Annotated in this window: 59 protein-coding genes, 9 tRNA genes and 1 other RNA gene (2 of these 69 only partly in view); 16 read left to right on the top strand and 53 right to left on the bottom strand. The window is 67.8% G+C overall.

The genetic code is table 11. From position 1 onward, the window contains the following. Positions 1–419, top strand: partial view of an aldehyde dehydrogenase family protein gene (locus AC04MD_RS02295; RefSeq protein WP_475496156.1) — the final stretch only. Its footprint begins 997 nt before the window's first position; 419 of the gene's 1,416 nt are visible here — the last part of the coding sequence; its start codon lies off the left edge, out of view; the stop codon is at positions 417–419. A gap of 66 nt (positions 420–485) precedes the next feature. Here AC04MD_RS02295 and AC04MD_RS02290 read toward each other — a convergent pair whose 3' ends face one another. From AC04MD_RS02290 to AC04MD_RS02210, 17 genes are all read right to left on the bottom strand, one after another. Then, positions 486–989, bottom strand: coding sequence for a hypothetical protein (locus tag AC04MD_RS02290; protein ID WP_475495703.1), 504 nt, complete (start codon positions 987–989; stop codon positions 486–488). Continuing rightward, the gene (locus AC04MD_RS02285; protein ID WP_475495702.1) at positions 979–1,203 is read right to left on the bottom strand and encodes a hypothetical protein; all 225 of its coding nucleotides are present in this window, start codon (positions 1,201–1,203) and stop codon (positions 979–981) included. The genes AC04MD_RS02290 and AC04MD_RS02285 overlap by 11 nt, the downstream gene beginning before the upstream one ends. Before the next feature lie 89 nt (positions 1,204–1,292). After that, complete coding sequence (locus AC04MD_RS02280; RefSeq protein ID WP_475495701.1) at positions 1,293–1,676, bottom strand: GFA family protein; 384 nt, start codon at positions 1,674–1,676, stop codon at positions 1,293–1,295. A gap of 204 nt (positions 1,677–1,880) precedes the next feature. Continuing rightward, positions 1,881–2,252 carry a YciI family protein gene (locus AC04MD_RS02275; protein WP_475495700.1) on the bottom strand — a complete coding sequence of 124 codons (372 nt, stop codon included), beginning with the start codon at positions 2,250–2,252 and terminating at the stop codon, positions 1,881–1,883. Between the two features lie 62 nt (positions 2,253–2,314). Then, a complete protein-coding gene (locus AC04MD_RS02270) occupies positions 2,315–2,578 on the bottom strand; it encodes a hypothetical protein (protein ID WP_475495699.1) in 264 nt (87 codons plus the stop codon). 52 nt (positions 2,579–2,630) lie between these two features. Next, positions 2,631–2,984, bottom strand: coding sequence for a PilZ domain-containing protein (locus AC04MD_RS02265; protein WP_192271587.1), 354 nt, complete (start codon positions 2,982–2,984; stop codon positions 2,631–2,633). Between the two features lie 19 nt (positions 2,985–3,003). Further along, entirely contained in the window at positions 3,004–3,978 is a 975-nt protein-coding gene (locus AC04MD_RS02260; protein WP_475495698.1) for a DNA polymerase III subunit delta', read from the bottom strand. After that, positions 3,975–4,637, bottom strand: a complete 663-nt coding sequence (gene tmk / locus AC04MD_RS02255) for a dTMP kinase (RefSeq protein ID WP_475495697.1) — start codon at positions 4,635–4,637, stop codon at positions 3,975–3,977. The genes AC04MD_RS02260 and tmk overlap by 4 nt, the downstream gene beginning before the upstream one ends. Beyond that, a complete protein-coding gene (gene mltG / locus AC04MD_RS02250) occupies positions 4,634–5,701 on the bottom strand; it encodes an endolytic transglycosylase MltG (protein WP_475495696.1) in 1,068 nt (355 codons plus the stop codon). Before mltG ends, tmk begins: the two co-directional genes overlap by 4 nt. Positions 5,702–5,779: 78 nt before the next feature. After that, entirely contained in the window at positions 5,780–7,141 is a 1,362-nt protein-coding gene (locus tag AC04MD_RS02245) for an aminodeoxychorismate synthase component I (RefSeq protein WP_475495695.1), read from the bottom strand. A gap of 142 nt (positions 7,142–7,283) precedes the next feature. Beyond that, positions 7,284–8,525, bottom strand: a complete 1,242-nt coding sequence (gene fabF, locus AC04MD_RS02240; protein ID WP_475495694.1) for a beta-ketoacyl-ACP synthase II — start codon at positions 8,523–8,525, stop codon at positions 7,284–7,286. 113 nt (positions 8,526–8,638) lie between these two features. Then, the gene (gene acpP, locus AC04MD_RS02235) at positions 8,639–8,878 is read right to left on the bottom strand and encodes an acyl carrier protein (RefSeq protein ID WP_014161144.1); all 240 of its coding nucleotides are present in this window, start codon (positions 8,876–8,878) and stop codon (positions 8,639–8,641) included. A 142-nt stretch (positions 8,879–9,020) separates the two neighbouring features. Beyond that, on the bottom strand, positions 9,021–9,764 hold the full coding sequence (gene fabG / locus AC04MD_RS02230; RefSeq protein WP_475495693.1) for a 3-oxoacyl-ACP reductase FabG: 744 nt from the start codon (positions 9,762–9,764) through the stop codon (positions 9,021–9,023). Between the two features lie 61 nt (positions 9,765–9,825). Further along, positions 9,826–10,785 (bottom strand): ACP S-malonyltransferase, encoded by a 960-nt coding sequence (gene fabD, locus AC04MD_RS02225; RefSeq protein ID WP_475495692.1) that lies wholly within the window; start codon positions 10,783–10,785, stop codon positions 9,826–9,828. 165 nt (positions 10,786–10,950) lie between these two features. Further along, positions 10,951–11,946: a beta-ketoacyl-ACP synthase III gene (locus AC04MD_RS02220; RefSeq protein WP_475495691.1), complete on the bottom strand. Its 996-nt coding sequence runs from the start codon at positions 11,944–11,946 to the stop codon at positions 10,951–10,953. A gap of 88 nt (positions 11,947–12,034) precedes the next feature. Continuing rightward, on the bottom strand, positions 12,035–12,229 hold the full coding sequence (gene rpmF / locus AC04MD_RS02215) for a 50S ribosomal protein L32 (protein ID WP_162336389.1): 195 nt from the start codon (positions 12,227–12,229) through the stop codon (positions 12,035–12,037). 67 nt (positions 12,230–12,296) lie between these two features. Further along, positions 12,297–12,803, bottom strand: a complete 507-nt coding sequence (locus AC04MD_RS02210) for a YceD family protein (RefSeq protein WP_475495690.1) — start codon at positions 12,801–12,803, stop codon at positions 12,297–12,299. Positions 12,804–12,926: 123 nt separating this feature from the next. On the opposite strand from AC04MD_RS02210, the gene AC04MD_RS02205 reads away from it, so the two are divergent. Continuing rightward, positions 12,927–13,496, top strand: a complete 570-nt coding sequence (locus AC04MD_RS02205; protein ID WP_475495689.1) for a Maf family protein — start codon at positions 12,927–12,929, stop codon at positions 13,494–13,496. Between the two features lie 9 nt (positions 13,497–13,505). Here AC04MD_RS02205 and AC04MD_RS02200 read toward each other — a convergent pair whose 3' ends face one another. After that, positions 13,506–15,347 (bottom strand): glycosyltransferase family 39 protein, encoded by a 1,842-nt coding sequence (locus AC04MD_RS02200; protein WP_475495688.1) that lies wholly within the window; start codon positions 15,345–15,347, stop codon positions 13,506–13,508. Positions 15,348–15,391: 44 nt separating this feature from the next. Here AC04MD_RS02200 and AC04MD_RS02195 point away from each other — a divergent pair, with 44 nt between their 5' ends. The 4 genes from AC04MD_RS02195 to AC04MD_RS02180 are packed head-to-tail and all read left to right on the top strand — an operon-like array spanning position 15,392 to position 19,761. After that, entirely contained in the window at positions 15,392–16,345 is a 954-nt protein-coding gene (locus tag AC04MD_RS02195) for an AAA family ATPase (RefSeq protein WP_475495687.1), read from the top strand. A 5-nt stretch (positions 16,346–16,350) separates the two neighbouring features. After that, positions 16,351–17,301: a DUF58 domain-containing protein gene (locus AC04MD_RS02190; RefSeq protein ID WP_475496155.1), complete on the top strand. Its 951-nt coding sequence runs from the start codon at positions 16,351–16,353 to the stop codon at positions 17,299–17,301. Further along, positions 17,288–19,231: a transglutaminase TgpA family protein gene (locus tag AC04MD_RS02185; RefSeq protein ID WP_475495686.1), complete on the top strand. Its 1,944-nt coding sequence runs from the start codon at positions 17,288–17,290 to the stop codon at positions 19,229–19,231. The genes AC04MD_RS02190 and AC04MD_RS02185 overlap by 14 nt, the downstream gene beginning before the upstream one ends. 17 nt (positions 19,232–19,248) lie before the next feature. Further along, positions 19,249–19,761 (top strand): Slp family lipoprotein, encoded by a 513-nt coding sequence (locus AC04MD_RS02180; RefSeq protein ID WP_475495685.1) that lies wholly within the window; start codon positions 19,249–19,251, stop codon positions 19,759–19,761. A gap of 72 nt (positions 19,762–19,833) precedes the next feature. Here the strand turns inward: AC04MD_RS02180 and AC04MD_RS02175 are convergent, their stop codons facing one another. The 4 genes from AC04MD_RS02175 to dnaX are packed head-to-tail and all read right to left on the bottom strand — an operon-like array spanning position 19,834 to position 22,935. Next, positions 19,834–20,187: a histidine triad nucleotide-binding protein gene (locus AC04MD_RS02175; protein WP_475495684.1), complete on the bottom strand. Its 354-nt coding sequence runs from the start codon at positions 20,185–20,187 to the stop codon at positions 19,834–19,836. 28 nt (positions 20,188–20,215) lie between these two features. Further along, positions 20,216–20,812 (bottom strand): recombination mediator RecR, encoded by a 597-nt coding sequence (gene recR, locus AC04MD_RS02170; protein WP_475495683.1) that lies wholly within the window; start codon positions 20,810–20,812, stop codon positions 20,216–20,218. 55 nt (positions 20,813–20,867) lie between these two features. After that, the gene (locus AC04MD_RS02165; protein WP_062358613.1) at positions 20,868–21,188 is read right to left on the bottom strand and encodes a YbaB/EbfC family nucleoid-associated protein; all 321 of its coding nucleotides are present in this window, start codon (positions 21,186–21,188) and stop codon (positions 20,868–20,870) included. A gap of 7 nt (positions 21,189–21,195) precedes the next feature. Continuing rightward, positions 21,196–22,935, bottom strand: coding sequence for a DNA polymerase III subunit gamma/tau (gene dnaX, locus AC04MD_RS02160; RefSeq protein WP_475495682.1), 1,740 nt, complete (start codon positions 22,933–22,935; stop codon positions 21,196–21,198). 130 nt (positions 22,936–23,065) lie between these two features. On the opposite strand from dnaX, the gene AC04MD_RS02155 reads away from it, so the two are divergent. Beyond that, a tRNA-Ser gene (locus tag AC04MD_RS02155) sits at positions 23,066–23,158 on the top strand. A 72-nt stretch (positions 23,159–23,230) separates the two neighbouring features. Beyond that, positions 23,231–23,327: signal recognition particle sRNA small type (gene ffs, locus AC04MD_RS02150), an RNA gene on the top strand. Between the two features lie 219 nt (positions 23,328–23,546). On the opposite strand, the gene AC04MD_RS02145 is transcribed toward ffs, so the two are convergent. From AC04MD_RS02145 to AC04MD_RS02115, 7 genes are read right to left on the bottom strand one after another with little or no spacing between them, the layout of a single operon-like run. After that, the gene (locus AC04MD_RS02145) at positions 23,547–24,569 is read right to left on the bottom strand and encodes a beta-propeller fold lactonase family protein (RefSeq protein ID WP_475495681.1); all 1,023 of its coding nucleotides are present in this window, start codon (positions 24,567–24,569) and stop codon (positions 23,547–23,549) included. Continuing rightward, positions 24,566–24,994 (bottom strand): molybdenum cofactor biosynthesis protein MoaE, encoded by a 429-nt coding sequence (locus tag AC04MD_RS02140; protein ID WP_475495680.1) that lies wholly within the window; start codon positions 24,992–24,994, stop codon positions 24,566–24,568. The genes AC04MD_RS02145 and AC04MD_RS02140 overlap by 4 nt, the downstream gene beginning before the upstream one ends. Positions 24,995–24,996: 2 nt before the next feature. Continuing rightward, the gene (locus AC04MD_RS02135) at positions 24,997–25,242 is read right to left on the bottom strand and encodes a MoaD/ThiS family protein (RefSeq protein WP_475496154.1); all 246 of its coding nucleotides are present in this window, start codon (positions 25,240–25,242) and stop codon (positions 24,997–24,999) included. Beyond that, positions 25,239–25,721, bottom strand: a complete 483-nt coding sequence (moaC, locus tag AC04MD_RS02130) for a cyclic pyranopterin monophosphate synthase MoaC (RefSeq protein ID WP_475495679.1) — start codon at positions 25,719–25,721, stop codon at positions 25,239–25,241. The genes AC04MD_RS02135 and moaC overlap by 4 nt, the downstream gene beginning before the upstream one ends. A 16-nt stretch (positions 25,722–25,737) precedes the next feature. Further along, positions 25,738–26,736, bottom strand: coding sequence for a GTP 3',8-cyclase MoaA (gene moaA / locus AC04MD_RS02125; protein ID WP_475496153.1), 999 nt, complete (start codon positions 26,734–26,736; stop codon positions 25,738–25,740). An 11-nt stretch (positions 26,737–26,747) separates the two neighbouring features. After that, entirely contained in the window at positions 26,748–27,500 is a 753-nt protein-coding gene (locus tag AC04MD_RS02120; protein WP_475495678.1) for an MBL fold metallo-hydrolase, read from the bottom strand. Position 27,501: 1 nt separating this feature from the next. Continuing rightward, positions 27,502–28,251 carry a 3-deoxy-D-manno-octulosonic acid kinase gene (locus AC04MD_RS02115; protein ID WP_475495677.1) on the bottom strand — a complete coding sequence of 250 codons (750 nt, stop codon included), beginning with the start codon at positions 28,249–28,251 and terminating at the stop codon, positions 27,502–27,504. Between the two features lie 19 nt (positions 28,252–28,270). On the opposite strand from AC04MD_RS02115, the gene AC04MD_RS02110 reads away from it, so the two are divergent. Then, positions 28,271–29,317, top strand: a complete 1,047-nt coding sequence (locus AC04MD_RS02110; RefSeq protein ID WP_475495676.1) for a glycosyltransferase family 9 protein — start codon at positions 28,271–28,273, stop codon at positions 29,315–29,317. Between the two features lie 10 nt (positions 29,318–29,327). Here the strand turns inward: AC04MD_RS02110 and AC04MD_RS02105 are convergent, their stop codons facing one another. Both AC04MD_RS02105 and AC04MD_RS02100 read right to left on the bottom strand, forming a co-directional pair. After that, positions 29,328–29,735, bottom strand: coding sequence for a DUF6165 family protein (locus AC04MD_RS02105; protein WP_475495675.1), 408 nt, complete (start codon positions 29,733–29,735; stop codon positions 29,328–29,330). Between the two features lie 107 nt (positions 29,736–29,842). Next, positions 29,843–29,933: transfer RNA gene (locus AC04MD_RS02100), tRNA-Ser, on the bottom strand. Positions 29,934–30,149: 216 nt separating this feature from the next. Here AC04MD_RS02100 and AC04MD_RS02095 point away from each other — a divergent pair. Continuing rightward, a complete protein-coding gene (locus AC04MD_RS02095) occupies positions 30,150–30,854 on the top strand; it encodes a PP2C family protein-serine/threonine phosphatase (RefSeq protein WP_475495674.1) in 705 nt (234 codons plus the stop codon). A gap of 15 nt (positions 30,855–30,869) precedes the next feature. Here the strand turns inward: AC04MD_RS02095 and dnaQ are convergent, their stop codons facing one another. From dnaQ to AC04MD_RS02075, 4 genes are read right to left on the bottom strand one after another with little or no spacing between them, the layout of a single operon-like run. Beyond that, positions 30,870–31,595 (bottom strand): DNA polymerase III subunit epsilon, encoded by a 726-nt coding sequence (gene dnaQ / locus AC04MD_RS02090; RefSeq protein WP_475495673.1) that lies wholly within the window; start codon positions 31,593–31,595, stop codon positions 30,870–30,872. Continuing rightward, positions 31,595–32,155, bottom strand: coding sequence for a GNAT family N-acetyltransferase (locus tag AC04MD_RS02085; protein WP_475495672.1), 561 nt, complete (start codon positions 32,153–32,155; stop codon positions 31,595–31,597). The genes dnaQ and AC04MD_RS02085 overlap by 1 nt, the downstream gene beginning before the upstream one ends. Then, positions 32,152–32,601, bottom strand: coding sequence for a ribonuclease HI (gene rnhA / locus AC04MD_RS02080; protein WP_475495671.1), 450 nt, complete (start codon positions 32,599–32,601; stop codon positions 32,152–32,154). The genes AC04MD_RS02085 and rnhA overlap by 4 nt, the downstream gene beginning before the upstream one ends. Before the next feature lie 21 nt (positions 32,602–32,622). After that, the gene (locus AC04MD_RS02075) at positions 32,623–33,276 is read right to left on the bottom strand and encodes a methyltransferase domain-containing protein (RefSeq protein WP_475495670.1); all 654 of its coding nucleotides are present in this window, start codon (positions 33,274–33,276) and stop codon (positions 32,623–32,625) included. Positions 33,277–33,337: 61 nt separating this feature from the next. Here AC04MD_RS02075 and gloB point away from each other — a divergent pair, with 61 nt between their 5' ends. After that, positions 33,338–34,117: a hydroxyacylglutathione hydrolase gene (gene gloB / locus AC04MD_RS02070; RefSeq protein WP_475495669.1), complete on the top strand. Its 780-nt coding sequence runs from the start codon at positions 33,338–33,340 to the stop codon at positions 34,115–34,117. Then, positions 34,114–35,292 (top strand): lytic transglycosylase domain-containing protein, encoded by a 1,179-nt coding sequence (locus AC04MD_RS02065; protein ID WP_475495668.1) that lies wholly within the window; start codon positions 34,114–34,116, stop codon positions 35,290–35,292. Before gloB ends, AC04MD_RS02065 begins: the two co-directional genes overlap by 4 nt. A gap of 65 nt (positions 35,293–35,357) precedes the next feature. Here AC04MD_RS02065 and AC04MD_RS02060 read toward each other — a convergent pair whose 3' ends face one another. From AC04MD_RS02060 to AC04MD_RS02000, 13 genes are all read right to left on the bottom strand, one after another. Next, complete coding sequence (locus tag AC04MD_RS02060) at positions 35,358–37,334, bottom strand: SurA N-terminal domain-containing protein (RefSeq protein WP_475495667.1); 1,977 nt, start codon at positions 37,332–37,334, stop codon at positions 35,358–35,360. 159 nt (positions 37,335–37,493) lie between these two features. Then, positions 37,494–37,570, bottom strand: a tRNA-Asp gene (locus tag AC04MD_RS02055). A gap of 84 nt (positions 37,571–37,654) precedes the next feature. Further along, positions 37,655–37,729, bottom strand: a tRNA-Val gene (locus AC04MD_RS02050). Positions 37,730–37,763: 34 nt separating this feature from the next. After that, positions 37,764–38,069 carry an HU family DNA-binding protein gene (locus tag AC04MD_RS02045; protein ID WP_268793387.1) on the bottom strand — a complete coding sequence of 102 codons (306 nt, stop codon included), beginning with the start codon at positions 38,067–38,069 and terminating at the stop codon, positions 37,764–37,766. Positions 38,070–38,252: 183 nt separating this feature from the next. After that, complete coding sequence (gene lon, locus AC04MD_RS02040; RefSeq protein WP_475495666.1) at positions 38,253–40,703, bottom strand: endopeptidase La; 2,451 nt, start codon at positions 40,701–40,703, stop codon at positions 38,253–38,255. 182 nt (positions 40,704–40,885) lie between these two features. Beyond that, the gene (gene clpX, locus AC04MD_RS02035) at positions 40,886–42,169 is read right to left on the bottom strand and encodes an ATP-dependent Clp protease ATP-binding subunit ClpX (protein ID WP_475495665.1); all 1,284 of its coding nucleotides are present in this window, start codon (positions 42,167–42,169) and stop codon (positions 40,886–40,888) included. 126 nt (positions 42,170–42,295) lie between these two features. Next, positions 42,296–42,922, bottom strand: coding sequence for an ATP-dependent Clp endopeptidase proteolytic subunit ClpP (clpP, locus tag AC04MD_RS02030; RefSeq protein ID WP_062358581.1), 627 nt, complete (start codon positions 42,920–42,922; stop codon positions 42,296–42,298). 75 nt (positions 42,923–42,997) lie between these two features. Further along, positions 42,998–44,290, bottom strand: coding sequence for a trigger factor (gene tig / locus AC04MD_RS02025; RefSeq protein ID WP_475495664.1), 1,293 nt, complete (start codon positions 44,288–44,290; stop codon positions 42,998–43,000). Between the two features lie 224 nt (positions 44,291–44,514). Beyond that, a tRNA-Leu gene (locus tag AC04MD_RS02020) sits at positions 44,515–44,600 on the bottom strand. 79 nt (positions 44,601–44,679) lie between these two features. Further along, positions 44,680–44,755, bottom strand: a tRNA-Lys gene (locus tag AC04MD_RS02015). Between the two features lie 73 nt (positions 44,756–44,828). Next, positions 44,829–44,905, bottom strand: a tRNA-His gene (locus tag AC04MD_RS02010). Between the two features lie 38 nt (positions 44,906–44,943). Beyond that, positions 44,944–45,020: transfer RNA gene (locus AC04MD_RS02005), tRNA-Arg, on the bottom strand. 58 nt (positions 45,021–45,078) lie between these two features. Next, positions 45,079–45,155, bottom strand: a tRNA-Pro gene (locus AC04MD_RS02000). 152 nt (positions 45,156–45,307) lie between these two features. Here AC04MD_RS02000 and AC04MD_RS01995 point away from each other — a divergent pair. Then, positions 45,308–46,069: a Bax inhibitor-1/YccA family protein gene (locus AC04MD_RS01995; RefSeq protein ID WP_475495663.1), complete on the top strand. Its 762-nt coding sequence runs from the start codon at positions 45,308–45,310 to the stop codon at positions 46,067–46,069. Positions 46,070–46,120: 51 nt separating this feature from the next. On the opposite strand, the gene AC04MD_RS01990 is transcribed toward AC04MD_RS01995, so the two are convergent. The 5 genes from AC04MD_RS01990 to grxC form a co-directional block, all read right to left on the bottom strand. Beyond that, complete coding sequence (locus AC04MD_RS01990; RefSeq protein WP_475495662.1) at positions 46,121–47,434, bottom strand: Na+/H+ antiporter NhaC family protein; 1,314 nt, start codon at positions 47,432–47,434, stop codon at positions 46,121–46,123. A 108-nt stretch (positions 47,435–47,542) separates the two neighbouring features. Beyond that, positions 47,543–49,381, bottom strand: coding sequence for a sodium:solute symporter family protein (locus AC04MD_RS01985; protein WP_475495661.1), 1,839 nt, complete (start codon positions 49,379–49,381; stop codon positions 47,543–47,545). A gap of 98 nt (positions 49,382–49,479) precedes the next feature. Next, positions 49,480–50,487 carry an isocitrate dehydrogenase gene (locus tag AC04MD_RS01980; RefSeq protein WP_475495660.1) on the bottom strand — a complete coding sequence of 336 codons (1,008 nt, stop codon included), beginning with the start codon at positions 50,485–50,487 and terminating at the stop codon, positions 49,480–49,482. 151 nt (positions 50,488–50,638) lie between these two features. Further along, positions 50,639–51,034, bottom strand: a complete 396-nt coding sequence (locus AC04MD_RS01975; RefSeq protein WP_475495659.1) for a carboxymuconolactone decarboxylase family protein — start codon at positions 51,032–51,034, stop codon at positions 50,639–50,641. Continuing rightward, the gene (grxC, locus tag AC04MD_RS01970; protein WP_475495658.1) at positions 51,031–51,321 is read right to left on the bottom strand and encodes a glutaredoxin 3; all 291 of its coding nucleotides are present in this window, start codon (positions 51,319–51,321) and stop codon (positions 51,031–51,033) included. The genes AC04MD_RS01975 and grxC overlap by 4 nt, the downstream gene beginning before the upstream one ends. A gap of 187 nt (positions 51,322–51,508) precedes the next feature. On the opposite strand from grxC, the gene AC04MD_RS01965 reads away from it, so the two are divergent. From AC04MD_RS01965 to phoR, 3 genes are all read left to right on the top strand, one after another. Then, entirely contained in the window at positions 51,509–53,149 is a 1,641-nt protein-coding gene (locus AC04MD_RS01965) for a M48 family metalloprotease (protein WP_475495657.1), read from the top strand. A gap of 101 nt (positions 53,150–53,250) precedes the next feature. After that, positions 53,251–53,940, top strand: a complete 690-nt coding sequence (phoB, locus tag AC04MD_RS01960; protein WP_062356626.1) for a phosphate regulon transcriptional regulator PhoB — start codon at positions 53,251–53,253, stop codon at positions 53,938–53,940. Between the two features lie 64 nt (positions 53,941–54,004). Next, positions 54,005–54,276 carry the 5' portion of a phosphate regulon sensor histidine kinase PhoR gene (gene phoR / locus AC04MD_RS01955; RefSeq protein WP_475495656.1) on the top strand. Its footprint extends 1,069 nt past the window's final position, so the window shows 272 of its 1,341 coding nt (coding positions 1–272); the start codon lies at positions 54,005–54,007; its stop codon lies off the right edge, out of view.

The raw sequence follows: 54,276 nt of genomic DNA, 5'->3' as shown, positions 1-54,276 counted from the left end.
TCGGGGAAGCGGTCGATGGCGGCGCCACGCTGGCGACCGGCGGACAGCGCCTCTCCGAAACGACGCTGCGACCGGCGGTGCTGCTGGATCCGGCCATCGACGCGAGGATCTCGACGCAGGAAGTGTTCGGCCCGGTGGTCGCGGTCTATCGCTACGACGACCTGGACGAGGCCATCGCGCGTGCGAATGCGTTGCCCACGGCCTTCCAGGCCAGCGTGTTCGCGCAGGACATCGACGTGGCCATGCGCGCGGCCGATCGCCTCGACGCCTCCGCCGTGATGATCAACGACCCCACCGCCTTCCGGACCGACTGGATGCCCTTCGCGGGCCGCCGTGAATCCGGCTACGGCACCGGCGGCATTCCCTACACCATGCGCGACATGACCCAGGAAAAGATGATCGTGGTGCGCAGGCGCTGATGGCGTGTCGACGCGGCGCGTAGCCGCTGGTCGAACTGATGCGCACGCGTCGGCCCGCAAGAATTTTCAGGCATCTTTCTGCCGGCGTACCGGCCTGCATCCTGCAAACGCGGGACTCTCCGGCGACAGGCGCCGGTACGTGTACGTCAGCGGATAGCCGGCGTAGACGTCGCTCATGCGCTGATCCTCCAGCCTGACGTCGTCGGGCACCGATACCTCGAGCGTATGCGGGTCGATCCACCGGAGGCCGATGCCGCGCTGGAGCGAGTGGAACGCGACGATGTTGCCACCGCCGCGCTGCGAGCCGATGGTGCACTCCGTCAGGGCCTGCGTCGTTGCGCCGCCGCTACCGTAATCGGTCGTGTAGTAATAGGCCGCGCACTTCCCTTCCGGGTGGGTGACGGGCTCGCTCGAGCACGTCGAATAGCCTTCGCCCGGGCAGCCGGAGAGCAGCGCAGGCAGGACGATCGTGAGCGCAATGGCCGATCGCTTCCTCGTACGAGTTGCCGGGCGCCCGAACCAGGCCGCGCCAGGACGCCACGCCAGCCTGAAGGAAGACTCAAGCGCCATCGGCTGCACCGACGTAGTGGTAACACCCGACCGCCACCAGCAGGACGACCAGCGCGATGGCGCCGACATCCTCGATGTCGACGTCCGACCTGAGCAGCCTGCGGCGCCAGGACGGGACAAGCAGGCACGGCGACACGACCACCAGACCGGCCGCGAGACTCACCAGGCCGCGCCAGACGTTGAACTGCCAGAATCCAATGATCTCTTGGAGCATCTGATGGGGCGCCTATCGCCTGGTTTGAGCCGAGTCGCGAAACGGGTTCGGAATGAATGGATTTTCTAACGCCGTGGCTCGACACAGGATCAATCGAGGAAGGCCCAGGTATCCGCACCGTCGAAGCGCCTGACGACCAGGGTGTCTACAAGTGCCGGTTCGAAGTTGCGCAGGTTGACGCCATGCCGGGCGCCCGGCTTGGGATCGAGCGGCTCCCAGTGGGTGACGACACCGCAGGTCATGCAACGCACGTTGCGCAGTGTGCGATCACCGCAGATGTAGTCTTCCGTATGCTCGGGATGACCGTGGACGGTGACGGTCCCGAATGCGTAGAACGCCCAGATACCCCCCGAACGACGGCAGAGCGAGCAGTTGCAGCTCAGCGCCTCGTCCGGCGCGGCGGGAAGCACCAGGCGCACCGCACCGCAATGGCAGGAACCCTCGAGCGACGGTGCTAGCGGTTCGTGGCTCATGGTCAACATCCTGATGTGCGGTGCGGCTGGCGTTCGCGTTGAACCGCGTTGCGAGGCGGCGTCGACGCCAGCATAGACGTGCGTGGAGTGTCAGGCCGCCATCCCACCGCACGCAAGCTATCGGCTGGAAGCCATTAGCAATGCCGTCCCATCCAGGTCGCGGAACGGACGACGCACACGTGCCTTGGGAATTCGCCCCCGCCCTCACGACGCCAGATAGAAGTCCATCGGAATAAGCTCGACGGCCCAGCCGCCCTCCTCGCCCAGCGTCGCGGCCGGATGCATGGAGGCGATGCGCAGCGCTTCGTCGTGGCTGTCCGCCTCGATGATGAAGAGGCCACCCACCACTTCCTTCGATTCGGTGTAGGGCCCGTCGCTGACCTGGGTCTTGCCGCCGCGCGGCCGCAGCGCACGCCAGTGCTCCAGATCGCCCAGCGACGCGGACACCAGCACCTTGCCGGTCGCGCGCATCCTGTCGTCCAGCGCAGGGCATTGGCTCACCAGCGCCTGGACGTCCTCCGGACGCATCGCGGCGAACTTCTCGGGGGTGAAATAGGCCAGGCCGAGGTATTTCATGGGAGCTCCTTCCGGTACGGATGTACGGACGACGAAGCCGAAGATCTGGAATCGACAAGACCTCAGTCGCGCGGGGTATACAGCGAGACCACGGCGATGCCGATCCCGAACGCCACGAGGGCGATGCCGTACCACTGCACCGTCCGCTTGCTGGCCTTTTCCACCTGCATGCTGCGCGGAAACAGGCCCGCGCGGCTGGGCGAGTTGGGGTGGGCCATGTACCGTGGTTCGGCCGTCACAAACACCAGGGTGCCGGCGCTGGCGAACACCACGGCCAGCAACAGGCCCAGCCCACTGGGTTTGAGCCGCTTCAGGAACGCGATCACCGGCGGAACCGCCGGGCATCATGACGGACGCGCATCGCGGCCGTCATCCGCATCACATCGTGTGCGTCGGCTTCTCGCCGTTGAGACTGCCGGCCAGCATCGTCTCGATGCGGTTCTTGATGGCTTCGCCCTCGCCGTTCTCGGCGAACTGCACGCCGATGCCGGCTGCGCGGTTGCCCTGCGCGCCGACCGGCGTCACCCACACCACCTTGCCGGCCACCGGCAGGCGGTCGCTGGATTCGGGCAGGGTCAGCAGCAGGAAGACCTCGTCGCCGAGGAAGTAGCGCTTCGGCGTGGGCACGAAGATGCCGCCGCCCTTCACGAACGGCATGTAGGCGTTGTACAGCGCGGCCTTGTCCTTGACTGCCAGTGACAGGATGCCCTGCCGTCCACCTGCTGCATTCATCAGCGTCTCCGTGTCTCGGTCAGCGTCGCGCCCCGACGGCGCGTCCGCGATCGCTGCCGGCCCAGGCCAGCAGCAGTTCCACCATGGCCAGGTCGCCGCGTACCGTGGTCCGCAACAGGTCGCGGGTGCGGTTGGCGGCGTCGAACCAGGCGGCCAGCTTGTTCAATCGGGCCGGATCGGTCAAGCCGACGCTGCCCGCCTGCGCCAGCGCCAGGTCGGCCGCATGCCGCAGCCGCGCATCGGCCAGTTCGTCGTTGGCCCAGCGCTGCGCGGTCTCGACTACGCCGATCTCGCCCTTCTCCAGCCACTGCATATCGCGTGCCACGGCCTCGCGCAGCGCCAGCCCATCGTTGCGCAGCCAGTCGTCGGCCAGGCCCGGATGGCCGCGCGCCGCGTCCAGCGCGCGCGCCGCATCGGCGGCCGCATGGCCCTGCGATTGCAGCCACGCCAACGCTTCGTCGCGCGGCGGAAGGCGGAACTCGATGCGCTGGCAGCGGCTGCGGATGGTCGCCGGCAGGCGCGCCGGCTGCGCGCTGACCAGCCACAGGTAGCGGTTGGGTGCGGGCTCTTCCAGCGTCTTCAGCAGCGCGTTGCAGGCGGACCGGTTGATCGCGTCGGCCGGATCGATCAGCGCCACCTGCGCGCCACCGTACTGCGGTGTGAGCGCCAGCTTCTGCGAGATCTCGCGGATCTGGTCAATGACGATCTCGGTGCGCAGCTTGCTGCCGTCCTTGGTGGCGACGAACGAGATGACCTGCAGGTCCGGATGCGTGCCCGCATCGATCAGCCGCGCGCTGCGGTCGCCCGCCGCCGGCTCGCCATTCGCATCGCGCTCCTGCGCCAGCACGCGGCGCGCAAGGCGATCCAGCACCGCGCGCTTGCCGAGACCGGCGGGGCCGCAGACCAGCAGGCCATGGCCGAGGCGACCCGATTCCAGCGCCGCGACGGCGTGGTCGTAGGCGCGCTGCTGCCAGGGAGAAAACACGGTGCTCATGCCAGGTCGCTGTCGGTCAGCGTGCGCAGGTAGGCGCCTATGGCGGCATCGACGGCCGCCGCCACGCCGGCGGGCGGCAACGCCGCATCGATCACGCGGAAGCGCTGCGGTTCGGCGGCGGCGCGCGCACGGAAGCCGGCACGCACGCGTTCGAAGAAATCGTCCTGCTCGCTCTCGATGCGGTCCGGCCACAGGTCGCGGCCGGCGGTGCGGGCGCGACCTTCGCGCACATCGAGGTCGAGCAGCAGGGTCAGGCCCGGCGTCAGCCCCACCGCACGGCGTTCGAGCGCAGCGATCCATTCCGGATCCAGTCCGCGGCCGGCGCCCTGGTAGGCGTAGCTGGAGTCGGTGAAGCGGTCGCTGATGACGAACGCCCCACGCCGCAGCGCAGGACGCACGACCTGGCGCACATGCTGGGCGCGCGACGCGAACATCAGCAGCAGTTCGGTCTCGGCGGCGAGCGGTTCGTCCTGCGCGCCGAGCAGCAGCTCGCGGACGCGTTCGGCCAGCGGCGTGCCGCCGGGCTCGCGCGTCAGCACCACGTCGTGGCCGGCGGCCTGCAGGCGGTCGCGGATGGCGGCGATGGCGCTGGTCTTGCCGGCGCCCTCGCCGCCTTCCAGCGTGATCAGCCGCGGCTGCGACAGCAGGGCCTCGCTCATGGCGCCTCCCCCTTGCGCAAGGTTTCTCGACGCGTCACCAGATAGCGCGCGACGGCCGCGTTGTGCTCCGCGAGCGTGGCCGAGAAGATGTGGCGTCCGCTGCCATCGCCGACGGCCACGAAGAACAGCGTGTTGCCGTCGGCGGGATTCACCGCCGCCTTCAGCGCATCGGCGCCGGGCATGGCGATCGGCGTCGGCGTCAGACCCTTGCGGGTGTAGGTGTTGTACGGCGTGTCGGTCAGCAGGTCGCGCTTGCGGATGTTGCCGTCGTAGCTGCTGCCGATGCCGTAGATGACGGTGGGATCGGTCTGCAGCGGCATGCCGAGCTTCAACCGGCGCGCAAACACGCCGGCGATGGCCGGCCGCTCTTCGGCGATGCCGGTTTCCTTCTCGATGATCGACGCCAGGATCAGCGCCTCTTCGGCCGACTGCAGCGGCACGTCCTGCGCACGCGCCTGCCAGACGCCTTCCAGCGTCTTCTCCATCGCCGCGTAGGCGCGCTTGAGCACGTCGAGGTCGGATTCGCTGCGCGTGTAGACATAGGTCTCCGGCAGGAAGCGGCCTTCCGGATGCTGCCCTTCATGGCCCAGCGCCGCCATCAGCTCGGCATCGCTCATGTCCGCGGTCTTCTGCTGCAGCGGCGTGGCGTTGCGTAGCGCGGCGCGCAGCTGGCGGATGTTCCAGCCCTCGACGAGGGTGACGCGGTATTGCAGCGTGCGGCCCTCGCGCATGCGCCGCAGCAGCTCGCGCGGCGTAAGGGCGGGATCCAGCGCGTACTCGCCGACCTTGAGCTGGCTGGCGGTGTCGGTCTCGCGGGCGAGCAACCGCCATTGCAGGTCCGTGCCGTGCGCGACGCCCTTGTCGCGCAGCTTGCGCAGCACGGTCGGAAAGGCATCGCCGCGGGCCACCTCGACGGTGGCGTCGGCCGCCACACCGCCGATGGCCGTGTCCGCGAAGCCGCGGTGGCCCTGCCACAGCCAGAACGCCGCGCCCGCCGCCAGGACCAGCAGCAGGACGAAGGTGATGACGATGAAGCGGCAACCGCGCTTGAGTGCTGACGCCACGCAATCCTCGGGGTGTGAAGCAGGCTGTGCAGGATACCCGGTCGCTGTCTCAGGCGGTGGGGCCGGCCGGCCGCGCGGTCAGCCTTCCAGCGCCTTCAGCACGCCGCGCGCCTTCGCCCGCGTCTCATCCAGTTCCTTGTCCGGGACCGAATCGGCGACGATGCCTGCGCCGGTGCGGAACCGGGCCACGCTGCCCGGACCGTCGGCCATGACCTCGGCACTGCGGATCAGGATGTTCAGGTCGAGGTCGCCGTCGCGGTTGAGCCAGCCGAACGCGCCCGTGTAGGCGCCACGCGGCACCTGCTCCAGTTCGGCGATGATCTGCATGCAGCGCACCTTGGGGCAGCCGGTGATGGTGCCGCCGGGGAAGGTGGCGCGGATTACCTCTCCGGGCGTCGCGTCCGCTCGCAGATGCCCTCGCACGTTGCTGACGATGTGGTGGACGTGCGCGTAGCTCTCAACCGTCATCAGTTCGTCGACCTGCACGCTGCCGGGCGTGCAGACGCGCCCCAGGTCGTTGCGCTCCAGGTCGATCAGCATGACGTGCTCGGCGCGTTCCTTGGGATGGCCGACCAGTTCGCGGATGCGCGCCGCATCGTCGTCGCCCTCGAAGCGCGGGCGGGTGCCGGCGATCGGCCGGGTTTCCACCACCTCGCCGCGCACCGAGACCAGACGCTCGGGCGACGAACTGACCACCGTCCAGCCGGGCGCTGAAAACAGGCCCGCGAATGGCGCCGGATTGGCGGTGCGCAGGCGTGCGTACAGTGCGGCCGGATCGAGCGGCGTATCGAAGCGCGCCTGCCAGGCACGCGACAGGTTGACCTGGAAGATGTCGCCCGCGCGCAGGTAGTCGAGGATGCGCTCGACGCCGTCGGTGAAGCGCCGGGGCTCGTCCTCGTCGATGCGCGCCGGCGGTTGCCATGCGGGCAGCGGCGGCAGCTCGGTCGCACGTGCGACGTCGGCGACGGTGCGCACGATCAGTTCGCCCTGCCCCGCTTCCGCGACGATCACGCAGTCGCCGGTGCTGCGGTCGCGCAGCACGGCGGCGGGACAGCGCAGTGCGAGCGCGACGGGTTGCGTTGCTGGTGCCTGCGGCAGCCGAAGCACGGGCTCCACCTGCTGCGCCAGTTCGTACGCCAGCAGCAGCGCCCAGCCGCCACGGAACGGCCAGCGCGGCTCTTCGCTCGGCGTGCGCTGTGCTTGCCAATGCCGGTCGAGCACGGCGAGGAAATCGCCTGCCTCCGCCTTGCCCTGCAGATCACGCGTGATGCCATCCGCATCCAGGCGCAGGCCGGTGCCGTCGGCGACCAGCAGGAAATCCCAGCGTCCTTGGGCGGTGCCGGACGCCACCGATTCCAGCAGCACCGGATAGCGCTGCGGATCGAGACGATGCAGGGACAGCAGGTCGGTATCGGACGGAAGCGCGCGCGTTTCGATCATGGTGTTCCTGGCCCCTCTCCCGCCGGGAGAGGGGTTGGGGTGAGGGTCCGGAGAAGATGCGATGGTTCAGGGGTCAATGATTTCGCCGCACCCTCATCCGGCGCTACGCGCCACCTTCTCCCGCAGGGAGAAGGATGCCTCGTCAGATCCGCTTGAACACCAGCGTGCCATTGGTGCCGCCGAAGCCGAAGCCGTTGGATACCGCGACGTCGATCTTCTTCTCGCGCGCCGTGTTCGGCACGTAGTCGAGGTCGCAGCCTTCGCCCGGTTCGTCCAGGTTGATGGTCGGCGGGATGATGCCGTGGTGGATGGCCAGCACGGAGAAGATCGCTTCCGCACCGCCCGCCGCGCCCAAGAGGTGGCCGGTCATCGACTTGGTGGAACTGACCATGATCTTGTACGCGTGATCGCCCAGCGCGCGCTTCATCGCCAGCGTCTCGGCCAGATCGCCCAGCGGCGTGGACGTGCCATGCGCGTTGAGGTACTCGACCTGCTCGGGATTCAGGCCCGCGTCCTTCAGCGCCGATCGCATGCAGCGCGCAGGGCCTTCGCCATTCTCGCTGGGTGCGGTCATGTGGAACGCGTCCTGCGAGGCGCCGAAGCCGGCCAGTTCGCAGTAGATGCGCGCACCGCGCGCCTTGGCGTGCTCGTACTCTTCCAGCACCAGGATGCCGGCGCCGTCGCCCAGCACGAAGCCGTCGCGGTCCTTGTCCCACGGACGCGAGGCCCGGGTCGGATCGTCGTTGCGGGTGGACATGGCCTTCATCGCGCAGAAGCCGCCCACCGAGGTCGGCGACGAACCGCGCTCGGCGCCGCCGGCGACCATCACGTCGGCGTCGCCGTACTGGATGGTGCGCATGGCGATGCCGATGGAATGGTTGGAGGTGGCGCAGGCGGAGACCGCCGAATAGCCGGGGCCCTTCAGCCCCTTCATGATGCTCAGGTGGCCCGGCAGCATGTTGATGATGGTGCTGGGGATGTAGAACGGGGAAATCTTGCGCGGGCCGCCTTCGTGCAGCTTCACCGCGGTTTCCTCGATGCCGAGGATGCCGCCGATGCCGGCGCCGATGATCGCGCCGATACGCTCGGCATTGGCCTCGGTCACTTCCAAGCCGGCATCGTCCATCGCCATCAGCGACGCGGCGAGGCCGTAGTGGATGAACGAGTCCATCTTCTTCACGTCCTTCGGCGACACGAAGGCGGTGGGATCGAAACCGCGGATCTCGCCCGCGATCTTCGTGCTGTAGCCCTCGGTATCGAAGGTGGTGATCGGACCCAGGCCCGAACGCCCGTTGACGATGCCGTCCCAACTGCTGGCCATGTCATTGCCCAGGGGGGACACCAGGCCCATGCCGGTGACGACGACGCGACGACGCTGGCTCATATCGGACTCCTTGTGGATCTTGACGGCCGTGTCCCGCATACGCGGGCGGATGGGGGCCGGATACGCGCGGGGCCGCATGCGCGGCCCCGACACGGTTGCTGCGACTGCCTGACTTACGCCTTGACGTGCGCCTTGACGTAGTCGATGGCCTGCTGCACCGAAGTGATCTTCTCGGCTTCCTCGTCCGGAATCTCGCACTCGAACTCTTCTTCCAGCGCCATCACCAGTTCAACGGTGTCCAGCGAGTCGGCGCCCAGGTCATCGACGAACGATGCGCTGGTGGTGACTTCTTCTTCCTTAACGCCGAGTTGTTCGACGACGATTTTCTTGACGCGTTCTTCGATGCTGCTCATGGATTCGCTCCAGACGGAGATGGGTGACGTGTTGGATTCTGCCGACGCGGGGCGAAGGCAAACCGGGGATAGTGTAGTGGAAACCGGCGGCGGCGGGCAGGTATCGCCAATCGCTACCGAATCAACCACTTACAGCTAATTCTTACGGCATGTACATGCCGCCGTTGACGTGCAGGGTTTCGCCAGTGATGTAGCCGGCGGCCGGTCCCGCGAGGAAGGCGACCGCGTTCGCGATGTCGGCCGGCTCGCCCAGACGGCCCAGCGCGATCTGTTCGCCGAGGGCCTTCTTGGTGTCTTCCGGCAGGTCCTTGGTCATGTCGGTGGCGATGAAGCCGGGAGCGACGACGTTGACGGTGACGCCACGGCTGCCGATTTCCTTCGCCAGCGACTTGGAGAACGCGATGATGCCGGCCTTGGCGGCGGCGTAGTTCGCCTGCCCCGCATTGCCGGTCACGCCGATCACCGAGGCGATATTGATGATGCGGCCCTTGCGCGCCTTCATCATGCCGCGCATCACCGCCTTCGATGTGCGGTAGACGCTGGTGAGGTTGGTGTCGAGGATGGCCTGCCAGTCCTCGTCCTTCATCCGCATCAGCAGGTTGTCGCGGGTGATGCCGGCGTTGTTGACCAGAATGGAGATGCTGCCGAATTCCTTGGTGACGGCATCGATCAGCGCATCGACGGCGCCCGCATCGGTGACATTCAGCTCACGGCCGTGGCCGCCGGCCGCTGCCATGCGCTCGCCGATGGCCTGCGCACCGGACGCCGTGGTCGCCGTGCCGATCACCGTTGCGCCCTGCGCGGCCAGTGCGTCGGCGATGGCGGCGCCGATGCCGCGGCTTGCGCCGGTAACGAGTGCGATCTCACCCTGCAGGGGCTTGCTCATGATGGGTCCTTGGAACGTTCCGCACGTGGCGGACAGGATAAGGGAACGGACGTGGCGTGCGTCAGGCCTGCCAATCGGCGAGTGCGCCCTGGAAGTCGCCGACGTTGCCGATGGCGCGCGCGTCCAGGCCCTTGTCGATGCGCTTCACCAGGCCGGCGAGCACCTTGCCGGGCCCGCATTCGGCGACGCGCACCGCGCCGTTCGACGCCAGCACCTGCACGCACTCGGTCCAGCGCACCGGCAGATAGAGCTGGCGCACCAGCGCATCGCGGATCGCATCGGCACCGGTGTGCACCTGCGCGTCGACGTTCTGCACGACGGGCAGCGCCGGCGCATGCCATGCGAGGCCTGCCATCACCTCGGCGAGACGGTTCGCGGCTTCGCGCATCAGCGGCGTGTGCGACGGCACGCTGACCGCCAGCTTCACGACCTTGCGGATGCCACGCTCGGTGAGCAGCGCGATCGCGCGATCGACCGCTTCGGCATCGCCGCCGATCACGATCTGGCCCGGCGAGTTGTAGTTGGCCGGCACGACGATCCGGCTGTCGGACGCCTGCACGCAGACCTCCGCCACCATCGCATCCTCGGCGCCGAGCACTGCGGCCATCGCGCCGACACCCGTCGGCGCGGCGTCCTGCATCAGCTGGCCGCGCAGGCGCACGAGATGCGCGCCGTCTTTCAGCGACAGTGCGCCGGCCGCCACCAGCGCGGTGTATTCACCCAGGCTGTGGCCCGCCAGCTGCGACGGCTGCACGCCACCCTGCTGCTGCCACGCGCGCCACACCGCGATGCCGGCCGCGAGCAGCGCCGGCTGCGTATACTCGGTGCGGTTGAGCATCTCTTCCGGGCCGCCCTGCGACAGCGCCCACAGGTCGACGCCGGTACCTTCGGAGGCTTCGGCGAACGTCTCGCGCACGACCGGATGCAGTTCGGACAGTTCGGCCAGCATGCCGACCGACTGCGAGCCCTGGCCCGGGAAAACGAAAGCGGATTGCGTGGAAGTCACTCGGACACCCTGCATGAAATCAGGCCGCGATGATACGGGCGAACCCGCGGGATTGTCTGTACCGGGGCGTATGCGCAGCGTGCGTGCGCTGCATCGTCATCGCGCCGCACGACTGCCTGCGGAAACGAAGAAGGCGATGCCTCGCAGCATCGCCCTCATGATGTGATCACCGCGTGCGTATCAGTAGCGCAGCAGCACCGAGCCCCAGGTGAAACCGCCGCCGAACGCTTCGAGCAGCAGCAATTGCCCGCGCTCCACGCGACCCGAACGCACGGCCGTATCCAGCGCCAGCGGCACCGAACCGGACGAGGTGTTGCCGTGCTTGTCGACCGTCACGATGACCTGGTCCATCGACATGTCCAGGCGCTTGGCCGTCGCTTCGATGATGCGCAGGTTGGCCTGGTGCGGAATCAGCCAGTCCAGGTCGTGCTTGTCCAGGCCGTTGGCGTCGAGCGTTTCGTCGACGACGCTGTCCAGCGCCTTGACGGCGTACTTGAAGACGTCGTTGCCCTTCATCTCGATGCGGATGCCGTTGTTCGGCTCGTCCGCCTTGAAACCCGTGGACACGCCGACCGGATTCCACAGCAGTTCCTTCTTGCTGCCATCGGCGTGCAGGTGGGTGCTGAGGATGCCGGTTTCGCCATCGGCCTTGAGCACGACAGCGCCCGCGCCGTCGCCGAACAGCACGCAGGTGGTGCGCTCGGTCCAGTCGACGATGCGGCTGAGGGTTTCGGTACCGATCACCAGTGCGGTCTTGGCATCGCCGCAACGGATGAATTTCTCCGCCACGCTCAGTGCATAGATGAAGCCCGAGCAGGCGGCATTGACGTCCAGCGCCGCACAGCCGGACGCGCCGAGGCGCGCCTGGATCAGGCAGGCGGTGGACGGAAAGATGAGGTCCGGCGTGGTGGTACCCACCACGATCAGGTCGATCTCGGCGCCATCGACGCCGGCGGCCTCGAGTGCGCGGAGCGCGGCCTGGTAGCCCAGGTCGCCGGCGGTTTCGCCTTCGGCGGCGATATGGCGCTCGCGTATGCCGGTGCGGGACTGGATCCACTCGTCGCTGGTATCGACCAGCTTCGACAGGTCCTCGTTGGTCAGCACCTTTTCGGGCAGATAGCTGCCCGTCCCGGCGATGCGCGCGTAAATGCGCCCCTTGCTACCCGGCTCGCTCATGCACGCTCCCATTGCCGGCCCGGTGACGGGCCCTGGTTGTCATCGATCATGCAGCAAGCGCGCCCTGCTGGAGGGCGCGCCGCACGGATCAATCTTCCTCGACCGCCGAGGTCTTGGTGGCGATGACCTTCTTGCCGCGGTAGTAACCATCGGCGGTCACGTGGTGGCGCAGGTGGATCTCGCCCGTGGTCGGGTCGGTCGACAGCTGCTTGGCGGTCAGCGCGTCGTGCGAACGACGCTGGCCACGACGGGACGGGGTGACGCGGGATTTCTGCACAGCCATGGGATTGCTCCAGCTCTTGTATCTGTTGGTGAACCTTGCGGTTCGTGTTGCCAGACCGCGGTAGCGGCTAGTTCTTCTTCAGCGAGGCCAGCGCCGCGAACGGACTGGTCTTCGCCACTTCTTCTTCGTCCGCGGCCCACTCGCTTTCGATGGCCTCGGACGAGGGATCCACCGGCACCACCGGCACGGCGAGGACCAGTTCGTCCTCCACCAGGTCGGCGGGGCGCAGCATGCCGTCTTCCGGTACCAGCAGGGCTTCGTAGCCGGGCGGCAGCGCGGATTCTTCATCCTCGCTGCGCACCAGCCCCAACCGCTGCTCCACCGTCACCGGCAACACGAACCGCTGCAGGCTGCGCTGGCACACCAGCGGCAGGCCGGCCTCGATCCGCAGCGCGATATAAGGCACCCTCAGCGCGTCGTGATCGAACTCGATCGCGTACCGCACGTCGCCTTCGGTATCGACAAGAAGGCCCTGCAAACGCGTCATCGAGGACAACGGCAGGCGGCCTTCGAAACTGCGCCGGGTCGCGACCATGCGCCAAGCATCCAACATCTCGGGCGTATTCGCGGACATAAGCCGCTGAATGTTAAGGATCAACGACCGAACTGTCAAACAACCCCGGACGACGAGGATGGCTTGCCCCCGGCCCGGCCGGCGGGCAGACTCCCCCGCCCCGTTCCCTGCCGGTACCGTCCCATGCCGCTGATGCTCGCGTCCACCTCCCGCTACCGGCGCGAACTGCTAGAACGGCTGCGGCTGCCGCTCCATATCGCCCGCCCCGAGGTAGACGAAATCCCGCTGGATGCCGAACCCGTGCCCGCCCTGGCGGTCCGTCTGGCCCGGGCCAAGGCCGAGGCCATCGCCCGGCAGCATCCCGGGGCCTGGGTCATCGGCTCCGACCAGGCCGCCGAGCTGGACGGGCAGCCGCTGGGCAAGCCCGGGCATCGGGAGGCCGCCATCGCCCAGCTGACCGCCATGTCGGGTCGGCAGGTCCACTTTCATACCGCCGTCTGCCTGGTCCGCGACGAAGACATCCTGCAGGCCCAGGACGTCACCACCGTTCGGTTCCGCACCCTTTCCCCCGCCGAAATCGAGCGCTACGTGGATACCGAGCAGCCCTTCGACTGCGCGGGCAGCTTCAAGTCGGAAGGGTTGGGGATCGCCCTGTTCGATGCCATCGAGTCGTCGGACCCCACGGCGCTGGTCGGCCTGCCGCTGATCGCCGTGTGCCGGATGCTGCGCGAAGCCGGCTTCGACCTGCCCTGACCCGGACTCTCAGCGGATCTGGATCGGCTGATCGGCCCAGGTCTCGACACTGCCATCGCCACCGGTCACCCGCAGCCCCAGCCAATGACGGCCCGCGGGCACGTCCCCGGCATCGACCTCGGCCGTGAACTGAACCTGCGGCATGCGCGGATCGCGCGACGCGTTCTTGAGGAAACCGCGCAACCATTCATTAGGCCCCGCGTCCTCGGCCACGGCGACGACCCGGCCGTCGAGCAAGACCTCCACCTTCGCCACGCCCACGGCGTCCTTCACCGCCCAGCCGCCAACCGTGAAGCGCCTGTCCACTCGGGCGCCCGCCGCGGGCACATCGATGTTGGCGACGACCGGCGTGCTGCAGTCGCCCTGCGCGCGGGCCGCCGGCAGTGCGAACAACAGGAACCGGCGCGCGCCGTGGTCGATGTTCACCACCCGCGCGGGCGGCAATGGGCCGACGACCTGGCACAGCTGCTGGTAGTGCGCGAGCAACGCGCTGAACTTCACGTCGGTGGCGCCGACGACCAGCAGCGTGGGCTCAGCGCGCGAGCCGTCATGCTGGAGTCCCCACAACTGGAGTTGTGGCGCGCGCCCGTGCTTGCGATTGAGCGGATGATCAAGCACGGGAATATCCGCGTCCTCAAGGGCGAAGCCCAGCTCCGCCCCCGTCTTGAAACTGTCCGCAAGCAGCACCGTTCCCTCCGGCAACGTTGCCTGCACTGCCCGCACCTCGTCGGCCAGCGCATTCCAGCCCGCGAAGTTCTCCGGGTAGTATTTGCTGCCCGCGACCTGCGTCCGCAGTCCGGGCAGCGAAACGGCCACGTAGTACCCCAGCATCAGCAGCGCGCCGAGCGCGGCGAGGCCCCAGCTCGCACGACGACGCGCAGCCGACCATTCCTGCAGCAGCAGCGGCACCACCACGAGCAGGGCGAGATACCCGGGCAACGTCCAGTGGAAACTGACCCGCTCGTTGTCGGCGAAGAAGCCCAGCACGAAGAAGCTTAGGGTCGACAGCGCGCCCAGCAGCGCGAAGTAGCGCCATGCGGTACCCGCTTGGGTTTCGCCCCGGATGCCGCGCAGGCAGACCACGAGCATGGCCCTGAACAGCAGCGGCGTCGCCATGGCCGCCTGCACCAGCACGAAGCGGAAGCCGTCGCCGTGGAAGCTCCACGGATGGCGGTCCAGCAACTGGAACCGCAGGCCTGCGTCGGCGTACTCGAGGTTCCAGGCCAGCAACGGTGCCCAGGCCAGCACGCCCACCGCCAGCGCGACCCACACCCGTGCGTCGCGCAGCACCTTGCGGCCTTCAGGCAACCAGAGCAGCGCCAGCAGGCCGACGCCGATCACGCCGATGAAACGGTAGTGACTGAGTGCACCGATCATCAGGCCCAGCGCCAGCTCGGTCGCGGACATCGCGCCGACCTCGCGCAACAACCGCGCACCGGCGTCGGCGCACAGCACGGTGGCCAGCGCCATGGGTACGTCCGGCAATGCAAGCAATCCCAGCGTGCCCGACAGCGGCATCAGCACGGTCAGCATCGCCGCCTGCCAACCGACCGTCGCACCGAACCAGTGCGCCGCGCTCCGGGCGACCAGCCACGGGAGCAGCGCGGCCATCAGCAGGAACGGTGCACGCACCGCCAGCACGTGGTGGCCGCCCAGTTCCGTGCCCAGTCGCGCGAGCCATGCGGTCAATCCCGGCAGATCGGAGTAGGCCGCGGCCAGATGCTGCCCTTCCTGCCAGTAGAAGGCCTCATCCACGAACAACGGCAGGCGCGAGGCGATCGCGACCTTGACGACCGTCACGATTGCCCACACGGCCAGGAACCATTGTCTCGCGCGTTGTTCTTCGTCCATCTCGCTACACTGCCCTCAACCCACGATCGAAAACCGAGAGCGCGATGTCCGCCATCCCCAGCACCCGCCCTATGCTATCCGAAGGCCTGGCCGATGCCCTTGCGCGCGCGCAGGCGCAGGTGAACTCGCTGGTGCTGGGCAAGTCGCACGAAGTGCGGCTCGCCTTCGTCGCACTGCTGTCCGACGGCCATCTGCTGATCGAGGATCTGCCCGGCCTGGGCAAGACGACACTGGCCCATGCATTGGCCGCCACGTTGGGGCTCAGCTTCCAGCGCGTGCAGTTCACCTCGGACCTTTTGCCTGCCGATGTGCTGGGCGTGTCGGTGTATGACGCGCATGCGCGTGCCTTCACCTTCCATCCCGGCCCCGTGTTCACCAATGTCCTGCTCGCCGACGAGATCAACCGCGCCCCTCCGCGCACGCAGAGTGCGCTGCTGGAGGCGATGGCCGAGCACCAGGTCACGCTGGACGGCGTCACCCATGCGTTGCCGCAGCCGTTCTTCGTGATCGCCACGCAGAACCCGGTGGACCTGTCCGGCACCTATCCGTTGCCGGATTCGCAACTGGATCGCTTCCTGCTGCGTCTGGCACTTGGGTATCCCAGCGCCGAGTCCGAACGCGAGCTGCTCGCCGGTAGTGACCGGCGCATGATGATCGCGCAGGCCATGCCGCTGCTGTCGACCGACGATGTGCTGGCGCTGCGCGACGCGGTAAACAGCGTCCATGCCAGCGACGCGCTGATCGACTACGTCCAGGCGCTGCTCACGCGCAGCCGCCAGCATCCCGGTGTGCGCGTCGGCCTGTCGCCGCGTGCGGGCATCGCCCTGCTGCGCGCGGCGCGTGCGTATGCCCTGCTGCTGGGCCGCCACCATGTGCTGCCTGACGACGTGCAGGCGCTGTTCGGGGCGGTCGCGGCGCATCGCCTGGTGCCGGAGGCGGAGGCCGTCTCGGCAGGTGCGCTGGCCAAGGCGATCCTGCACGCGGTGCCGGTGGATTGAACGTGATCGCGACGTTGGCGGGGCGCATCGCACGTCTGGCGCGGCCACGTCGGCCGGAAGCGTTCCCGGTCGTGCTGGAGCGCAGGCGCATCTATGTGCTGCCGACGCGATTCGGCCTGTTCTTCGCCGCGCTGATATTCACCATGGCGTTGGGCGCGCTCAACTACAACAACAACCCGGCGCTGCTGCTGGCGTTGCTGCTGGGCGCGACGGCATTGGCCAGCCTGATCTTCGCGCACCTGCAACTGGACGGCCTGCGCGTGGAAGCGCTGTCTGCCGATCCGGTGCCCGTTGGCACGCCGTTGCGACTGCACATCGCACTCGCGTCGCGGGATGCGCGCGTACGCCACGGCCTGCGCCTGGACGCGGCCGACGAACACACCTTCATCTCGTTGCCGGCGGCCGAAGCGACCGTGGCCGAAATCTCGCTGCCGACCGAACGGCGCGGCTGGTACGACCTCGACCGCGTGCGGCTGTCCACCACCCAGCCGCTCGGCCTGGCCCGGGCCTGGGGATGGGTATGGCCCGACATGCCCTTGCTGGTCTATCCGGCGGCTGAGGTCCAGGGGCCACCGTTGCCGCATGCCGGCAAGGGCGGAACCAGGACGCGACTGGATCCTGCGGGCGAGGACGTCCACCAGTTGCGCAACTACCGTGCCGGTGACGCGCAGCGCGCCATTGCGTGGAAGCCGTCCGCTCGCCGCAGCCAGTTGCTGGTGCGCGACTACGAACAACCCCTCGGGCGCGACGTGGATCTGGACTGGGACACACTGACGACGCTACCTCACGAGCGCCGGATCCAGCGGCTTGCCCATTGGGTCGAATCCGCCGAACGCGAAGGGCTGCGCTATCGCCTGCGCTTGCCTGGCCAGCCTGCATTGGGACCTGCCAACGGCCCCTCCCACCGCCACCTCTGCCTGCGCGCGCTGGCGCTGCTTCCGCATGACGTCCGCTGACACGCCCACGCTGGACAGCCTGAGTCGCCGCTGGACCCTGGCCGCCGCCGGCGCCTGCCTGTTGCCGCTGCTGCTCCAGTTGCCCGCGATGCTCGCGTTCGGGATCGGCGCAACGGGCTTGCTGCTGACGTGGGCATCGTGGCGTCGCCCGCTGCCCGGCCTGCTGCGCGCACTGCTGGCGCTTGCACTGATCGTGGCCGTGCTGTCGGTGATGGGCATGCAGTTCGGCCGCGATACCGGCTGCGCCCTGCTGGCCGGCATGCTGGCGATCAAGCCGACTGAAACCCGCACACTGCGCGACAACCGCAGCCTGCTGGGCTTCGCGCTGTTCGCGCCGTTCGCCGCGTTCCTGCTCGACCAGGGCCCCTGGAGCATGGCATTGGGCCTCGTCAGCGTGCTCTGCGCGCTGGTGGCGCTGTACCGGCTCGCGGACGCCGAAGCGGCCTTGGCCGCCGGCATGACCAGGCCGCTGCAGCAGGTGCGGGAGATCGCAAAGCTGGTCGCCATCGGCGTGCCATTGGTGCTCGCGGCGTTCTGGCTGTTCCCGCGCTTCCCCACGCCGTTGTGGGGCGTGCCGGAACGGGCCCTGTCGGAACCCGGCCTGAGCGACGACATGTCGCCCGGCAGCTATCTGGACCTGATCGCGGACGAAGCACCGGCATTGCGCGTGCAGTTCTTCGGCGCGACGCCGCCCACCAGCCAGATGTACTGGCGTGGACCGGTCCTGTCGGATTTCGATGGCCGCACCTGGACGCGCGCCAACCCGCTACCTGGCATGTCGCACGCAGGTACGACCCGTGCACCGGCGGTATGGGACTACCAGATGGACGTGGAGCCTAGCGACCGGCGCGATCTGGTCGCCCTGGACTTGCCCATGGCAACCCCCGATGGTGCATGGATGGCACGGGACTACAGCATGGCGACGCGCGCGCCGCTCACGTCGTTGACCCGCTGGCGCCTGCAGTCGTCGGCGCCGACGCAGTTCGAGGCGGACTTGCCGGCTCCGCTGCGCCAGCAGGCGCTCCGCTTGCCCACCGGCTTCAATCCACGCACCCGCGCGCTCGGCGCGCAGTGGCGTCGGGACGCCGGCGGCAACGATGCCGCCATCGTCGCGCGCGCCCTGCAGTGGATCCGCGCCGACTTCGCCTACACGCTGGATACGCCCTACCCCGGGCGCAACACGGTCGACGAGTTCCTGTTCGACCAGCAGCAGGGGTTCTGCGAACACTTCAGCTCGTCCTTCGTCTTCCTGATGCGCTCCGCCGGCGTCCCCGCCCGGGTCGTCACCGGCTATGCCGGCGGCAGGTACAACCCGCTCGGCAAGTACTGGATCGTCCGCAACCTGGACGCGCACGCCTGGGCCGAAGTGTGGATGCCGCAACGCGGCTGGGTGCGCGTGGACCCGACGGCCGCGGTCGCGCCGGAGCGCATCTACGACACCATCGAGGACCGCATGGGCGCCGCCGGCGCCGTGGGGAGCCTGATCGGCATCGACGACCTGGGCCAGGTGGGCGACTGGCTGCGCCGCGGCTGGAACGATCTGGTCCTCGGCTTCGACGCGAACCGGCAGACGCGCCTGCTGGAGCGCTTCGGCGCGAAGCAGTTGGGCGGCGGCGCGCTGACGGCGCTGTTCGGCCTGTGCGCGATCGTGGCGCTGGCCTGGATGGGGTGGTGGCTGGCGCGCGGCGAACGGGAGCGCGATCCGCTGCTGCGCGCATGGCGACGGCTCGGCAAGCGCTACGCCCGCTTCGGGCTGGCACGCGAGCCGCACGAAAGCCCCGCCGACTGGGCGCGCCGGGTCGCGGCCGGCCGGCCGAAGGCCGCGCAGACGCTGATTCCGCTCAGCCACCGTTTCGCCGCTGCGCGCTACGCTCCGGATGATGGAGACAACCGCGCACTGATCGAAGACCTGCGCCGGCACCGCCCATAACCTGCTGGAGACTGGCCATGAACCTTCGCTTCGCCATCGTCGTCGCAGCCGCCGCGCTGCTTTCCGCCTGCGCCACGGCACCCGCGCCGTTGCAGGGCAGCTTCACCCAGGTCAATCCCCGCGACTCGGTCGGCGCGCCGCAGGTTGGCGCCCCCGTGCGCTGGGGTGGCCGCATCATCAGCACCACTCCGGGCCAGAATTCCACCTGCTTCCAGCTGGTATCGCGTCCGCTCGGCGGCACCGGCCGCCCGCTGTCGTCGGCACCCGATGCCACCGACGGCCGCTTCATCGCCTGCCGCGCAGGCTTCTATGATCCCGCCGTGTTCGCCGAAGGGCGCGAAGTGACCTTCGTTGGCAAGATCGACGGTTACGAGAGCACTCGCATCGGCGACTACGACTACCAGCTGCCGCGCGTGGCCGCCGAAGTCGTCTACCTGTGGCCGGAAGTGCGTGAAGTCGAAGTCGTCCGCCCCTATCCCTACTACGACCCGTTCTGGGGTCCGCGCTGGGGCCGTTGGGGCTGGTGGTAATCCCGTCGCAATGAATGGAAAAGCCGCTCATCGAGCGGCTTTTTTCTTGTCCGGTGATCGCGTGGCGGACACTCAGCCCGGCGTGCCGAAGCGCCCCAGCGGCGCACCCGCGAGCAGGTGCAGGTGGATATGGAAGACGGTCTGGCCCGCGTCCTCGCGGCAGTTCATGACGATGCGGTAGCCGTCCTGCTCGAAGCCTTCACGGCGTGCGTAGTCGGCGGCCGCGAGCGCCAGCTTCCCGATGAGGTGCGCCTGGTCCGGCCGCACATCGTCGAGCGTCGGAATCGCCTCGTGCTTGGGAATGAAGAGCACATGCACGGGCGCCTGCGGTGCGATGTCCTTGAAACCGAGGACGTCGTCGTCCTCGTAGACGATGGTGGCCGGGATCTCGCGGCGGATGATCCGGGCGAAGATGGTGTCGGTCATGGGCTCGCGCGTCCTCGTGCTCGTAAGGTCAGGTCATTTCGCTGCGGCCGCCGAAGGCATGCGCCAGCGTGCCGCGGTCCACGTATTCCAGTTCGCCGCCCAGCGGCACGCCGTGCGCCAGGCGGCTGGGCCGCACGCCCTGCTGCCGCGCCAGTTGCGCCAGGTAATGGGCGGTCGCCTCGCCTTCGACCGTCGGGTTGGTGGCGATGATCAGTTCCGTCGTCTCGCCCTGGGCGAGGCGCGCCGACAAGGCGTCCAGTCCCAGCTCGCGCGGACCAATGCCGTCCAGCGGCGACAGCCGGCCATGAAGGACGAAATACACGCCGCGGTAGCCGGTGGCCTGTTCGATTGCCAGGCGGTCCGAAGGCGACTCCACGATGCACAGCTGGTGGCGATCGCGGCTGCCGCTCGCACAGAGCGTGCAGATCGCGCCTTCGGTGAAATCGCGGCATTGCTCGCAGTGGCCGATCTGGTCCAGTGCGTCGGCCAGCACGCCCGCCAGGCGCCTGCCGCCGTCCCGCTCGCGATCGAGCAGGTGGTAGGCCATGCGCTGCGCGGTCTTCTGCCCGACGCCGGGCAGGACGCGCAACGACTCGATGAGCTGTTCGAGCAGCGGACTGGACATGATCGTTCCTGGGACCGTGGGCGGACGTGCCGCCGTCATCCGGCCCCGGGCGGGATCAGAACGGCATCTTCATGCCGGGCGGCAGCGGCATGCCCGCCGTGGCGGCGCCCATGCGCGACTTCGACTCCGCATCGACCTTGTTGGAGGCGTCGTTGAACGCCGCCGCGATCAGGTCTTCCAGCATCTCAGCATCCGACAGCAGCGAGGGATCTATGCGGACCTTGCGGCATTCCTTGGCACCGGTCAGCGTCACGCTGACCATGCCGCCGCCGGCGTTGCCGGTGACTTCCAGCTTGGCGAGTTCTTCCTGGGCGCGCTGCAGGTTCTCCTGCATCTTCTGCGCCTGCTGCATCAGTTGGGCGATGTTTCCACGCATGTCGTGATCACTCTTCGTAAGGTCGGATGGAGTCCGGGACGAGCCTGGCGCCATGCTGCTGCATCAGCTGCCGCACGTCCGGATGGTTCATGAAGGTTTCCTCGGCCACGCTCTGGCGTTCGTCGCGCTGCCGGTGGCTGCGCTCCTTCAGCGTCTCGCTGCTGGACGCGGCAGCGGCGAAGGCCAGCCGCGGCGCCACGCCATAGCGGCTGGTGATCGCCTCGCCGAGCTCATTGAGCGTGCGTTCGGAGCGCAGGTAGTCGAAGCCGCTGTCCAGCGCCAGCGTCAGCGTGCCGTTCGCGTAGCCGGCGAAGGCGACGTTGTCGACCAGTTGCTTGCCGACACCCTTGAGGCCGCAGGTGCCGGCGAAGTGCAGCCAGGTCTCGGCATCTGTGATGCCGATATCGACGGGCAGCGACGATGCGGCCGGCGCCGCGGCGGGCGCCGGTTCGGCCGGACGCCACGGCGGCGCGTCGTCGGCTGGAGGAGCCACGACCACAGGTCGCGGCGGCGGCATCTCTTCGCGCGCCATCTGCTGCGGCGCCATCACTGGCGATGGCGCGGAAGCCGCCTGCGCCACGGGCGCGGGCGCGGGCGGAGTGGATGTTGACGATACTGACGGTGCGGATGCTGCCGGCGCACGCGCCTCGCCACGCATCTCGCCCGGCTGTGCCGGCCGGAAGGCCAGCATGCGCAGCACGCTCATCTCGAAACCGGCGCGGCCGCTGGGGGCGAGATGCAGGTCGCGACGGCCGTTGATCGCCATCTGGTACCAGAGCTGGACCACTTCCGGCCGCAGCTGTCCGGCGAACGCGTCGACATCGACGCCTTCCGCCTCGACCTCGGTCGATGGCACCAGTTGGCGCACCTGGATGCGGTGCAAGGCTTCGGCCACCGCATCGAGCACGCCGGCCCAGTCGGGCGAGAATTCCGCCAGCCGCGAGACCACCTGCAACAGTTCCTCGCCATCGCCCTGCGCCAGCGCGGCGAGCATGGCGCTGACCTGGGTACGGTCCACCGTGCCGAGCATGGTGCGCACGCCTTCGTCGCGCAGGGCGCCGCCGGCATAGGCGATGGCCTGGTCGAGCAGCGACAGGCCGTCGCGCAGCGAACCGTCGGCCGCCCGCGCGAGCTGGGCAATGGCGGCGCTATCGGCCTCGATCGCCTCGGCGCCAAGGATCTTGGTCATCTGGCCGCGGATCTGCTCCTCGTCCAGCCGCTTGAGGTTGAACTGCAGGCAGCGCGACAGCACGGTGACCGGCAGCTTCTGCGGATCGGTGGTCGCCAGCAGGAACTTCACGTGTTCCGGCGGCTCTTCCAGCGTCTTCAGCAGCGCGTTGAACGCCGCCTTCGACAGCATGTGCACTTCGTCGATCAGGTAGACCTTGAACTTGCCGCGCGACGGCATGTACTGCGCGTTCTCGATCACCTCGCGCACGTCGTCCACGCCGGTGTTCGACGCGGCGTCGATCTCCAGCAGGTCGATGTAGCGGCCGGCATCGATGTCGAGGCAGGCCGGGCACTGGCCGCAGGGATCGGCACTGGTGCCCTTCTCGCAGTTCAGCGACTTGGCGAAGATGCGGGCGATCGTGGTCTTGCCCACGCCGCGCGTGCCGGTGAACAGGAAGGCGTGGTGGACGCGGCCGCTGTCCAGCGCGTTGGTCAGCGCGCGGACCACGTGTTCCTGGCCCACCAGCTCGGCGAAACGCTTGGGACGCCACTTGCGGGCGAGGACGAGGTAGGACATGCCGACATTGTGCCACGCCCTGCCCGTCCTCCCTCCGCTCACCGCCCGCGTGCGGCTTCGCTTGTGGCCGCACCCCTGCGAAGGCTAGAATTCACGCCCCTGAAAGTGGCCCCGGCCGCGTTCAGGTCCCGGAGAGGTGTCCGAGTGGTTGAAGGAGCACGCCTGGAAAGTGTGTAAGCGTCTAAACCGCGCTTCGGGGGTTCGAATCCCCCTCTCTCCGCCAGTTTCATCGCAACCCGCCACGGCGGGTTGACGACGAACCGCGCTCCGGCGCGGTTTCGTGTCTATGGTGGCCCCGTCGGCCCCTCGCGACGCTAGGTCGAAAATCCCGCCAGGGCCGGAAGGCAGCAACGGTATCGATCGACGCGGGCGCCGAGGTCAGCCGGCGGGGCTACCGCCTTTTCAAGCATTGGCAATTCACTGACCCCTGCCGTTGCGACGGCATCGCTGCAATCGTGGCGGGAACATCGCGGGGCGCGGCAGCAACGGTATCGATCGACGCGGGCGCCGAGGTCAGCCGGCGGGGCTACCGCCTTTTCGGTTGGCAATTCACTGATCCCTGCCGTTGCGACCGCATCAGCGCCATCGTCGCGGATGTACCGCGGGGCGCCCTAGTCCGCGACGATGCCCAGTGCATCCGGTTCGCGGCCGGTCACCCAGTAATCGATCACCTGCCAGCGTTGCGTATCGATCACCGCAATCCGGTCGCCGCCACTGATGGCCACATAGGCGCGCGGATGGCCGTCCGCGACCACCACGCCGATCGGCAACGCCGCATTGCCCAGCATCGTGGGCTGGTAGGTCACGTCGTCGCGCGACAGCGGCACGGTCGCCACCGGCACCTTGGTGCGCGCGTTGAACACCGCCAGCGTCGCCGCACGCGCATTGGTGACGAAGGCCAGCGCGCCGTCGGCCGAGAACACCACGCGGATCGGGAATCCCTTGCTGCTCATCCGGCGCTTGACCGCGAGCGTGCGCGGATCGTGCACGGTCAGCGTGCCGTCCTCTCGGTTCGTCACCCACACTTCGGCACCGTCCGGACGGACGGCCACCCCTTCTGCGCCCTTCCCTGCGGGCCGCTCGACCGTCTTCGCGCCGGTCTGCAGATCGATCCGGCTCAGCGTGCCGGACTGGATCTTGGTCAGATAGGCGACCTGGCCATCGGGCGAGACCGCGACCATGTGGCCGGTCCCGGCGCCGACCTCGATCTCCCGTTCGATCTTGCCGGTACCGACATCCACGATGAGTACGCTGGCCGAGGCTTCCGTCGTCACCAGCACGCGCCGGCCATCCGGCAGGAAGCGCAGGCCGTGCGGCGCACCGTGCTGGCCCAGGTCGATCGAACGCGTCGGTTTGCCGCCTACCAGGTCGAGCACCGACAGCGTGCTGCCGGTTTTCGCCTCGCCGTAGTTCGTCACCACGGCCGATCGGCCATCCGGCGCCACGGCGATCTCGTGCGGCGCTTCGCCAGTGCGGAACTCGCCGACCCTTCGGCCATCGCGCAACGACAAGCGCCAGACCGTATCGGCGGACTTGTTGCCGACCAGTAACTCGGCCGCACTTGCCGACGGCATGAAGGGCACCAGCCATCCCATCGTCGCGATCACGAAGGACAGCGAACGCAACACGTTCATGCCCCCTCCGCCATCGGATGCAGCCAGTCCGCACCGCCTTCGCGGTAGTGCTCGCGCTTCCATATCGGCACGCGCCGTTTCGTCTCGTCGATGATGTAACGGCAGGCGTCGAACGCCGCCCCGCGATGCGCGGCGCTCACGCCGACCCAGACCGCCAGGTCGCCAATGGCCAGCGTGCCCACGCGATGCGCGCAGCAGGCTTCGATCACGTCGAAACGCGCCTTCGCCTCCAGGAGGATGCGTTCGCCCTCGCGCTCGGCCAGTGCGGCATAGGCCTCGTAGTCGAGACCGTCCACCGCGCGGCCGGCGTGGTGATCGCGCACCCAGCCCTCGAAGCTCGCGTACCCACCGGCGCGCGGATCGAGTACGCGTGCGCGCAACGGCGCGATGTCCAGCGGCGTCTCGGACAGATGGAAGCCAGGCATGCTCAGCCCCCGCTCACGGGCGGGATGAAGGCGATCTCGCTGCCCGCCACGGGCGCATCGCGCCATCGCGCGAACTCACCGTCCACCGCCACCCGCAGGTGCTCGCGCGGCCAGGTGAACCCGTGCCGTGCCTGCGCTTCGTCGTATACGCCGGCCAGATCTGTAGCGGCCGTGGTGACCGCTTCGCTGGCGATGCCGGCACGCTCGCGCAGGCTGGCGAAATAGAGCAGCGTCACCTTCGCCATCAGACGTGCCCCACATCGCGCTTGCCGCCGCGCTTGCCCGCCAGCTTCGCCGGCCCCAGCACGATCGCGTGCGACAGCGCCTTGCACATGTCGTAGACCGTCAGCGCGGCGACGGTCGCGCCGGTCAGCGCCTCCATCTCGACCCCAGTGCGGTGCACGGTGCGGACCTGGCAGTCGATGCGCAGCGTGGTATCGCCATCCCAGTCGACCGCCAGGCGGCAGCCATCGATGGGCAGCGGATGGCAGAACGGGATCAGTTCATGCGTGCGTTTCACCGCCATCGTGCCGGCGATGATCGCGGTGTCCACGATGCCGCCCTTCGCGCTGCGAAGGCCATTGCGCTTCAACTCGCGCGCCACGTCGGCCGGGAAGCGGACGCGGCAGGTGGCCAGCGCCTCGCGCGCGGTCGCCGCCTTGCTGGAGACGTCGACCATGGCGGGGCGGCCATCGGCATCCAGATGGGTCAGGGTCTTGCGGGGCATGCGGATCCTGCGCGGTTCAACCGCCGATAAGATACATCTCGACACGCCGGCGGTCGCGTACTTCCGGGCTGCCGCGCAGCTCGCTGTAGCGGTCGTCGCGAGCGCGCCACAGTGCCGCCACGTGCGCGGCCAGGGCGTCTTCGCCCCGTGCGAGCACCGCACGCAGCTCGGCGCCATCCGACGCGAACAGGCAGGTGAACAGCCGTCCGTCCGCCGATACGCGCGCGCGGTGGCAATCGCCGCAGAACGGCGCGCTGACCGAGCTGACGAAGCCGACCTCCCCTCCACCGTCGTCGAAGCCGTAGCGTTCGGCCACTTCGCCACGGTAGTCCGCCTGCAGCGGGTGCAGCGGCCAGCGGGCACCGATCGCGTCGCGCAGCGCCGACGACGGCACCATGCGGTCACGGCGCCAGTCGTTGCTGTCGCCCACGTCCATGAACTCGATGAAGCGCACGACATGGCCGGTGCCGCGAAAGCGCTCGACCAGCGGCAGCACCTCGCCTTCGTTGACGCCACGCTGCACCACCGCGTTGATCTTCAAGCGCGAGAAGCCGGCTGCGACGGCCGCATCGATGCCCGCCAGCACGTCTTCCACGCGACCGCGCCGCCCCGACATGTCGGCGAACACCTGCGGATCCAGCGCATCCAGGCTGACGGTGATGCGTCGCAGCCCCGCATCGCGCAAGGCCTGCGCCTGCTGCGCAAGGAGCACGCCATTGGTGGTCAGGGCGATGTCGTCCAGCCCCGGAACCGCCGCCAGGCGACGGACCAGCTCGGGCAGGCGCTTGCGCAGCAGCGGCTCGCCGCCGGTCAGCCGCAGCTTGCGCGTGCCCAGCCGCACGAACGCGCGGACCAGCGTCTCGATCTCGTCGAAGGACAAGCGCTGCGATGCATCGGTGCCGTAGTCTTCGGGCACACGGTCGGCCGGCATGCAGTAGCCGCAGCGGAAATTGCAGGCGTCGATGACCGACAGGCGCAGGTCGTGCAGCGGACGCCCCAGCAGGTCGCGCGGCATCGGGAACGGATTCACGGCAATACGGCCGGCAATGGCGATGCCAGCGGGAGACCCTCGCCTGCCACGGCGACGCGATGGCCGCGTGCACGCAGAGCGTCGGCGTCCTCCAGACTCGCGTAGTGGTACAGCACGCAGCGCGACAACAGTGCGGCCGGATACTCGCGCTCCAGGTCGTCGATGCCGCTGTGCGAGGGATTGCCGTGCAGCGCGCAGTCGTGCGCGATCACCTCGCCGGCGTCGGCATGCCGCGCGAGCATCTCGGGAATCGGTCGCGTATCGCCGGTCCACACCGCACTGCCGCGCAGGCGCAGACCGAAGGCGGTGTCGGGCCAGTGATGGCGCACCGGGAACACCTCGATCCGCTGACCGTCGTGCCAGAACGCCTCGCCGACCGGAACCAGCTGGAAGGCATCCCAAAAATTGGCGCCGCCTTCGGCGAGCACGTTCGGATAGCTGGCGATGCGCTGGTGCAGCACCGGCACCAGCGGCGCCGGCACATACAGGCGGACCTTGCCGCGCCGCGCCTCATCGAAGTAGCTGGCCACGAACAGCCGTTCCATGCCGGCGACATGGTCCAGGTGCACGTGGGTGATGAACACCGCGTCGGGCATGCCGCCGTAGCGGGCCTGGTAGGCGGTCAGGCCCTCCCCGCCGCAGTCGATCGTCAGCCAGGGCGTACCGTCGCGTTCCAGCGTCGCCATCGCCGACCCCAGTTCGACGGCGCCGGCATTGCCGACCCCCAGGAAGCGCAGCGTCCAGTCCATGTCAGTAGCCCCGCGACCAGGCGTGATCGTAGGCGCGGCGGAGATGGGCGAAGTCGAGGCCCACCGCATCCTCGCTGCGCGTGCCGCGCAGCTTGAGCAGGGAGCGCCGCAGCCGCGCCAGGTTCTGCTCGCGCCACGCGGTGGCGGGAATGCGCAGGCGGCCACGATCGAAGTCGATCAGCCAGCCGTGCCCGCTGGCGTCGAACAGGATGTTCTGCGCGTTGAGGTCCGCGTGGTCCAGACCGGCCCGGTGGAAGCGCGCCACCAGCCGCCCCGTGCTTTCCCACGGCGCGTGCCCCTCAGCCTGCTCGGCGATGTCGGCGAGCGTGCGCACGTCCATCAGCCGCTCCACCAGGATCGAGGCGCGGTAGAACATGCCGTCGCGCACGTAGCTGGCCGCCACCGGGCGCGGCACCGGCAGCCCGCGCGCCAGCAGCGCGCGGGTCAGGCGGAATTCCGCGAAACTGCGGGTCCTGTCGGGCCCGTGCCACAGGTAGCGGTCCTGGCTGAAACGCGCGGCCAGACCGCCGCGCCGGTAGTGGCGCAGTACGCACTGGCTGGAGGGCGCGTCGATGAACCAGGCGCTGCCACGGCCGCCGCTGTCGACCGGCCGGGCACGCTCGCCCCACTTTTCCGGGGCGAACCAGTCGGGATCTGCTTGCCGCAGGTGTTTGCGGTCGAACAGAATCGCACCGTATCCGCTGCCTTCGCGGAACGGCGTCAGGGATTCCGAAGCGTCAAATCCGACCATCCAGCGAGTCTAACAACACTTGTCCACGATTCCCCTCTCCCTGTGCCTGCTGCGCCTGTCCGCCCTCGGCGACGTGACCCACGTGGTGCCGCTGGTGCGCACCCTGCAACGGCACTGGCCGCAGCTGCACCTGCACTGGGTGATCGACAAGGGGGGCTTCAAGCTGCTCGAAGGCCTGGAAGGCGTGAGCTTCCACACCTACGACAAGAAGAGCGGGCTGGCCGGCATGCGCGCGCTGCGCCACGAACTGCCCAACGCACGCTTCGATGCGCTGCTGCAGATGCAGGTGGCGCTGCGCGCCAACCTGCTGTCGGCCTTCATCCCGGCGCGGCGCCGGATAGGCTACGACCGCAGCCGCTCGAAGGACCTGCACGGACTGGTCATCAACGAGCGCATTCCCGACCGCCCGGGCATCCATGTGCTGGACGCGATGGGCAGCTTCTGCGAACCGCTCGGACTGAAGCAGACCGAGGTGGTGTGGGACCTGCCGGTGCCCGCCGATGCGCACGCGTGGGCCGCCGCGCAATGGCCAGCGGACGGGACACGGACGCTGGTGATCTCGCCCTGCTCCAGCCATGTGCGCCGCAACTGGTTCGCCGACCGCTATGCCGCCGTGGCTGACCATGCGGCCGCGCAGGGCTGGCGCGTGGTGCTGTGTGGCGGGCGCAGCGACCTGGAGCGCCAGACCACCGATGCCATCGTCGCCGCCATGCAGGCACCGGCGCTGGACCTGGTCGGCAAGGACACGTTGAAGCAGCTGCCGGCGGTGCTGGCCCGCGCCGACCTGGTGATGACACCCGACTCCGGCCCCATGCACATCGCCAATGCGATGGGCACGGCCGTGCTGGGCCTGCACGCGGCCAGCAATCCGCGACGCAGCGGTCCCTATTCCACCGTTCGCTACTGCGTGGACCGCTACGACGACGCGGCACGCCGCTACAAGGGCAAGCCGGCCGCCGAGCTCAAGTGGGGCACCAAGATCGAACACGACGGAGTGATGGACCTGGTCACCGTCGACGACGGTATCGCCGCCTTCGAACGGTTCCGGGGCGATCTCGCGGCCTGAGTGGGGATCCTCAGGACGTGCCGGCGACCCGGTAATCCTGGTACGACTTCTCTTCCACGTAGGCGGATCCCAGCGCCAGGTTGATCGCCTTCTTGATGCGGGCGCGCTCGTCGTTCTCGAAGTAGACGCTGCGGGCCAGGCGGACGAAGTCGTCGTCGAAAGCCTGCGCCTTCTCCTTCAACCGCACATCGTCCTCGATCACCCACAGCCGCTCGTTGACGGCCTTCAGCTGGGCACGCAGCTCGACGATGTCGTTGCCGGCCACCGGATGGGCCATCCAGGTCTTCTCCAGCGCGGCCAGTTCGTCATGCACATGGGCCAGCTTGACCGGGTCAGTCATGCGCTCGGACTTGATCTGCAGGATGGCGATCTTGTCCAGCAGCTCACCGAAGGACACGGGAACGAGGATCTCGGACATGGGGGGCTCCTGCGAAAGAACGCCATTCTAGCCCCCACCGCACGCGGCACCCGCGCAACCCGCAGCTCAGAAAAGCAGAAGCCCCCTTGCGGGGGCTTGCTTGAAACTGGCGGAGAGGGAGGGATTCGAACCCTCGATACGCTATTAACGTATGCCTGATTTCGAGTCAGGTACATTCAACCACTCTGCCACCTCTCCGGTGGCCCCGGGCTTCCCCGGGGGCGTGAATGATACGTTGTGGACCGCATCCGGACAAGCCGACGGGCCTGTTCGAGTATCGCGGCCTCACTTCGCCTGCACGTCGATGAACCTTGGCAGCGGCCGATGTACGCTTTCGGCTTGCCCGATGTCCTGTCCGACCGGATCATTGCGTATGACCGGATAGGAAAAAACCGTCCGCACAGACAGGGCACCATGATCGAATTCGGCCACATCTCCCACGTCGGCCTCAGGCGCGAGCTGAACGAGGACACCTACTACGGCGACAGCGAGCTGGGCCTGTGGCTGGTGGCCGACGGCATGGGGGGCCACGCCTGCGGCGAAGTGGCCAGCGCCCTGGCGCGCGAGACCATTGTCCGCGAGATCCGCGACGGCACGCCGCTGGCGCAGGCGATCCGGATCGCCGACGAGGAAATCATCCGTACCTCCCGCCGCCGCAACGACACCCTGCCGATGGGCACCACCGTGGTGGCCGCACGCATCCAGGGCAACCGCTTCGAAGTGGCCTGGGTCGGCGACAGCCGCGCCTACCTGTGGCGCGAAGGCCAGCTGGCCCAGCTGAGCCAGGACCACAGCTACGTGCAGGAACTGATCGCCCAGGGCGCGCTGACCAGCGAGCAGGCCCGCAGCCATCCGCACCGCAACGTCGTCACCCAGGCGCTGGGCGTCACCGACCCCAACCATCTCAACGTCGAGACGATGACCGGCGAGTTGCGTCCCGGCATGCAGCTGCTGCTGTGCAGCGACGGCCTGACCGAGGAAGTGGACGATCCCAGCATCGCCGCCACCCTGAAGCACGACGACTGCAGCGCGCAGGAATGCGTGGACACGCTCATCGCGGCAGCGCTGGACGGCGGCGGCTCGGACAACGTCACCGCCATCCTGGTGCGCTGCCACTGAGTTCCGCCGGCTCGATCAGCCGACTTCGAGCGCCGGCGGGTCCCAGAGGCAACGCCCGCCCGCCTTTTTCCGCAGCGTGGCCAGTCGCGCCTCGTGCGCGGCGAGTTCCTCGTCCGATGCCACCACGCGAGGCCTGGCGCCTGCCACGGCGGGATCGAAGTGGACGACCGCGACCGTCGCGCCGGGCGTCGCTTCTTCCGAGCCGCAGAAGCCGATCTCGCGCTGGCCGGCGGTCAGGTTGAGATAGACGTCGCACAGCAGCTGGGCATCCAGCAACGCGCCATGCAACTGCCGATGCGTGTTGTCCACGCCCAATCGCTTGCACAACGCATCCAGCGAATTGCGCTGACCGGGGAAGCGCTGCCGCGCCAGCAGCAACGAGTCCTCGACGGTAACGCGGTCAGACAGGCGGCCGTACTGCTCGCCGAGCCGCGACAGCTCGTAGTCGAGGAAGCCGACGTCGAAGGCCGCGTTATGGATCACCAGCTCGGCGCCATCGATAAAGGCGAGGAACTCGTCGGCGATGGCCGAGAAGAGCGGTTTGTCCGACAGGAACTCCAGGCTGAGGCCGGTCACTTCGGCCGCGCCCTGTTCGAATTCGCGCTGCGGGTTGATGTACTGGTGGTAGGTCCGGCCCGTGGGACGCCGCTCCAGCATTTCCACACAGCCGATTTCGACGACGCGGTTGCCCTTCTTCCACTCCAGGCCGGTGGTTTCGGTGTCGAGGATGATCTGGCGCATCAGGCGGCGGCTTCCTTGGAGAGGTGCAGGTGGAACAGGTCCACCGCGTGTTCGATCGCGGGGAGCAAGATCATTCTGTCGAATTCGAATCCCAGTTTCTGCAACAGGCCGATCGAGGCCACGTTATCGGGATTGACGATGGCGTGCAGACGGGCGAGCCCGAGCCGGTCGGCGGCGTCGGCGATGACCGCCCGTGCCGCCTCGTACGCGAAGCCCTGGCCGGCGTGTCCGGGCAGCAGCGCGTAACCCAGGTCGGGGCCGTCCAAGCCGTCCCGGCTGATGAGACCGCAGTTCCCGATCAGCACGCCGGTGTCCCTGCGCCGGATCGCGTACATGCCGAAGCCATGTTGCGCGTAACTGCGCAGCGCACCGTTTCGCAGATAATCGCGCGCCTGTTCCAGCGTCCGTACGCCGCGGTCGGCGATATGGCGGATGAAGGCGGGGTCGTTGAGTAGCGCGAGCATCAGCGCCGCATCGGCATCGTCGCGATCGGACATCGCGTGCAACACGAGGCGTGGCGTCTCGACGACCCGTTGACCCGGCGACAAGGGAAAGGTCACGCGACCGCCCCGTTGCGGAAACGCACGGCCGCGTTGCGCGCCAGCACATCGACGCGCTCGTTGTCGGGATCTCCGTTGTGGCCCTTGACCCATTTCCAGTCGATCCGGTGGCGTCCGGTCGCGGCGTGCAACCGCTCCCACAGGTCGCGGTTCTTCACCGGATCGCCGCCCGCGGTCTTCCAGCCGCGCCGTACCCAGCCCGGCATCCATTCGGTGATGCCCTGGCGGACGTACTGCGAATCGATGTGGAGGGTGACTTCGCAGCCTTCGGTGAGCACTTCCAGCGCCGCGATGGCGGCCATCAGCTCCATGCGGTTGTTGGTGGTCTGCGCTTCGCCGCCGACCACCTCCCGTTCTTTCTGCCCGTAGCGCAGCAGCGCTGCCCAGCCTCCGGGGCCGGGATTGCCCAGGCAGGAACCATCGGTATGGATGCTGATGTGTTTCATGGATTCTCGTGATCTACGACGTCAGGCGGCGGGCGCCGCGCGCCAGGCGCGCGCCACCGGTGAGGGGGGAATGAGACCGGCGACGCGCTTTTCCGCCTCCATCAGGCGGGCGGCACGCAACGGCGCCGGTCCATGGCCGGGCGCGTCCGCGATGCCCTTCCAGACGGGTCCGTAATGCAGGACGTGCTCGGAGGCGACCAGGCCGGCGGCCGCGAGTTGCAGGCGCCACTGCGCCTGCGCCCGCGGCACCAGCCCGGCGCCGCGCCACCGCAGGCGATAGGGACTCCAGGGATTCAGCACGAACAGCCACAGGCGCCCGCCCGGCTCGAGCACCCGGGAACACTCCTGCAGCAGGGGCTGCGGGTCGCCGGCGTCCAGCACGTGCTGGAGCACGATCACGCCCACGGACTCGGTCGGCAGCGGAAACGGCAAGCCGCACCGGACCTGCCCCGACAGCCGATGGGAGCCCGCCATGGCGTGCAGCCTGACGCCACGCGTCGCCGGCGCATGCGCCGCGTCCGCACCCGCCGGCGATACCCACAGCCAGGGCTGCGGGGTCCGGCTGGTAAGCGCCTGGCTCACACGGGCGTGCTCCGAGGCGAGGATCGGTCCACCCTGCTCGGACCCGAACCACGCCAGGGCATCGGGTTGACGGGTAAACGCGAACGCAGGCATGTTCGGATTGTAGAGGACGCCGCCCCCGGGCGTCCGTTCCCTGCCCGGAGCCCTCACCCCGATGCGCCTGCTCGCCTTGCCTGCCTTCGAGGACAACTACATCTGGGCGCTGGTCGACGACGATGGCGACGCGCTGGTGATCGATCCCGGCGATGCGGCGCCCGTGCTGGCCGCTACCGGCAACGGCCTGTGGCCGGCGGCGGTCCTGGTCACCCACCATCATGCTGACCATGCTGGCGGCATCGCGGCGCTGCGCGCGCGCTGGCCAACGCTGCCCGTGTTCGCGCCTGACGACGACCGCATCCCCGACGCGACCGAGCGCGTCGGCGACGGCGATACCGTCGCGGTCAAGAACTGGCGGCTGTCCGTGCTCGCGGTGCCCGGCCATACACGCAGCCATATCGCCTTCCACGGCGGCGGCACCGATGGCCCGCGGCACCTGTTCTGCGGGGACACCCTGTTCAGTCTTGGCTGCGGCCGCCTGTTCGAAGGCACCCCCGCCCAGATGCTGGCATCGCTGGAACGCCTCGCGGCACTGCCGGGATCATCGCTGGTCTGCTGTGGCCATGAGTACACCCTGTCCAATGCGGCATTCGCCACCGCCGTGGACCCGCAAAATCCCGCGCTGCGCCAACGCATCGAGGAAGCCCGCGGCATGCGCCAGGCTGGCCGCCCCACCCTGCCCGTCACGCTGGCCAGCGAGATCGCGGCCAATCCGTTCCTGCGCGTGGACAGCGACGCCGTCCGCGCCGCCGTGTCCCATCGCCTGGGAAGGCCCGCTGTCGACCGGGTGGAGGCGTTCGCCACGCTGCGGCAGTGGAAGAACGACTTCCGCGCATGATCCGGCGCAATCGCATGCACCTCGCCCTGCTGGCGACGGGCCTGGCCTTAACGCCGCTCGCGACCCCGGCGGCCGAGCCCCCTTCCGAAGCGCAGCCGCGGCCGGCCGCGCCGCCGCCGGACATCGCCACGCTCCCCGCCAGCCACCAGCGCAGCGGTCTGGAGATCTACCAGCGCTTCCGCGACGGCCTGGCCGATCCGGAGTGCGACAGCGAAGCGACCAACGGCCGGTGGAAGAAGCATTTCAGCCATGCCCCGGGGCAACTCGCGCGCGCCGAGGACGATGTGCTGCCGCTGTTCGGCTACGTGGTCGATGCCTTGCGCGAGGCGCACCTGCCCACCGAGTTCGCGCTGATTCCGTTCGTCGAGAGCGGCTACAAGCCGGGTGCCCGCAACCCGCAGGGACCAGCGGGACTGTGGCAGTTCATCGGCATCACCGCACGCAATCATGGCGTGCCGATGCGCGAGGGGTACGACGGACGGCTGTCGCCGGTGGATTCGACCCAGGCAGCCGTCCGTTACCTCAAGACCCTGCACGGCATGTTCGGTGGCGACTGGCGGCTGGCGGTGATGGCGTACAACGCCGGCGAGTACCGGCTGTTGCAGTCGATGCGCCGTGCAGGCATGAACGCCCGCAATGCGCGCCCGGCGGAACTGCCGGGGCTGTCGGGCATCACCTACGCCTATGTGGAAAAGCTGCATGCGCTCGCCTGCATTTTCCAGCAGGCCGACGATCGCGATGCCTGGCTCAAACAGATGGACCGTCCGGTACCGCGCCTGGCGGCGCACGTCCTGCCCGGCGATGCGACGCTCGAGGCCTGGGCGCGACAGCAGCAACAGCCTGCGGCGCTGCTCAAACGCCTCAATCCCGCCCTCGCCGGTCGTTTCAGCCAGGGCAGCAAGCCGATCCGGCTGTTGGCGCCGACGAGTGCAGGCGCCGACGACGTGGCCGTATCGATAGCGGCATCGGCCGCATCCTCGCCCTCCGTAGCCGCCACGACGGAGAGTGGCTCACCCACCGCCCGCACCCACACGGTCAAACGCGGCGAATCCGCCTGGACCATCGCACGCCGTTACGGCACGACGCCCACACGGCTTCTGCAGGCGAACGGCCTGAAGGCCGACGCCGTACTGCGTCCCGGCATGGTGCTGAAACTGGACGGCGACACGGACTGACCACGCCGAGACCCAAAAAGAATCCCGCCTTTCGGCGGGATTCTGGTCGAACATGAGGCGCTGGATCAGAGCCGCTCTTCGAACACCTTGACCTTGAAGCGCTTGCGCAGCGCGTCCACGTAGGCTTGCGTGGCGATGCCGCCATTGAGCTGCACCAGCTGCTGCTGCATGGTCGCGCGCTCCTCCGCAGGCATGTCGGCGATGGCACCGTCGGTCACCTTGTTGACGGTGAACACCGCATACGCACCATCACCCAAAGCGACCTTGCCGGCGACGACCTCGCCCTTGGCGGGACGACCCGCCGCGAAGATCGCCTCGTTGGACTCGGCCGTCGGCATCGGCATGCCGCGGCGCAAACCCGGCAGTTCGTTGAAACGCAGCCCGTCCGCCGCAGCGACGGTCGCCAGCGACTCGCCCTTCTGCACGCGCGCCACCAGGGCGTCGGCGGCCGCCTGCGCGGCCTTTTCCTGCCGGTCCGCGCGGATCGCCAGGACGACCGCATCCCGCGCCTTGTCCAGCGGCAGCGCCTGCTCCGGCGTGTGCTGGGAAACACGGATGACGACGCTGTGGTTGGGCGTGATCTCGATCGGGTCGCTGATCGTACCGTCCTGCACCAGCGTGTCGGAGAACGCCGCACGCAGCACCGCCGGCACCATCGCGATCCCCTGCGGAGCGTTGCGCGAGAACGGTCCGACCTTCTGCAGCGGCAGGCCTGTGGCCTCGGCCGCCGGCGCCAGCGCCGTCGGGTTCTTCAGGGTTTCGTTGACCACCCGGCCGGCCAGGTCGTTGTACGCGCGATCGCGCTCGCCACTGGCCTCTTCCGTCGCCAGCTCGCCGCGCACGTCCTCGAAGCTGCGACCGGTGCCGGGATTGATCTGCTTCAGCTGCAGCACGTGGTAGCCGAAGTCGCTCTTGACCGGGCCGCGGATCTCGCCGGCCTGCATCGCGAACGCGGCATCCTCGAACGGCTTGACCATCGAGCCGTCTTTCGCGAACGGCGGCAGTTCGCCGCCCGTGTCCTTGGAACCCGGGTCTTCCGAGTTGGCCCGCGCCAGCGTCGCGAAGTCGGCGCCCTCGCGCGCCTGCTTCGCCAGTGCGGCCGCCTTCTCCTCGGCCTTTTTCTGGGTCGCGGCATCGGCACCCGCATCCGCTGCGATCAGGATATGCGCGACCACGCGCTGTTCCGGCGACATGAAGCGCGACTTCTCCGCCTCGTAGCGCTTGCGCAGTGCGGCTTCATCGGCAGTAGCCGTGACCGGCAACGTGGCGCCGTTGATCTCGATGTACTCCAGCGAGACCTGCTCTGGCTGCTTGAAATCGTTCTTGTGGCCGTCGTACCAGGCCTTGATCTGCGCATCGGTGACCGGCGCCGTGTCTGCCGCCACCGGCGGCAACAGCGCAATGCCGATGTCGCGCGTTTCGCCGAGCAGCTTCCACAGGCGTGCCTGTTCGCCTTCGGTCACGAAGTCGGACTCGCCGATCGCCTGCGGCACCAGCATCATGCGCAGGCGTTCGCGCTGCTGCTCTTCGAACTGCAGCGGCGAGAGCGCCGGCACCTGCGACGACAGCAGCATCTGGTACTGCTCCGGGCTGAACTTTCCAGCGACCTGGAAGGCAGGCTCGCTCAGGATCATCTTTTGCACGGCCGCATCGCCGACGACGATGCCCGCGCGCTTCGCACCCAGCGCCAGCGCCTTCTGGTCGATCAACTGCTCCAGCACCTTGCGCTTGTTGTCGGCGCTTTCGAACTCGCGCGGATCGAATGCCTCACCGAGCGCCTGCCGCTGCTGCTGGCGCGCCTGCTCGAAAGCAGCATGGAACTCGTCCTGCGTTACTTCTTCGCGCTGCCACAGCGTCGACACCGGCCACCACTGCGGCGCGGACTCCCACCAGGTCGGCGGCGCTTCGACGAGCGCAACGTCGCTGGCGGTGCCGCCGGTCATGTACTCGTTCACGCCAACGAAGGCGAACGGGATGATCAGCAGACCCAGGATCAGACTGGCGATCCAGCCGGAGGTTTTGTCGCGGAGTTTCTGCAGCATTGCGCACGGGACCCGAGATTCGTTCAGCCGTGAAGTTTAGCGTGCCCGGGCATTGGCGTCTCGCCATCGGGCGGCGGTGTCCCTCCGGATGCCTGCCGACATGCATCGGCGAAGCCCAGACAGCAGAAAGCCCGCTTTCGCGGGCTCTCTGGGTGAAAATGGCGGAGTGGACGGGACTCGAACCCGCGACCTCCGGCGTGACAGGCCAGCATTCTAACCGACTGAACTACCACTCCGCGCTGAGACGAACATTGTAAGACGATTTCAGCGCTTTCCGCTAGACCATCCAACAATTTTTTTAACTTTGCATCGCCCCGATGTGGTGGGTGCTGAGGGTTTCGAACCCCCGACCCTCTCCGTGTAAGGGAGACGCTCTACCGCTGAGCTAAGCACCCGGGTGATCGCACCCTGCCACCGGCAGCGAGTCGATTAGTTTACGGCATCCTTCAGGGCTTTGCCAGCCTTGAACGCCGGGTTCTTGGAGGCCTTGATCTTGATGGTGTCGCCGGTCTTCGGGTTGCGGCCGGTACGGGCGGCGCGCTTGCGGACCTGGAAGGTGCCGAAGCCGACCAGCGTCACGCTGTCGCCCTTCTTGAGGGCCTTGGTGATGCTGGAGATGACGGCGTCGACGGCACGGCCGGCTTCGGCCTTGGACACTTCGGCTTCGTCGGCGACGGCATCGATCAATTCGGTTTTGTTCATTGAGTAACTCCCTGTGCGGCACAACCGCGGAATGAGTGACCGGAACCTCTGGCTTCGCTCGCTTTGACGGAGCCGGTCGTTATGTCCACGCGCAACGAAGCACTGCTTCGTGCATGCGGGTGACGCCGTTATACCAGCGCAAAAAAAGCCACGCAAGCCGGAAACGCAGCAATGGCGCGGGTTTCAGGGCGATGACACCATCGCCCGTCATCTCTTTCAGTGCTTCACGCCAGGTTGCTGCGACCCCTTGCCGCGCTCCTTCTTGGTCGCCGGTACGGTGCGCTCGCCACCATCGCCGCCCGACGCCGGCACAGGCGCCAGCGGCCGTTCGAGCGCGAGGTCGAGGACCTCGTCGATCCACTTCACCGGCACGATCTTGATGCCCTCGGTGACGTTGGCCGGGATGTCGGCCAGGTCCTTCTTGTTCTCATCGGGAATGATGACCGTGGTGATGCCGCCACGCAGCGCGGCCAGCAGCTTCTCCTTCAACCCACCGATCGCGGTGACTCGGCCACGCAGGGTGATCTCGCCCGTCATCGCGACATCGGAACGCACGGGATTGCGGGTGAGCGCGGAGACCAGTGCGGTGACCATCGCAATGCCGGCACTCGGTCCGTCCTTCGGCGTCGCGCCATCGGGTACATGCAGATGCACGTCGTGCTTCTGCAGGAATTCCGCATCGACGCCCAGACTTGCGGCACGGCTGCGCACGACGGACATTGCCGCGGAACCTGATTCTTTCATCACATCGCCGAGCTGACCCGTCAGCAGCATCACGCCCTTGCCCGGCACCAGCGCGACTTCGATCTGCAGCAGATCGCCGCCCACTTCGGTCCATGCCAGGCCCGTGACCAGTCCGATCTCGTTCTGCTCTTCGGCACGTCCGAAATCGAAGCGGCGCACGCCAGCGTACTTCTCCAGATTCTTCGAGCTGACCTGCATGGCAGCCGCCTTCTTCTTGGCGGGCTTCGGACCCGCCAGGGCGATCTCCTTGACCACCTTGCGGCAGATCTTGGCGACTTCGCGTTCGAGATTGCGTACACCGGACTCGCGCGTGTAGTACCGGACCAGATCGCGGATCGCGCTTTCGGCGATCTTGAGTTCTTCGACCTTCAGGCCGTTGGCCTTCAACTGCTTCGGCACCAGGTATCGCTGGGCGATGTTGACCTTCTCGTCCTCGGTGTAGCCCGGGATGCGGATGACTTCCATGCGGTCCAGCAGGGGACCGGGAATGTTCAGCGAATTCGAGGTGGCAACAAACATCACTTCGGACAGGTCGAGATCGACCTCCAGGTAGTGGTCGTTGAACGCGTTGTTCTGCTCCGGGTCCAGCACCTCGAGCAGCGCGGACGAGGGATCGCCGCGGAAGTCCATCGACATCTTGTCGATCTCATCCAGCACGAACAGCGGATTCTTGCTGCCGGTCTTGTTGAGGTTCTGCACGATGCGGCCCGGCATCGAGCCGACGTAGGTGCGGCGATGCCCGCGGATTTCCGCCTCATCGCGCACGCCGCCCAGCGACATGCGCACGAACTTGCGGTTGGTCGCCTTGGCGATGCTCTGGCCCAGCGAGGTCTTGCCGACGCCCGGCGGACCGACCAGGCACAGGATCGGGCCGCGCAGTTTCTTCACCCGCGACTGCACAGCGAGGTATTCCAGGATGCGCTCCTTGACCTTTTCCAGACCGTAGTGGTCGGCGTCCAGCGTGTCCTGCGCGACCTTGAGGTCCTTGCGCACTTTGGTGCGCTTGTTCCACGGTACGCCGAGCAGCCAGTCCAGGTAGTTGCGGACGACGGCCGCCTCGGCCGACATCGGCGACATCTGCTTGAGCTTGTTGAGCTCGTTGCGCGCCTTGGTCTCGACCGGCTTGGGCATGCCGGCCTCGGCGATCTTGCGTGCAAGCTCCTCCAGTTCGTTGGGCGCCTCGTCGAGTTCGCCCAGCTCCTTTTGGATGGCCTTCATCTGCTCGTTGAGGTAGTACTCGCGCTGGCTCTTCTCCATCTGCGACTTCACGCGACCGCGGATGCGCTTCTCCAGCTGCTGCACGTCGATCTCGCCATCGACGAACCCGACCAGCAGCTCGAGCCGCTCACCGACCTCAACAGTCTCCAGCAGGCGTTGCTTGTCGCTCAGGCGCACGCCGAGATGCGCTGCGATGGTATCGGCGAGGCGGCTGGGTTCGTCGATGCCGGCCAGCGTCTGCAGCAGTTCGGGCGGCAGCTTGCGGTTGGTCTTCACGTACTGCTCGAACAGGCCCATCAGCGAACGGGCCACGGCCTCGATCTCGCGCGGTTCGCGTGCGTCGGTGGAGTCGATCTCCTCGCCCTGCCCGTACAGCGAGCCATCGCGTTCGACGACGTTAGACACGCTGACGCGCGTCGTGCCTTCGACCAGCACCTTGATCGTGCCGTCCGGCAACTTCAGCAGCTGCAGCACCTGCGCGAGCGTGCCCACGGTGTACAGGTCAGAGGCAGCCGGATCGTCCGTCTCGGCGGATTTCTGCGCCAGCAGGATGATGTGCTTGTCGGCTTCCATCGCCTGCTCCAGCGCACGCATGGATTTGTCGCGGCCGACGAACAGCGGGATGACCATGTGCGGGAACACCACCACGTCGCGTAGCGGCAGGACCGGCAGGTCGAGGATTTCAGTCTGGGGACGGCGGGGCATGGGGGCTCCAGCGAGTGCGGAATTCAGGGGTGCGAAGGCACCAATGGGCCCGTTATGGGGCCTTCGCCGGAGGGATGCAAGAGCGTCGCCAAAACCGCAATGGTACCGGCCACTTGCCGACGGGCGCCTGAAACTGAACAGGCGCCACGAGGGCGCCTGTCAGGGAAAGCACGGTGGCAGGGTTACTCCGCCGATGCGACCTTCGGTGCTGGCGGATTCTGGTAGATCAGGTACGGCTCGGACTTGTGCTCGATCACCGACTCGTCCACGACCACCTTGCTGACGTTTTCCAGCGACGGCAGTTCGTACATGGTGTCCAGCAGGACCGACTCGACGATGGTACGCAGGCCGCGCGCACCGGTCTTGCGCTTCAGCGCCTTGCGGGCGATCGCGGACAGCGCGTCGGGACGGAACTCCAGCTCCACGCCTTCCATCTCGAACAGCTTCTTGAACTGCTTGGTGATGGCGTTCTTCGGCTCCGTCAGGATCTTGACCAGTGCGGTCTCGTCCAGCTCTTCCAGCGTGGCCACGACCGGCAGGCGGCCGACGAACTCGGGAATGAGGCCGAACTTGATCAGGTCTTCGGGCTCAACTTCCGACAGCACCTTGCCGACTTCCGGCTTCTTCTCGGAGCTCTTCACCTTGGCGCCGAAACCGATGCCGCTGGCCTCGGTGCTGCGCTGCTGGATGATCTTGTCCAGGCCCGCGAACGCGCCGCCGCAGATGAACAGGATGTTCTTGGTGTCGACCTGCAGGAACTCCTGCTGCGGGTGCTTGCGTCCACCCTGCGGCGGAACACTGGCGACGGTGCCTTCGATCAGCTTGAGCAGGGCCTGCTGCACGCCTTCGCCGGACACGTCACGGGTGATCGACGGGTTCTCGCTCTTGCGCGAGATCTTGTCGATCTCATCGATGTAGACGATGCCCTGCTGCGCCTTGTCGACGTCGTAGTCGCACTTCTGCAGCAGCTTCTGGATGATGTTCTCGACGTCTTCGCCCACGTAACCGGCTTCGGTCAGCGTGGTGGCGTCGGCGATCGTGAACGGCACGTTGAGCAACCGCGCCAGCGTCTCGGCCAGCAGCGTCTTGCCCGAACCGGTCGGGCCCGCGAGCAGGATGTTGGACTTGGCCAGCTCGACCTCATCGTTCTTGCTGCGGCTCTCGATGCGCTTGTAGTGGTTGTAGACGGCCACGGCCAGCGTGCGCTTGGCGCGGGTCTGGCCGATCACGTACTGGTCCAGGACCTCGAGGATCTCGCGCGGCTTGGGCAGGTGGCTGCGGGCGGACTGCGCCTTCTCTTCCAGCTCTTCGCGGATGATGTCGTTGCACAGCTCGACGCATTCATCGCAGATGAACACGCTGGGGCCCGCGATCAGCTTGCGGACCTCGTGCTGGCTCTTGCCGCAGAACGAGCAGTACAGGATTTTGGTGCTGTCGCCGGAACGGCCCTGACGATCTTCGCTCATGCTGGTATTACTCGGTCGCTCAACCTGCCCGGAGGGGCTTGCGGTCGGAGAATAGCACACGGTCCCGGCTTGTCGGCCGGGTCCGTGAACAGGGGGATTTGAGCCTGAAAACCCGCAATCCGGCGATCAGGCCGACTGGATGGAATCGTCCGGACGACGCTCGAGCACCTGGTCGACCAGGCCATAGGCCTGCGAATCCGCCGCGCTCTTGAAGTTGTCGCGCTCGGTGTCGCGCTCGATGGTTTCCAGCGACTGCCCGGTGTGGTGGGACAGGATGGCGTTCAGCTTCGCGCGCAGCGTCAGGATCTCGCGGGCGTGGATGTCGATGTCGGTCGCCTGGCCCTGGAAGCCGCCTAGCGGCTGGTGGATCATCACGCGCGAATTCGGCAGCGCATACCGCTTGCCCTTCGCACCCGCCGCCAGCAGCAGCGCGCCCATGCTGGCCGCCTGGCCGACGCAGATCGTGCTGACGTCCGGCTTGATGTACTGCATGGTGTCGTAGATGGCCATGCCGGCCGTCACCACGCCACCCGGCGAGTTGATGTACAGGCTGATGTCCTTCTCGGGATTCTCCGCTTCCAGGAAGAGCATCTGCGCCACGATGACGTTCGCGACGTGGTCGTCGACGCCCCCGACCAGGAAGATCACGCGCTCCTTCAACAGGCGCGAATAGATGTCGTAGGCGCGCTCGCCGCGGCTGGTCTGCTCGACCACCATCGGCACCAGGTTGAGGGCTTGGGTTTGAATGCTCATCGGTTCTCGCGCCTGTCGTTCGTGGGAAGGTCCGGCCTAGGATAGCCGGACCTTCTGCCCGGGCGGGCACCCGGATCAGTTGCGGATGGCTTCCTGGAAGGAAAGCGCCTGCTCGGTGTGCTGGGCGCGCTCGGCGATCCAGTCGATCACCTGCTCTTCCATCACACGACCCTGCAGACTGTTCATCAACTGGGGATCGTTGCGGTACAACTCAATGACCTGCTCCGGCTCTTCGTAGGTCGAGGCGATCAGGCGCAGCGTCTCGTTCAGGCGCTTCGGGTCCAGGCGGAGCTGGTTGCGACGGGCGACCTCGCCCACCAGCAGGCCGACCAGGACGCGCTTGCGGGCGGCATCCACAAAGCCTTCATGGGCGTTGTCCGGGATCTGCACGTTCTGGCCCTGGCGGCGGGCCTGCTCGGCGGCCTGCTGGACCATCACGCGGGCCTCGTTCTCGACCAGGCGCGGCGGCATCTCGACGTGGGCATAGGCGGCGATCAGCTGCTCGCCCACTTCACGGCGGAGGCGGGTCATCAGCGCGCCCTTCAGCTCGCGCTCGAGGTTGCTGCGGATGTCCGAACGGAACTGCTCGGCATCACCGCTCTTCACGCCGAAGCTGCGGATGAACTCGCGGTCGACCTCGGGCAGCACCGATTCGGCCACGTCCGTGACCTTGACGTGCACGTCGACCTGGCGGCCGGCCAGCTGCGGCACGCGCCAGTCGGCCGGAAACGTCACCGACACCGTCTTCTCGTCGCCCTTGGCCAGGCCGATCAGGGCCTGCTCGATCTCACCGAACATCACGCCCGAGCCGATCAGGGTCGCGCCTTTCTCGGAGCCTTCGGCCGGCATGCGCTCATCGCCCGCCTGCGACCAGGTTTCCAGCGCCACGCGGTCGCCGTCCTTCGCGCCGCGCTCGACCACCTGGAAGGTGCGGCGCTGCATGCGCAGGTTGTCGATCATCTGGTCGATGTCGGCATCGCTGACGTCGGCGGTGTTGCGCACCACCGTCAGCTTGGCGACGTCGACGTCGCCGAAGTCCGGCACCACCTCGAAGGTGGCGACGAAGTCCAGTTCGCCCTCGCCCTGCTTCTCAATGCGCGGGTTGCCGGCCAGTTGCAGTTCCTGCTCGCGCACGGCGTTGTTGAAGGTCTCGCGCAGCAGGCCGTCGAGGGCTTCGGCACGCACCTGGTCGCCGAAACGCTGCTCGATGACCTTCGCGGGCACCTTGCCGGGACGGAAGCCCTTGATGCGCGCGGTACGCGACAGCTCGCGCAGGCGGCCGCCGATATGGGTGTCCAGACGCTCCGCCGGCAGGCTGAAGCTCATGCGGCGCTCGAGGTTGCCGACCGATTCGACCGAAACTTGCATACTCACTGACTCCTGCGGCCACGGCTCAGCCGGGGCGATGTTGATAATCCGGGGACGCCTGGGACGCAGGCACGAGGCCCTCCCGGCGGAACTTGCTAGTTTCGCTGATTCCGGAGCAGGCTGCCAGCGGGGCCGGCGTAGGGGCGGAGGCGCGATCGGGCCGGAGAGGCCTCGGGTCGATAGCAGCGGCACTGCCGAACGGCACCCCCGGCATGGCGGGGAGGTGGTGCGAAAGGAGGGACTCGAACCCTCACGGGGGTTACCCGCTGGAACCTAAATCCAGTGCGTCTACCAATTCCGCCACTTTCGCAGGTCACCGCATTGTACCCATCGCCCTGCCGGACCCGGCAAGAAAAAAGCGCCCGGGGTGACCGGGCGCTTTTCGGCTTTGGTGGGCTGTCAAGGATTCGAACCTTGGACCTATTGATTAAGAGTCAACTGCTCTACCAACTGAGCTAACAGCCCCGAAAAACTGGGCGCGTAGTGTACCCGCATCCCTTGCTTGTTACAAACCCCGCGATCCGGAGTCCTGAATCAATGGGGTGGAAGACGGGATTTGAACCCGCGACCCCCGGAATCACAATCCGGTGCTCTAACCAACTGAGCTACATCCACCACTGAAACCTGTTGTCCCTGCCGAAGTTCGCCACGCGTGGCGCGCCCGACAGGACTCGAACCTGTAACCGCCGGCTTAGAAGGCCGGTGCTCTATCCGGTTGAGCTACGGGCGCTCTATCCGGATTGTCGCATCCTCACCCTGCCGGAATACACCCTGCCGACGTATCAGACTGGTCGGGGTAGAGGGATTCGAACCCCCGACCCTCTGGTCCCAAACCAGATGCGCTACCAGACTGCGCTATACCCCGACGAGGGTCCCGGCATGGCGTCTGGACGCCAACGAGGTCGCGTATTGTCGGAATCCGCAGCCCCGCTGTCAAACGAAACGTGATCGACCCCCGCCTGCGATATGCTCAGCCGCTGGGGACAGAATGTCCGGCAACCACATGAGGGGACCACCATGCGTAGCGGAAATCCGGCACTGAAGGAATCGACCTTCCTCGACCTTGGCAGCGGCGCGGTCGTCGCACGGGACGGCGAAGCGATGACGCTCAACGGCACCATCAACAAGACCGGCATTCTCTTGTTGCTGACGGTGCTGACCGCAGCATTCTCGTGGAACCAGGCGCTGGGCCCTGACGGCCTGCCCGCTCCCGGCTTCGCGGTGTACATGTGGGGCGGCGCCATCGGCGGATTCGTGCTGGCGCTGATCACCGTCTTCAAGAAGACCTGGTCGCCGGTCACCGCACCGCTGTACGCGCTGGTCGAGGGCTTCTTCCTGGGCGCGATCTCGGCGGTCTACAACGCGCAGTTCGGCGGCATCGTGATGCAGGCGGTGATGCTGACCTTCGGCATCCTGTTCGCCCTGCTGTTCGCCTACCGCAGCGGCCTGATCAAGGCCACCGAGAACTTCAAGCTGGGCGTTGTCGCCGCGACCGGCGGCATCGCCCTGGTCTACCTGGCGACCATCGCGCTGGGCTTCTTCGGCATCAAGATCCCGCTGATCCACGAATCCGGCCTGGTCGGCATCGGCTTCAGCCTGTTCGTGGTCGTCATCGCCTCGCTGAATCTGGTGCTGGATTTCGACTTCATCGAAACCGGCGTCGAGCAGGGCGCGCCGAAGTACATGGAGTGGTACGGCGCATTCGGCCTGATGGTCACGCTTGTGTGGCTGTACCTGGAACTGCTGCGCCTGCTGTCGAAACTGCAGTCGCGCGACTGACGCTTCGCGTCTTTCGACTCGATGGAAACGGGGCGCTCAGGCGCCCCGTTTTCATTGCGCCGCCGTCACCTTGTGGCGCGACGGCCACAGCATGAAGGCCAGCGCGGAGAGGGCCAGCAGCCAGCAGTAGTGCACGCTGCCCGCCAACGCCAGCGGCGAGACGGTCGCCAGCGAGGCCGCCAGCAGGATCTGCGCACCGTAGGGCAGTACGCCCTGGACGACACAGGCGAAGATGTCGAGCACGCTGGCCGCGCGTCGCGGGCTGATGCCGTGGCGCTGCGCGATGTCCTTGGCGAGGCTGCCGGTCACGAGGATGGCGACGGTGTTGTTCGCGGTCAGCGCATCGGACCCCGCCGCGAGCGCGGCGATGCTGATCTCGCCCGAGCGGCGCCCCGTGCGGCCGCGAGCGAATCTGGCGATCACCTGCGCCAGCCAGTCCAGTCCGCCCGTGGCCTTGATCAACGCGGCCAGGCCACCGATCAGAATGGACAGCAGGGTGATTTCCACCATGCTTTCGAAGCCCAGGTAGATGTCCCCGGCGAACGACACCACGTCGTAGTCCTGCGCCAGCACGAAGCCGAACACGCCGGACGCCACCAGCCCGATGCCGAGCACCAGTACCACGTCCAGTCCGGCCAATGCCAGGCCGAGCACCAGCACATAGGGCAGCACCAGCCACGGCGATGCCGCATCGGGCGCGGCGACCGGCGCCGCATCGCCCAGCGTGGCTAGCAGGACAAGGGTGGCGATGGCCGCGGGCAGCGCAATCTTGAAGTTCTCGCGGAACTTGTCCCGCATCTCCGCGCCCTGGCTGCGGGTCGCAGCGATGGTGGTATCGGAAATGATCGACAGGTTGTCACCGAACATCGCGCCGCCGAGCACCGCGCCGACCACCAGCACGCGATCCAGCCCTGCGGCATCCGCCACGCCCAGCGCGATCGGCACGACGGCGGCCACCGTCCCCATCGAGGTACCGATCGACAGCGAAACGAACGCCGCCACCAGGAACAGCCCCGGCAGGATCAGGCTGGCCGGCAGTGCACCCAGGCCGAGCGCCACCACCGCGTCGACCGCGCCGATCGCCTTGGACACCGTGGCGAACGCGCCCGCCAACAGGAAGATCAGGCACATCAGCATGACGTTGCTGTCGCCCATGCCCTGCAGCAGGGTCTGCTGCGCAGGCAGTCCGCGGCGGCGCGCCAGCCACACGCCAAGCGCCAGCGCCGGCAGGATCGCCACCGGGGCCCGCAACTGGTAGAAGCCCATGGCCTCCCCTTGCGCCGTGTAGTACAGACCTGCGCCGAAGAACAGCGCCAGGAACAGCAGAAGCGGGGTCAGTGCCACTGCGCTGGGACGGACGGACATGGCAGGGCCTTCTGCGTGGGGCCGCGGATTGTGCGTGCCCGTAGCCTCGCATCCAACCTCATGGATGGGACATATGCAAACAAAAACGGGACGCTGCGCCTGCAGGGCTCACGCGTCGCGCAGTCCACTCGCCACGCGGAAGCGTTTGCTGGCCCGCAGCGTTACCCACAACAGCAACAGACCGCACAGCGCCAGCACGACACCCATCGCGCGAGGGCCAAGCAGCAGGTAGCCGATCCCGAACATCAGCGCGAACACGCCCGCGTTCCCCGCCAGCCAGGCCAGGCCCAACCACACCAGGGCCGCCTTGGGCGCGGCACCCGGCAGATCCTGCCACCAACCGGGAGGGCGAACCCTGCGCGTGAACGCCGCCAGATGGTCGCGGGGCACGGGCGGCGTGAGAAAGGTCGCCACCAGCGCCGTCGTCGTCGCGATGCCCACGATCGCCACCAGCAGGTGTTCGGGACGGGCGTCCGGGAACAGCGGATACAGCACCATCGCCGACGTCACCGCCGCGACGATGCCGGCGATCTCGGTCCACGCATTGGCGCGCCACCAAAACCAGCGCAGCATCGAAGGCAGCCCCAATCCGGCACCCAGCGCGATGAAGAAGCGCCACGCCTGTTCGATGCTGTCGATCCGGGACGCCACCACGACGCCCATCGCCGTGAGCAGGATGACCGACATCCGGCTGATCCAGACCAGCCGCGCCTGGCTGGCATCCGGGTCCACGAAGCGCCGGTAAAGATCGTGGGTCAGGTAGCTCGCGCCCCAGTTGAGATGCGTATCCACCGTGCTCATGAAGGCCGCCAGCAGCGAGGCGAACAGCAGTCCCAGCGCGCCCGCGGGCAGCAACTGCGCCATCAGGACGGGATACGCCATTTCGCGATCCGCCGCGACCACGGCGGCCGCGCCCTCGCCTGCCGTGCCCAGCGGAAACACCAGCAGTGCGACCAGCGCCACCAGCACCCAGGGCCAGGTGCGCACGGCGTAGTTCAATACGACGAACCACAGCGCACCGCCGACGGCGTGACGCTCGTCGCGCGCGGTGAACACCCGCTGGGCCAGATAGCCACTGCCATCGCTGTAGTACTGCGCCCACCACTGCACGGCGATATAGATCAGGAACACGTGCACCGGCAGCCAGGCGGCATCCTGCGCCGGTACGAACGACAGCAGGGCGTCCACGTCGTAATGCTGCGCCAGGCCTTCCCGCAATCCCTGCATGCCGCCGACATGCTCGATGGCGAACCACGCGAACAGCGTTCCCCCGGCAAGGGCCAGGACGAACTGCACCAGGTCGGTGAGGATCACGCCGCGGATGCCGCCCAGGCTGGAATACGCCCCGATCACGCCGAACAGCACGAGCACCGTGATGGTGTCGTTGGGCGTACCGACCAACAGGGCCTCCGGCCACACCGTCGCGAACCCGCCCACCGCGCCGGCACCCAGCCACGCCTGCCAGTCCACGAACGGCGCGGCGATCTTCACCATCGCCCGCACCACCCAGCCCAGGATGATGGCGTTGATGAGGATGGCGAAGAAAGCGGCCTTGAACCCGCGCAGCCAGGCGCCGGATCGTCCGGTATAGCGCAGCTCGATCAGTTCGGCATCGGTCAGCACGCGCGAGCGGCGCCACAGCGCAGCGAACACCACCGCCACCGACACGTGCGAGATCGCCCACGACCACCACAGCCAGTTGCCCGCCACGCCATGCTTGGCGACAAGCCCTGCCACGACCAGTGGCGTATCGGCGGCGAACGTCGTCGCCGCCATCGAGGTCCCTAGCCACCACCAGGGCAGCGAGCGGTCCGCGACGAAGTACGACTCCAGCGAGCGCCCCGCGGAACGGGAGACCCAGGCGCCTACCAATACGGTCGCGACCAGGTAGGTAGCGACGATGGTCCAGTCAATGACCGCCAGCGATCCCATCGGGCGCGACGGCATGCGTCATGAGGAACATTGGACCGAGGATACCCCAGGGAATCCCGCGGGCCAAACCGCATCTCCGCGCATGTTCGCGCGGAGATGCGCATACACCGCGATCAGACGCGGCTGGCGATCGCCTTCGCGAACGTCATCGTGGTGCCCTGGCCGCCGAGGTCCGGGGTCAGCGAATCCTTGGCTTCCAGCGTAGCGATGATCGCCGCGCGCAGGCGCTCGGCCTTCTCCGGCTGGCCCAGGTGGTCGAGCATCTGCGCCGCACCCAGCAGCAGCGCGCAGGGATTGGCGACACCCTTGCCGGCGATGTCGGGCGCCGAACCATGCACGGCTTCGAAGATCGCCGCGTCGGCACCGATGTTGGCGCCGGGCGCCAAGCCCAGGCCGCCGACGAGGCCGGCGCACAGGTCGGAAATGATGTCGCCGAACAGGTTGGTGGTGACGATGATGTCGAACTGCTCCGGACGCATCACCAGCTGCATGCAGGTGTTGTCCACGATCATTTCGTTGGTCTCGATGTCCGGGTACTGCGCGGCGACTTCGCGCGCCACCTTCAGGAACAGGCCCGAAGTGGTCTTCAGGATGTTCGCCTTGTGGACGATGGTGACCTTCTTGCGGCCGGTCTTGCGGGCCAGGTCGTAGGCGTAGCGCACGATGCGCTCGGAACCCTTGCGGGTGATCTTCTGCGTCAGCAGCGCGGTTTCGCCGTCTTCCGAGATCGACTGGCCTTCACCGATGTACGCGCCTTCTGTGTTCTCGCGCACGGTGATCAGGTCCACGCCGTCGGCGAAGCGCGACTTGGTGTTCGGGAACGACTTGGCCGGACGCACGTTGGCGTACAGGTCGAAGTGGCGGCGCAGCGCGACGTTGATCGAGCTGAAGCCCTCGCCCACCGGCGTGGTCAGCGGGCTCTTCAGCGCCACGCCGTTCTTGCGGATCGAATCCAGCGTGGCCTGCGGCAGCAGGTCGCCGTGCTTCTCCAGGGCCACCAGGCCGGCATCGGCGTCTTCGTAGGTCAGGCCGACCTTCATCGCGTCGAGCACGTACAGGGTGGCGTCCATGATCTCCGGGCCGATACCGTCGCCGCGGATGACCGTAATCGTCTGGGTCATTGAGTGGGGTTTCCGAACAGGGGCGCGCGCCGGACAGGGCCACGACGGGCGCGAAGAGAAAGATTTGTCCGGCAATTATGCCCGAACGGCACGCAAGTCCCCTAATCGACCATGGTCTCAGCCCCTTTCCCGGAAGGAAAAGGGCTGGCCCTCAGCCGTGGTCGTGCGCCACCGGCGCGTCCGCCTGCCCGCCTTCCAACTGGTCGAGGAAGTCCACCGCCCGGCGCAGGTGCGGGATGACGATGGAGCCGCCGACGACCAGTCCCACCGAGAAGGTCTCGAAGAACTCCTCGCGCGTCACGCCGGCTTCCTTGCACTGCGCGACGTGGTAGCTGATGCAGTCGTCGCAGCGCAGGACCATTGAGGCGACCAGGCCCAATAGCTCCTTGGTCTTCACATCCAGCGCGCCTTCCTGGTACGTCTGGGTGTCCAGCGCGAAGAAGCGGCGGACGACCTGGTTGGGTTCGTCCAGGATGCGCTTGTTCATGCGCTGCCGGAATTCGGTGAACGCCTTCACCCGGTCCTGGCTGTCGTCGGCCGCGCTCATGCGGCGCCTCCGGCCAGCAAAGGCTCCAGCTTGCCGGCCCGGTGCAGCGCGATCATGTCGTCGTAGCCGCCCACGTGCACGTCGCCCACGAAGATCTGCGGCACGCTGGTGCGGTTGGCCTTGGCGATCATCTTCTCGCGCTCGGCCGGGTCCAGGTCGATGCGTACTTCGGTCCAGGCCTGGCCCTTGCTCTTCAGGAAGTTCTTGGCCGCCACGCAATACGGGCAGATGGCGGTGCTGTAGAGGGTGATCTCGGGCGCGCTGGCGCCCTGCGGTGTGTCGCTCAAGGGAGGTCTCCGGAACGAAAGGAACAGGCTGTGGTCCCAGCCAATATCGGGCGTATCGGGTCGACTTCCAGTCAAGGCGGCGGAACAGTGCGGACCGTCACCGGTCCGATTAACCACGTATTCACTCGCCCGGGCCGGTGACCGGTCATCCTGATGAAGACGCCCATTATCCGCCACGGAGCCACGTTTGCGTCCCTTGCTGCTCGCCACCGTCCTGACCCTGGCCCTCGCCGCACCGTTGGCGTCCTCGCAGGAAAGCCGCCTGCCCGACATCGGCTCCTCCGCCGGCGAACTGCTGACGCCGGCCCGCCAGGCGCAGTACGGCGGGATGATGCTGCGCGAGCTGCGCAACTACGGCTACCTGCTGGAGGATCCGCTGGTCACCGACTGGCTGCAGGGCGTCGGTGGGCGCCTGGGAGCGGACAGCGACAATCCGCAGCAGTCTTACACCTTCTTCATGATGCGCGATCGGCAGATCAACGCCTTCGCCACGCTGGGCGGCTATATCGGCATGAATGCCGGCCTGGTGCTGACCGCCGACCGCGAGGACGAAGTGGCGGCGGTGCTGTCGCATGAAATCGCCCACGTCACCCAGCAGCACGTGCTGCGGGGCGTGGAGCGCGCCCAGCGCGACCAGATCCCCATCCTGCTCGGCATGCTGGGCGCCATCGTGCTGGCGCAGGCAGCGGGCGGCAGTTCCAGCGGCGACGCCTCGCAGGCCGCCATCGCCTCGGCGATGGGGCTGATGCAGCAGCGGCAGATCGACTACACCCGCTCCAACGAGTCCGAAGCCGACCGCGTCGGCATCCGCACGCTGTCCCGCGCCGGCTACGACATCGATGCGATGGCCGGTTTCTTCGCCAAGTTGCAGCAGGCGACGCGGGTCGCGCGCGGCAGCGGGCGCGAGACGGTCCCGGACTACCTGCAGACCCACCCGGTCACCACCACCCGCATCAGCGAGGCACGCCAGCGTGCGGACCAGATGCGCGGCAGCCAGGTCACCGCCGTCACCAGCGTGCCGGGTGGCGAGCGGGTCGAACGCTTCGACCGCAATGCGATCACCCTGCCCGAGACCCGCAGCGACAACCCCCTGCTGCCGATCCCGGTCACCCTGCCCTCGCAGGTCTTCCGCCAGGGCGACTCCGGCCAGTTCGACTGGGCGCGCGAGCGGCTGCGCGCACTGAGCGCCAGCACGCCGTCCGCCGCCGTCCGCGAATACGAAACCTTGCGCCGCCAGGCCGGCAAGCCGCTGACCGGCCCGCAGCGCTACGGCCTGGCGGTGGCGCACCTGCAGGGCGGCGACGTCCGCACCGCACTGACCGAGCTGGAGCGCCTGGGCGACGAGCATCCCGACAACCTGTGGGTGTCGCTGTCGCTGGGCGAGGTCGAATCGCGCACCGGCAATGCCGCCGCGGCCAACCGCCGTTTCGACGCGCTGTTGCAGCGGTTCCCGCAGAACCGTCCGGTCGCCCTGACCTACGCCAAGATATTGAATGAGCAGGGAGGCCGCGAGGCCGGCCAGCGGGCCCAGGCCGTCCTGCGTCCGCTGATGGCCCGCTCGTCCGACGATCCGGTGTTCCAGCAGCACTTCGCCCGCGCCAACGAACTGGCCGGCGACACCGCCCGCGCCGGCGAGGCCTATGCGGAGGCCGCCTACCTGAACGGCCGGCCCGAGCAGGCGCTGATCCAGCTGCAGAATCTCAAGAAGCAGAGCGACCTGGATTTCTACGGCCGCGCCCGCGTCGACGCCCGCATCGCGACGATCACCCCGGAAGTGCTGGAGTTGCGCCGCCAGGGCATCCGCGACCCCGACGTGGAGCGGCGCTGACCGGCCGTCGGGCCGTCCCTGTGACAGTCCGGCGGCATGTCATGTAAACGTCACAAAATTGTCGTCTACTGGCACGGTCCCCCTCGCCCCACGGATCCTGCGTGCAGAAGCACATCCTGATCGTCGACGACGAGCCCGCCATCCGCGACATGGTGGCGTTCGCCCTGCGCAAGGGCGAATACGAACCGATCCACGCCGGCGACGCCCGAGAAGCCCAGAACGCCATCGCCGACCGCGTGCCGGACCTGATCCTGCTGGACTGGATGTTGCCCGGCACCAGCGGCCTGGAACTGGCCCGCCGCTGGCGCAAGGACGCCATGACCCGCGACGTGCCGATCATCATGCTCACCGCCCGCGGCGAGGAGAACGATCGCGTCGGCGGGCTGGAGGCCGGCGTCGACGACTACGTGGTCAAGCCCTTCTCCGCGCGCGAACTGCTGGCGCGCATCCGTGCCGTCATGCGCCGCTCGCGCGACGACGACGAGGACGGCAGCGTGGCGGTCGGCAACCTGCGCATCGACGGTGCCGCCCACCGCGTGTTCGCCGGCGACACCCCGGTCGCCATCGGTCCCACCGAGTACCGCCTGCTGCACTTCTTCATGACCCATCCCGAGCGCGTCTACTCGCGCACGCAGCTGCTCGACCACGTCTGGGGCGGCAGCGTCTACGTGGAAGAACGTACGGTCGACGTGCACATCCGCCGCCTGCGCAAGACGCTGGAGCCGCACGCGCTGGAGAACATGGTGCAGACCGTGCGCGGGTCGGGCTATCGCTTCTCGGCCGCCATGTGACCTGCCGGGCGGCGCCTCTGCGCCGCCTGCGCGGGCTGTCACAGACATCTGACACAATCGGTCCATGCCCCACGACATACGCACCGCGTGGTTCAAGACGCTCGGCCAGCTGGCGCTGGTCCTGGCGCTGGCCGTCGTGGTCGGGCTGCTGCTGGGCTACGTCTGGTCGGTCGTCACCATCGCGGCGCTCGGCGTGGTGGCGTGGCACTACTGGCGCCTGCGCAAGGTGCTGCTGCGGCTGACCGCCCGCCAGCGGCTGGAGCCCTCGCAGGGCAAGGGTGTCTGGAACGAGCTCGACCGCCTGCTGTTCCGCGGCCAGGCCGAGATGCGCACCCG

The sequence above is a fragment of the Pseudoxanthomonas sp. LjRoot206 genome, assembly GCF_056175725.1.
The sequence above is the reverse complement of the archived record's forward strand: the minus strand, read 5'-3'. Positions and strand labels throughout refer to the sequence as shown.

Excerpts from the sequence above, each read along its gene's own strand:
- AC04MD_RS02205 (WP_475495689.1), top strand. The coding sequence starts at position 12,927 with ATGCCGCTGATGCTCGCGTCCACCTCCCGCTACCGGCGCGAACTGCTA.
- tmk (WP_475495697.1), bottom strand. The coding sequence starts at position 4,637 with ATGAGCGAGGCCCTGCTGTCGCAGCCGCGGCTGATCACGCTGGAAGGC.
- AC04MD_RS02140 (WP_475495680.1), bottom strand. The coding sequence starts at position 24,994 with ATGCCTGGCTTCCATCTGTCCGAGACGCCGCTGGACATCGCGCCGTTG.
- AC04MD_RS02185 (WP_475495686.1), top strand. The coding sequence starts at position 17,288 with ATGACGTCCGCTGACACGCCCACGCTGGACAGCCTGAGTCGCCGCTGG.
- acpP (WP_014161144.1), bottom strand. The coding sequence starts at position 8,878 with ATGAGCAGCATCGAAGAACGCGTCAAGAAAATCGTCGTCGAACAACTC.
- AC04MD_RS02195 (WP_475495687.1), top strand. The coding sequence starts at position 15,392 with ATGTCCGCCATCCCCAGCACCCGCCCTATGCTATCCGAAGGCCTGGCC.
- AC04MD_RS01975 (WP_475495659.1), bottom strand. The coding sequence starts at position 51,034 with ATGAGCGCGGCCGACGACAGCCAGGACCGGGTGAAGGCGTTCACCGAA.
- AC04MD_RS01990 (WP_475495662.1), bottom strand. The coding sequence starts at position 47,434 with ATGTCCGTCCGTCCCAGCGCAGTGGCACTGACCCCGCTTCTGCTGTTC.
- AC04MD_RS01980 (WP_475495660.1), bottom strand. The coding sequence starts at position 50,487 with ATGACCCAGACGATTACGGTCATCCGCGGCGACGGTATCGGCCCGGAG.
- AC04MD_RS02210 (WP_475495690.1), bottom strand. The coding sequence starts at position 12,803 with ATGTCCGCGAATACGCCCGAGATGTTGGATGCTTGGCGCATGGTCGCG.
- clpP (WP_062358581.1), bottom strand. The coding sequence starts at position 42,922 with ATGAGCATTCAAACCCAAGCCCTCAACCTGGTGCCGATGGTGGTCGAG.
- dnaQ (WP_475495673.1), bottom strand. The coding sequence starts at position 31,595 with ATGCGCCAGATCATCCTCGACACCGAAACCACCGGCCTGGAGTGGAAG.
- AC04MD_RS02285 (WP_475495702.1), bottom strand. The coding sequence starts at position 1,203 with ATGCTCCAAGAGATCATTGGATTCTGGCAGTTCAACGTCTGGCGCGGC.
- AC04MD_RS02060 (WP_475495667.1), bottom strand. The coding sequence starts at position 37,334 with ATGCTGCAGAAACTCCGCGACAAAACCTCCGGCTGGATCGCCAGTCTG.
- moaA (WP_475496153.1), bottom strand. The coding sequence starts at position 26,736 with ATGCCGCGCGACCTGCTGGGGCGTCCGCTGCACGACCTGCGCCTGTCG.
- AC04MD_RS02175 (WP_475495684.1), bottom strand. The coding sequence starts at position 20,187 with ATGACCGACACCATCTTCGCCCGGATCATCCGCCGCGAGATCCCGGCC.
- AC04MD_RS02220 (WP_475495691.1), bottom strand. The coding sequence starts at position 11,946 with ATGAGCGAGCCGGGTAGCAAGGGGCGCATTTACGCGCGCATCGCCGGG.
- AC04MD_RS02275 (WP_475495700.1), bottom strand. The coding sequence starts at position 2,252 with ATGAAATACCTCGGCCTGGCCTATTTCACCCCCGAGAAGTTCGCCGCG.
- rnhA (WP_475495671.1), bottom strand. The coding sequence starts at position 32,601 with ATGAAACACATCAGCATCCATACCGATGGTTCCTGCCTGGGCAATCCC.
- AC04MD_RS02145 (WP_475495681.1), bottom strand. The coding sequence starts at position 24,569 with ATGAACGTGTTGCGTTCGCTGTCCTTCGTGATCGCGACGATGGGATGG.
- fabG (WP_475495693.1), bottom strand. The coding sequence starts at position 9,764 with ATGAGCAAGCCCCTGCAGGGTGAGATCGCACTCGTTACCGGCGCAAGC.
- moaC (WP_475495679.1), bottom strand. The coding sequence starts at position 25,721 with ATGCCCCGCAAGACCCTGACCCATCTGGATGCCGATGGCCGCCCCGCC.
- AC04MD_RS02105 (WP_475495675.1), bottom strand. The coding sequence starts at position 29,735 with ATGTCCGAGATCCTCGTTCCCGTGTCCTTCGGTGAGCTGCTGGACAAG.
- AC04MD_RS02245 (WP_475495695.1), bottom strand. The coding sequence starts at position 7,141 with ATGATCGAAACGCGCGCGCTTCCGTCCGATACCGACCTGCTGTCCCTG.
- AC04MD_RS02180 (WP_475495685.1), top strand. The coding sequence starts at position 19,249 with ATGAACCTTCGCTTCGCCATCGTCGTCGCAGCCGCCGCGCTGCTTTCC.
- AC04MD_RS02290 (WP_475495703.1), bottom strand. The coding sequence starts at position 989 with ATGGCGCTTGAGTCTTCCTTCAGGCTGGCGTGGCGTCCTGGCGCGGCC.
- AC04MD_RS02280 (WP_475495701.1), bottom strand. The coding sequence starts at position 1,676 with ATGAGCCACGAACCGCTAGCACCGTCGCTCGAGGGTTCCTGCCATTGC.
- AC04MD_RS02200 (WP_475495688.1), bottom strand. The coding sequence starts at position 15,347 with ATGGACGAAGAACAACGCGCGAGACAATGGTTCCTGGCCGTGTGGGCA.
- dnaX (WP_475495682.1), bottom strand. The coding sequence starts at position 22,935 with ATGTCCTACCTCGTCCTCGCCCGCAAGTGGCGTCCCAAGCGTTTCGCC.
- AC04MD_RS01985 (WP_475495661.1), bottom strand. The coding sequence starts at position 49,381 with ATGCCGTCGCGCCCGATGGGATCGCTGGCGGTCATTGACTGGACCATC.
- AC04MD_RS02065 (WP_475495668.1), top strand. The coding sequence starts at position 34,114 with ATGATCCGGCGCAATCGCATGCACCTCGCCCTGCTGGCGACGGGCCTG.
- fabD (WP_475495692.1), bottom strand. The coding sequence starts at position 10,785 with ATGCAGGGTGTCCGAGTGACTTCCACGCAATCCGCTTTCGTTTTCCCG.
- AC04MD_RS02120 (WP_475495678.1), bottom strand. The coding sequence starts at position 27,500 with ATGGACTGGACGCTGCGCTTCCTGGGGGTCGGCAATGCCGGCGCCGTC.
- AC04MD_RS02265 (WP_192271587.1), bottom strand. The coding sequence starts at position 2,984 with ATGAATGCAGCAGGTGGACGGCAGGGCATCCTGTCACTGGCAGTCAAG.
- recR (WP_475495683.1), bottom strand. The coding sequence starts at position 20,812 with ATGTCCAGTCCGCTGCTCGAACAGCTCATCGAGTCGTTGCGCGTCCTG.
- AC04MD_RS01995 (WP_475495663.1), top strand. The coding sequence starts at position 45,308 with ATGCGTAGCGGAAATCCGGCACTGAAGGAATCGACCTTCCTCGACCTT.
- AC04MD_RS02075 (WP_475495670.1), bottom strand. The coding sequence starts at position 33,276 with ATGCCTGCGTTCGCGTTTACCCGTCAACCCGATGCCCTGGCGTGGTTC.
- AC04MD_RS02095 (WP_475495674.1), top strand. The coding sequence starts at position 30,150 with ATGATCGAATTCGGCCACATCTCCCACGTCGGCCTCAGGCGCGAGCTG.
- gloB (WP_475495669.1), top strand. The coding sequence starts at position 33,338 with ATGCGCCTGCTCGCCTTGCCTGCCTTCGAGGACAACTACATCTGGGCG.
- rpmF (WP_162336389.1), bottom strand. The coding sequence starts at position 12,229 with ATGGCTGTGCAGAAATCCCGCGTCACCCCGTCCCGTCGTGGCCAGCGT.
- AC04MD_RS02165 (WP_062358613.1), bottom strand. The coding sequence starts at position 21,188 with ATGCGTGGAAACATCGCCCAACTGATGCAGCAGGCGCAGAAGATGCAG.
- AC04MD_RS02260 (WP_475495698.1), bottom strand. The coding sequence starts at position 3,978 with ATGAGCACCGTGTTTTCTCCCTGGCAGCAGCGCGCCTACGACCACGCC.
- clpX (WP_475495665.1), bottom strand. The coding sequence starts at position 42,169 with ATGAGCGAAGATCGTCAGGGCCGTTCCGGCGACAGCACCAAAATCCTG.
- AC04MD_RS02115 (WP_475495677.1), bottom strand. The coding sequence starts at position 28,251 with ATGGTCGGATTTGACGCTTCGGAATCCCTGACGCCGTTCCGCGAAGGC.
- lon (WP_475495666.1), bottom strand. The coding sequence starts at position 40,703 with ATGCCCCGCCGTCCCCAGACTGAAATCCTCGACCTGCCGGTCCTGCCG.
- fabF (WP_475495694.1), bottom strand. The coding sequence starts at position 8,525 with ATGAGCCAGCGTCGTCGCGTCGTCGTCACCGGCATGGGCCTGGTGTCC.
- tig (WP_475495664.1), bottom strand. The coding sequence starts at position 44,290 with ATGCAAGTTTCGGTCGAATCGGTCGGCAACCTCGAGCGCCGCATGAGC.